Source organism: Pseudomonas sp. MF5691 (genome assembly GCF_016405645.1).
GTDB classification, from domain to species: Bacteria; Pseudomonadota; Gammaproteobacteria; order Pseudomonadales; family Pseudomonadaceae; genus Aquipseudomonas; species Aquipseudomonas shahriarae.
Genome location: NZ_JAEKDC010000019.1, coordinates 1 through 51731, shown reverse-complemented (window position 1 = coordinate 51731; position 51731 = coordinate 1). Strand labels below are relative to the sequence as shown.

Genomic DNA, 51731 nt, shown 5'->3' with positions numbered 1-51731 from the left:
GGAGCAGTTTTTCGCCGATCCAGCAGCTTGGCGCGTTCGTCGTTGAACTTGTCACGCGATGCATCAAGGTCGCGCTGCAATCCCGATTCGCGGTCACCCATCCCGACTGCCGCAGCGTTTCGGTCACCCGTGAGTGACAACGCTCTGCGCTGACGCTCAAGCTGATCGACGTAAGCCTCTGTGGCTGCGGTTTTCTTATTAAGGCGCCCCGTTTCTTCAGTGTCGATGACCGACAGTTCGCTCTCAGATTCTTTCTGAGCCTTGACCATGTTGGCCCGGGCGTCGGCAATCTTCTGGTCCAGCTGGATGCGCTGGGCTGCAGAAGTGCCGGCCTTGCCCTTCGCAGCCTCAAGCGCCGATATCTCGGCCTCATACGAGGACTTGACCTCTGACGCCTGCTGCTGGAGCAGTGCCACGCGCTGGGCCGTGTAGCTCTCCTGAGAGATGATCCCGGCTTTCTGCGCTGCCTCCAGTTCCTTATCGGCGCTCTTGTAGTAGCTGAGCACCGCATTGAGTTGATTCTTCGAGTCTTTGAACGAGGACAGGTCGACCGCGGTGGTCGTACCCTTCGGGTCCTTGTACTTGTCGCGGATGTTCTTCAGGTCGCGATCAATGTTCTTCTGATCAAGTAGCGGGCTGTTTGGATTCGCCTCGCGCAGGTTGGCGACTTTCCGAAGGTAGGCTTCCTCTTCCTTGTCGCGCTTCTGCTTGTTGCTGTAGGACGCAACCCGGATTCGCTCGAGCTCCAGCTCGGCCTCGATGCCCTTGTCCTGGACCTTTTGGCGGTCACCGAGGTATTTTGTACGCGTTTTCTCTGCTTCTATCTGGAGCTCAAGGAACGCAAGATCCCTGGTGTCTCTCGCAGTATCACGCGTCTCGATACCCATCGCAGCAGCCCGGCCACCCCGACCCTGTCCAGTCTTCAGCCTCTGGCGGATTACTTCGGCTTGCTGCTCCAGGCTTTGAGTACGTCCGATCTCCTTGGTGGCGTCCAGAGCGCCTTTCGCAGCGTCCCTTACTGCATTCCAGCCGCGCTCTATGATCCCCAGGTTCTGCGTTATCTCTCCGGTGCGAGTTTCGATCGTGCTGGCGTATGAGTCCGTCAGTAATTTAGCAGCACCAACTGTATCGCCTTGCTCCTTAAGCGCGACAATCTGCGAGTAAATCGACGCTGTCAAAAAGTGGTATTGATCGTTTAGTTCTTTTGCGGCGGCGACAGGGTCTTTCGCAATTTTCGCGAACTCGGCGATTGTCTCGTCAATAGCGCGCCCTGTAGCCTTTTCCATCTGCAAGGCGGCTTCGGTGATCTGGCCAAAGCTATCACTGGCGATCTTTCCGTTACCGGCGAGCTTTGCCAGCACTTCAGCGGCAGCACCTGTCGTTCCAACTGTGGCGCTGACCTGTCGGGCCATATCGCTCAGTTGACTTGCGCTCGTGCCGGCCACATTACCGCTGAGAATCAGCGCCTCATTGTAAGCATCTGCCTCTTCACTGCCCTTGTAATACGCCAGGCCTAACGCAGCCACGGCGGCTGCAGCAAGCGTAAACGGATTTATCAGGCCAAGTACGTAACCACCCAGCGCCTTCGCCGCCGGCGCAATCCCGCCGAACATATCTTTGAGCTGGCCGCCCTGCTGCAGCAGAACTGTCAGCGGCGCCTGTCCACCCTGGAGAGAGACGGCAATGTCAGTGAACTGGGCTGGCACGCCGCGCAGCGCTGCAGCGGTCTGCTTCGCCGTGTTTCCGGTCCGAGTAAGGCTGTCGTCGAATCTTCCCAGGTTCGCCCGCGACTGGTCGATCTTGCCCTGGTACTCACTGAACGTTGACGCGTCCAGCGCTCCCAGTTTTTTTTGCTTGGCCAGTTTCGTTTCAAGGTCGTCTAAGCGACCAAGAGCCTTGACCGTTGGGTCAATCTCGCCGAGCAGATCTGATAGCTCGTCCTTCTGCTTCTTCATCGAAGCAGTCGCCTTATCAGCCCCGCGCGCTAAGCCTTCGGCTGCCTTCTCCGCACGCCCCCCGGCCGCAGTAAGCTTGTCTAGATCGGTGCTTGCCTGCGCAGCATCCGTCGAATCGACCTTAATGCCGAGCTCAGCAATCGACGTCATACTTTTCTCCAGGCACAAAAAAGCCCGCTCAGTGGCGGGCTATTGGGTTCACTTAATCTATTTATTCAGCTTTGAATTCGTTTCCGCAAACTGGCAGGTAATGCTTATGTCTGTTTGCATGCCTTCCCCGAACTTGGCCACCGGCCTGGTTCCTACGCCCTCGACTACGTACTTCGAGAACCCTGCGTATCCACCGTAGCTGTTCTTGGCGTTTACTTCGCCACATACAACCGTATTGTCACGGAGGCGATAAACCTTCTCACCCCTGAACTCAGCTGACGCCGAGTCGTTTAGGTTTCGTTTCACTTCGTCCCGCGCTTTCTGCACATCGCTGTTTCCACACCCTGCCAGCGTTACGATCGCTAAAGCTGCAACCAGAATTTTCATCTCGACCACTCCTTGAGGCACTTAGAAACTGGTCGGTTGGACAGCTACCGAACCACCGCCTGCGGGTATAAAAACCCTAAATTTCTTTTGCTGGCCCTGCTTCAAAACCACTGACGTTTCCATTCGTTCGGGATTCGCTGCGCAAAGTGCTGAGCCGTCCAGAGCGGCACCTAGCAACCACTCGCCTGAAGGCACCTCGAAGACAGCCTTCTCGCCAGTGTCCAGCTTCGCCACAGGAGCACCATTGAGGAAAATCGTTGCAAAACATCCCCCACCTTGAAATCCGGTGTCTCTCGTCACAATCAACGAACCTCCACCAGGCACTGGCTTCTGGTAACCGATCACCCTTTCAGATGGCGCCTGACGCGCCTTGTCAGAAGGTACGGGTGATGTCGCACATCCCGTTATCAACGCCGCTACCAGCGCACCCAGTATTAATTTCATGTCGTTCCCTCGTTGAGATATCACAGGACTTTATCATCAACGAGAAAGCAACATGAACGCCGGGGTAGTGAGTCCCTGTGGCTTTGTTCAGCTCCGGCTCTCGCTCATCACCAGCAGCGCTTCGGCCTCCATCATCCGCAGATCAGGAAAAGCCTGTGACAGCTCAGTACGCTTGAGGCCGATCATGCTGGCCACCGGCTTGAGTGCGTTGTAGTCCAGGCCCACGGCGCCGCCCATACCCACACGCCACTGCGTGGACATCGCCTCGAACAGCAGGAAGGCCGGCCAGTTATCTGGCCAGACCTCGTACTCTTCATCGGGGATGTCGGCCTTGGTCATGCCGAAGGCCGCCAGGTCAGCCTCTGACGGCCCTTGCTCGTACAGGATGCGGGCGACGCCGGTCAGTTTCCCAGGCGGGCCGGCTGATATGCGGCCTGGTAGGCTTCCAGCACAGCCTTTGGCGCTCCAACACAGGTGGTGACCAGCGCAGTCATGGCCTCGTCGGACAGCTTCTCATCGAAGCCCCAGCCGCTGACGATGTCCTTGAGTTGTTCGACCTGCAGCGCGATTTCCGAAGCCGTGGCGTCCTGCCAGGACATGCCTTCGTCCTGCACCTTGGTGGCGTGCGCGTCACGCGCAGTGTTCCAGCGGTCGAACAGCGCCGAAAGCGCGATGCGGTCCAGGTACTTGAACTCGAAGTCCACGGCCACCGCTTCACCGCCCACACGGGGGATCTGAACCTTGGCTTTGAACGTTGGGTTTGGCGCGATCTTGATCTTGGCCATTGGTTACACCACCACTGCCGAGTAACGGGTTGGGCGGCCGGCCAGCGACAGAGTGATGACGCGGGTCATCAGATTGTTACGGGACAGCGCCGGGGTAGACGTGATGGTCACGTAGGCGTTGTACAGGATGCTGTCGCCGTTCGGCAGGTTCAGGCGCAGTACACGGGTTACTTTGTCCTCGTCGGCCGCTTCCACCACCGCGACATAAGCCAAAGCCGGATCATCAGCAACGGTGACCGACATGCTGATCGGGTTCTTGGTGGTCGGGATCTGGCGGTCGTCATCGTCAGCCAGGAAGCCGAAGGTGAGGAACTGCTGGTCGCCGCCGCTGGTTGCCACGTCGGTGATCTGCGAGATCTCAACGAAACCGGTTACTTCGCGCACCGAGCCCAGGCCCGAGCCAGCCGGGTATGGTTGAAGGTTGGTGGTGTTGACGTTTTCCAGGGCGAAAGTGCCGGTCAGGCTGTTGGCCACACGTGCGGCACGGTCGTTCAGGCGGGTCCAGCCCGAGGTCACGGCGATGATGTCACCATCAGTCAGGCCGTGGGCCGCGGCGGTCGCTACCGCTGGATTGGCGTTGCTCAGCGCGGTTACCGGGATAGCCGGTCCATAGGTCGAAGCGATTTGCAGGGTCGCGCCGTTGGGGAGTCGAAAGCCCATGTGTATTTTCCTCTTTGCAGAAATGACAAAACCCGCTCAGTGGCGGGTTCTGGGTTTGCCCAGCGGGCGAATTAGTTGGTGTCAGCGCGGTACTGGAACGAGGCCGGTATGGTGTATGTGGTTCCGTCAGGAATGCCTGGGCCTGGCCCGACCGGCGTCAGCACGATGGCGACCAGTCCGGCGCGCGGGATGCGCAGGTTTACCGGGAACAGTGTGGCCAGTTCGTCGACGATGCCGCTGGCCTCGGTTCGATACTTGCCGGAGGGCGCAACGATGTTGACCTGGAACACGCCGACGTACAGGTGGTGGTCGCCCCCGAGCGTGTTGCTGGCCGTCACCGCTGGCAGAGTGAAGGCCCGCAGGTACGTCTCGCCGGTAGCCGGTGTGTAGGCCTCGTTCTCCACCACCACCTTCAGTGGCTTGGTTCGAGCCTTTGCCCAGGCCAGCAGGCGCGACTCGAAAGCCGCAGCGATGATGTTATGGCTCATACCTGGTTATTCCTGATGGCTTCATCGACGATCTGCTGGAAGCGTGCGAGCGTGATTTGCACCATGCCGGCCGGCGCCTGATCGGAATGTCCGTATTCGAGCGGAACGCCGTACACCAGGTTGTTGACGACGTAGGCGACCTGCCCGGCCTCCAGCTTGCTGACCTCTGCCACCAGAGTCGCAATGGTTTCGTGCCCTGCCTTGTCGAAGGTGTCGATGCTCTGGCTCGAAGGAGCACCCACGGTGAACTGCCAGTTGCCTTTGAATCGCCCGGTGTCCACCGGTGACAGCCGGATGACCGAAGTGCCGATCTCGATCACCACCTCGCGGAACACGTCGTCGATGGCCTCCTTTGTCTGCTCCGCGAATGCCGCCAGGCTCTCGGCAAAACTCCCTTGCTGTCCGCCGTAGCGGCTGGTCATGTGATTTGCCATTACTTGCGCACCTGCAGCTCAAAGCCAACCGTCAGGCCGGCGTAGTTCCATGGGCTGACGGCGATCACGGTGTAGATGGTGCCGTCGAATTGGATACGGTCGTTGCTCAGCGGTTCCGGCATATCTGCCCCAGTCAGCTGCACCGGCGACACCAGCAACTTGACGTCGCCGCGCACTATCAGCGTGCCATCGATGTACTTGTTGTCGTATTCCTCACGGAAGCCTGAGCCGTTCACGACCAGTTCGCTGGGTGCGGGAGGCGCATCCGGGTCGTATTCCCCGATGAGCTCTCGGCGCAGGACCAGTTCCAGCCCCTTCCCGCCCTTGCTGCGCGGCGCAAGCATCCGCATGGCCAGGGCCCTTGCACGGTCATAGATATCTGGCATCACTTGCGCCTTATTTTGTAGATGGCTGAGCATCGGCAGTTGGCACGCTCACTCCACCCCGCTCCGAGACTGGTATCGCCAGGGTATCGAAGCAGCGCCCCAGTAGGGCTCTGGAATGGCTGATCCTTCTGCACTTCTTGGCCGCCCATCACCGAATGCGTGTGGCGGACCTTTTTGTCGCCTCGGTCGCGCCAGGTCTTAGTGACCAAGTCACGATCAAGGCCCTGGGCGATCAGTTGCTCGTACACCTGGTCACGCCCAGAGCCGAACGACTCCAGCGCCTCAGCCTTGGCCAGCATCTCGGCGTAGGACTTCATCAGGCGATCGGCGTAGCGGCCGGCGATCTTGTCCACGTCAGCCTGGGCGACGGGCGTTCCAGCCTTGATTGCTCTGTTCACGATTCCGTCGAAGCGGCGGTCCCGGCGCTTGCGCTGCAAGTACTTGCGCATCTCATCTGGGTTGCCGCCCAGCAGCTGGGACCTGGCATTCAGTACGAATTGCGCATAGTTGCCAGGCAGGCCGATGACGCCACCGGAACGCGAACCTGTCTGCGCGCTCATGCGCCCCAGCAGGTCAAGTGCTGCCTGTCGTGGTGTACGCACCATTGGCGTGGCACTGACCTCTACCTGTGCCGCAACAGGCTGCGCACTTGGCCACCCGACAATGCGGCGGCGACTTCCCATTGCTTCCCGAATGGCGGCACGCACATCGATAGCTGCGTTTGCTCGAATCTCTTCTGCTTTGGCCGCCACCCACTTCTCAGCCGAAGGTTGGCGGACATCAAACTCGAACCGCCCAAGCTCGCGCGGAATGACGATCGCCTTAACTTCGAACTTGGCGCCGGCAATGAATACCGACCTGACGAGCTCAAGGAATGCGGACAACGCGCCAAGGCTGAGCAGTGCCACCAGGCCCTCTTCATCCTCTTCCGCGATTAGGCGCTCGACTTCTGCAACCGTAGCCGCGCTGACCACCGTCTTGACCTGCTCCAGATAGGCCTGCTGCATCGCAGGCTCCATTCCTTCGATGGCCTGGATGATCTGCGCCGGGGTCATACCGTAAATACCGCAGGCAGCGTGTAGCGAGCCACCAGAACCGGGGCAATCATCTCGTCAATGATACTGATCACCGGGCGGACAGATCCGGCGGCGTCCGCACCTGCCGACACGGCGAATTCAGTTTCAAGCGGGCCGACCTTCTCACGCTTGACCAATGAGGCGGATACGAAGTCAGGGCTGAGGCTGCCCGGCTCGACGATTTCACGCAGCGCAGCCTCGTAGGTTGCCTGCTCAACCTCGACGGGCACCTGGTCAGCTGGGATAGGGTTGCCCTCATAGTCATAGGCACCGGTCCGCGGCCACTCCCTGGCCTGCCCTCTGCCCTCGGTCTTCACGCCGGGGAATAATGACTGCCACACGCCAGAAGCAAGAAGCTTCCGGTAGCGGCCGTCGATGTAGGCCGACGCCCGGATCAGCGCGGCCTGCTTCGCCACGTCATCGCCAGCCCAGGCGGTATTCGCTCGCGCAGCGTGATAGGCGTCGGCTTCTGCGACGGTTCCGTAAAAGTCTGGCATCGGGATATCTCGAATAGGTGGAGCGGCGCACCGCTCCGGGGTTTACTTTTTGTCGCTGTCAGCTTTCTTGGCATCACCGACGGCAAGGAAGTCCAGGCGCTTGGCGCCCTTCAGCCCCGCTTCGGTGAGGTCTACATCGACGGAGTCGCCTGGCGCGATGTATTGAACGCCAGACTTGGTATGCACGCCCTGCAGCGCCTTCGAGTTATTGGTCACTTTCATGTCGACCTCCTATCAGGATACTGGCGGGGTGATTTCGTCGAGGTACGCTACGGCGCCCGGCAGACGAATCTCGGTACCGCCTGTGCGGGCGATGATCCCGGTTTCGAAGCCCATAATGGACTTCTGGCGCGGGGCCAGGACGCGGCGCGGCATTGGCAGGTGGAAGCGAACCACTTCCGGGTCCTTGCGGTACGCAACCAGACGACCACCACCATCCTGCGAAGCGTTCCGGGCTTCGCGCAGTGGCGCGATGTCCAGCGGCAGACCGGTCTCGGCGGTGTAGATGTTGTTGCGGCGCATGTATTCCAGCACCGTCATGAAGCCATCGCCAGCGCCCATGCGCTTGGTTGCCACCGCTCGGAATGCGTCAGGCGGCATGCGCAGGGTATCTGCCCACTCGACTTCGCCAGTGTTGGTGCGGATGCTGCCCAGCAAGCCATTCACGTCGGCCATGATCAGGTCGACGTCTTTGGCGGACCAGTAGGTCGAACCAGCGGTGCCGGATGCAGCAGCGTCAACCCGAGAAACGTTGCTGTCGTTCAACAGGCCAGTCCAGCGCTTCTCAACACTGCCAGTGAAGGCAATGCTGTTCAGCAGGCGCTCAACCTTGTCGGCGGCCGAATCAGCCTTGGTGCCGCTCAGGTTGATGCCGTACAGCTGTGCCTGGTTCACTTCTTCCAGGTTCCATTCCCAGCCGGAGCCGATCATGGCGAAGTCGTGCGATGCCTGGTCGTGCGTTGCCGAGTTGAACGGCATGTCAGTGCCCGAACCCGACAGGAACTTGGCTTCACCGGCAGTATCGACGGTGAAGAACGTGGTGCCGATGGCCCATGGAGCGCCCTCAGTTACCACTGGAATGCTCGCGGCGTAGTTAAACGTCGGGTAGCGGCGGGTGTAGATGCGCGTTTCGATGTTCCGGCCCTGGGCCAGAACGAACGGGAACGCCGACTGAGCGTCTTCGAAAGCTTGAGGCATGTTAAGCGCTCCGATGTTTGAGGGAGATTTCGACGATGTCGCCGTTCGCACCAGTGGTGTCGAAGATGGCGCCAGGGATCAACACTGCGCCTTCAGCGGCGGTCGTGACGTAGCGATTGGTCGCGGCGACGTAGTACACGTCATCACCAGGCACCACGGCAGCGCCGGCGGTTACATACATCTGGCCATCGGTCATGAACGCGCCGGTGAAGTCTCGCGGGTAGCCGTCGATCAGAGTGGAACCGGTCGCCACAGGCGGTACGGCTGCGCTCAGCACAGCCAGGCCCAGGAACAGGGTGCCAGTGGCGGCGATCTTGTGATCGTTGCCAGCACCAGTCACACGGAAGCCAGGCGCGCCGAAGACAATGCCTTCGGCGTTCGAGACGGTGCGACTGATCTTGTTGCACTTCTCTTCGTTGGCGACCAGGCCGGGCACGCCCTTGGCTGGAGCGTTGGTGTACGTGGTTTGGTAAGTAGCCATGGTGTGCTCCTTATGCCTTCGGCAGGTGGGCGGTTTGCATGTCGACAATCATCTGCAGACGTGCTTTTTCCGATTCGTCGCCGACGGTCTTGCCGTCCTGCTGAATCATGTGTTTGCGGAAGGGGTCGCCGGCTGGGTCTTTGGCGGCGTCTTCCACCAGGATCTCGAAGCGCGCGTCGATGTAGGCGTCTGCCTTACCGGCTACGGCCGCATCACCCAGCTTGGCGATGACCACGGCCTTGCGGATGTCGGCATCGGTCTTGCCGGTGTAGTCGGCGTCAGCGATAGTCTTGGCCTTGCTGATCAGGTCGGCACGGGCAGTGACGCGCTTGTCGATATCGGCATCGCTGAGTTGCTTGGCCTTCAGGGCGTCGATCTCGGCATCCTTCTTGGCCAGTTCGCCATCCTTCAGCGCGATTGCAGTAGCGTGCGCATCGGTCAGGGTCTTGGTGGCGGTGGCAGCATCAGCAAGCTTGGTGTTCAGCTTCTCGATGGCCTGGGCGCCTTGCTCGGTGACATCAATGGAGATGCCATCGACAAGGAGTTTTCGCAGTGCATCAGCCATGTCATGGCCTCCTTTGGGGGTGTCTGGTTTGTGGTCACCGATGCTTAGATCGATGCCGCCTCGAGCGCGATGCTCAAGGCTGAGGTGGTTCATTTTCATGGGCCCCAGGTAGCAGTCGTACTGCTCGCCGTCGCCGGTTACGCCATCCTGGAACACGACTTCGGCGCCGTAGCCCATGGAGAGCTCACGCTTGCCTGACTCGTAGTCAGCAATGGCCTTCGCGTCCATCAGCACCAGGGGCACCTTGACGAACTGACCATCGCGGACAACTTCGCCACCGGTCTGGCCGATCGCGACGTCCTTCCAGTTCTTCGAGTTAACGCCGTCGCCGCCCGGGTGGCCGTTGGTCATTGGGCGGTATGCGTACGAATGCATGGCGTCAGCGTGGAACACAGCGCTTTCAGGCCGGTACACACGCACGATTGGCTTATCGCGCAGGCCGTGCTCGTTGTCCGGATCAATCTCGGTGCCCAAGTAGTCCTGGATGCCGGTTCGCGCCACCCGCGCCTCAGCGACCAGATAGCCGTCCTCGGTGCGCCGTACGCCCGTGACTGGCACGGAGTCGGTAAAGATCATGGGTCGAGCTCCTCGAAGATCTCAGGACCCAGCTCGATCGCGCCACGGTATGGCTCAACCTTGTCGATATCGACACTGCCGGGTTCGTATGTGAAGGTGATGTGGGGCTGATAGTCCGGCCAATCCCATGAGGCCCCGGCCTCGACAATGGTTACGTGCCGCCATGCGAGCTCAGAGCTGTTGAACAGCAGCACCACCGCGCCTTCGCCGAACTTGTCGATCAGTCTTGCCCCGCCCGGAGCAATCTTTAGCTCGCCCTTGCCATCACCCGACCATGACTCGCCGACCTTCATCCAATCCACCAGGTTGCGGCTGTAGGCGACGGTGACGTGCAGCTCATTGGCGGGCACGGTTGACTCAAAGCCCTGAGCCTTGGCCCAAGCGATGATGTCGGCACCATTGGTGACCTTGCGTGATACGTACAGCGTGCGCGGCGCGGCATCGGAAAGGGCTTTCTTGTTTGCTGCCGGATCGCCTTCACTTACCGGAAGACTGTCATCACCTGCTCCACCCCCTTCGTCCGGCAGCTCAGCCCCGAACTGGTCGATGGCCGCTTCAAGCCCAGGCATGACGCTCAGCTCGACCATGAGGTTTACCGATGCCGCCGAAAGCGCGTCCTCAGGGAACAGGGCCGAGTCCTTCAGCGCCTTGATGGTGTCGGCGGTGGTCTTGCCGATGTCTGCCCGCTCCTTGGCCGTGGCCTGCCACAGCGGAGCCCAGGTGTAGTGGATCTCCTTAGGGCGACCGCCCAGCGCTGACCGGATCAGGCACTCATCCAGGACGCTCATGGATGGCTTAATCTCCAGCTTCTGGCGCGACGCAACGTTGTCGTAGTAGTTGCGGGTGTTCTCTTCGCCGTTCGCGCCCAGCCCGGTGGAGGACTGGCCGAACATGCGGGTTCCAGGGATATCGAACGCACCGGACACGCCCTGCTCCGTTTTGGCGATAACCTCAGGCAAATTTCCGAAGCTGGCCGATTTGGAACTGTGCGTCTCAGCGCCATCGAGGATCAGCGTACCGTTGATGCCCTTGGCGGTTGCGGCGAGACGCAGGCGCTCCAGCAGCAAGCGCTCGTAGTTCTTGTCCTGCATGCTCGACATCAGGTTGGGGATGTTGATGACGTCGATCTTGGCCTCGTAGACCAGGCTGACCACGTTGGCCACCGTCTCGTCGTAATGACGCACGGCTGGCATGGCTGCCAGCAGCACCGAGTCCCCCCATCCGAAGCCGCAACCGACCGCCAGCTCGGGGTCAGGATGCGGCGTGCCGATGAAGATCACCAGGCGCGACGGGTGGATTTCAATCACGCTACCCGGCAGGCGGTACGCCTTGGGCTTACCGAAGCGCGGGCTCTGCGGGTCCTGCTCGATCTCGGTTGCGCTAAGCTGCCGGCGGGTCATGACAGTGAGGTACTTCACGCCGCCCTGCTTGACGCGCTCAGGGTTAAGCTCGGATGCCGTATCACGCTCACCGGTGCCGATGAACACAGCAGCACCACCGAACAGGCGGGACTTCAATAGGGCCTCAAGGATCTTGCCCTTGACGTTCAGGCGGTCTTCCTCGGCCTCGATCAGCTCAATCTGTGCCTTGTCAGCCTGCCAGCTGCGCCAGTTACGGCATGCATCCACCGCGGGAATGGTCACGCCCTTCTGCGCAGTCCATGAGCCACGGAAGGCGTTCAGCAGCTGCTGGTCGTCCATCTCCGGCACGGCATAGTGCGAGTGGGATGCCTTGTCGCGCGCAGTACCCAGTCCTGCGACCAGGTTCTGCAGGCTGTCTTTCAGGTAGCTGAATGCGCTCATGAGTTGCTCACGTTTGCGAGTGTGTAGCTGCCCGCAATCGGGAAGCGCTGGACAATGAAGTAGCCAAGTGCGTCGACCGGGTCTTCAGTGCCGTCCTTGTTGGGTTGGCCGTGCTCGTCATAGGCCTGCTGCTCCAGCACTTGGGTAGTGACTGGGCAGTTGTCTGTGTTCACCACGTAGCGGCGCTTCTGCTCGATATTCAGCAGCATGGCGTTCACGGCCAGCACCCGGTCACGCACCAACGGGTTCGACGGGTTCACCATCACCATGAAGCCGGCGGCACGCAGCAGGCTGTGATCCGACTCGCTGCCGTTTACGCTCTTGCGGTTCTTGCCGCTGGCGTCGGGATAGACCGTGATGCTGTGCCCAGGGAAGCGGCGCTTAAGCTCGACAATCATCGCCGGCGTATCGAACAGGCTTGTGGCCTCTTCCAGCAGCATGGGCAGGCCGTCGCGGATAACGTGAATCGTTGCCGCCATCCGGTTGATGTTGAAGTCCATGCCGACGTGCAGCTGCTCGCCTGGGCGGATGGTTGCGTCCGTGTGGTTCTGCTTTCTGCAGAAACTCGGGTACACGCTGCCAGACGTCAGGTTGACGAACAGGCCATCGATGTAGGCGTCCACCAAGTTGGATGGGTAAGACTCCCGCAGCGACTTGATGTAGTCCTTCGGCAGGTTCTTTGCGTTCTGCCGAGTGGAGGCGTGCACAATGCCGTACAGGGGGCGCTGAGTCGGGTTGGACGCAAGCTCCTTGACGAACTTGCGATACACCCAGTTGAAGCCCTCCGGCGTCGTAGTGACGTCGATGGTGTTCATATCGCGGCCAGGCCAGACAGTGGACATCCGCGCAATGATCTTCTTCCAGGCGCTGTCGGCCTTCTTGATCGGCATACAGTCGATCTCATCGACCAAGGCATGGGCGATGTTGAAACCCACAATGCGGTGCGGGTGCTCCATGCTCTTGCAGACTATGGTCGATAGGCACCGTCCTCGGTTATCACGCAGGTACACGCGCTTCTTGCTCGGCACGATGTCAGCGAACAGGCCGAAAGCCTCAGCGACCACCGGCATGGTGTCGTAGAAGATGTCAGCGATCTGCGGATAGGTCGGAGCGAAGTAGCCTTGGGGTATACCTGGGAACTCAAGCGCGTTGACGCACATGCGCACGCAGCCTACAAACGTCTTGCCGCTCCGGTACCCACCAACGAACGCCATGAACTTCTTGTGGCTTTTGATGAACTCGAACTGGGGCTTATTCAGCATCAGGACAGCTTGCATCTTCCACCCCGATGATTACTTGCTTGGGCTCGGGCAGGCCCTTATTCGGGTCTTCCAGTTCGCGGCGCAGCTTCTCGTTGGTGAGTCGCCGCGTCTCTAGGTCTTCCTTCGTCCGCTCCAGGCTCTCGACACGGGCAGTGAGGCGGTCGATCAGGCTGGAGTAGTCCCGAACCTTGCTCGTAGTCGTGATCGAGGTGAGCGAGGTCTCCTTGCCGCTGATTAGGATCGGCTCTTCCTTCTCAGACTCCACCTCAAGTGAGTTGCCGAATTCGTTCTCTCTGGCCAGCGCACGCATCAAGCGCACTCGAGTCAGCCGCAACTCATCGTCCACGCGCCCCAGCTCTATGCTGGCAAGCATGTCGTTCTCTTCGTCAGTCAGGAATCGGCTGTAGATCGAGCCGGGCTTCGCAGCATTCTTGTTGCCCCTTTGTTCCTTGGGGCCTGAACTCTTGCCGCCGTGTAGCTTGCAGCGAGAGGAACCCGGTATCGCGTGACGCTTGCATGGTTCCCCGTTGCCGCGCTTGGATGCGCCGCATAGGGCCATAGTCAGCCTCATTCATGGGGTTGGTTTTCGCAGAACGATTCATTCAATGCATTCGAACGTCATTCAATGATCATTCGATGCCTATAACCTTGATCTCGCCCCACACCGGGTGGAAGTCGACATGCTCCCCGTCAGTGGACTTGAGCGGTGCATCCAGAACAACTGCGATACCGGCCCTGGTGTCGCAGTAGGTCACGCCGTCAACACGCTGGCCGTCGATGATCACTTCCCGTCGGCCCCGGCCATCATCCCAGTAGTGGACGTGCTCGCCTGATTGGTCGCTCATGGCGAAACCTCATACTGGAACGCCCGGTCAGCAGGCAGGGCCGTCACAAACCGGCAGCGGTGAGCGTCGAACTCTTCCCGGGTCGCAATGGCGCGCTCGTACCGATGATTGGTCTTGCCGGTGAACCGCTCGCGATGAACGACCACACCCTCACGCAGAAACTCGACCTCGGCCGACCCCAAGAGCTTGGTTACGATTACTTTCATGGCGTCACACGAAGCTGAAGGCCGCCACTGCCAGGACAATGATCACAAGCGCGATCCCGCCCAGCAGGGTGACAGTCTTGGAGGAATTGGTATTCGAAGCCATGGCGATGCCCTCGGCGCATTCCGCGCCACAATTTTGCGAGTTACGAAAACGTGGCGCGGATTACTCAGCCTTACGGCCTGGCAGCTTGAAGTCAGTCACCCGGTCAGCAATGGACCGGATCTTCTCCACCCCCAGGAAGCCAACCCAGCCTCCGACGAAGGTGGCCATGCTCTGGGGTAGACCGAAAAACTCCAAGCCGCTGATCAGTGTCACGGTCAAACCGCCACAGATCGCACCCTCTACGAATATCTGTCGCCGGGTGCCACCGCCATAGATGATCCGCAGACCAGCCATGACAGCAGAGAGCAAGGTGGCATACAGCACCGGGGAGTGTTGGCTCAACCAGGCGAGCGCCATCACCCAGAACTCTGGTGTTTTCTCAGGCATGTTGGACATCTCGGTTCCTCCCCGTCAGGGAGTTAGGAATACGACAGGCCATGACCTGCGGAATTGAATCGGCTCACACAGCACTCCCAGCTCGGAGCAATGGGCGTGGTGGAGCCGAAAACGAAGAGGCCCCGATCAATGCCGAGGCCTCAATAGGCCCTCAATGAGAACCTTTGAATTGGTTGCGAGGGATGGATTCGAACCATCGACCTTCGGGATATGAGCCCGACGAGCTGACCGCTGCTCTACCACGCAAAAATCAGGGGGACGACTACAGGTTCTTTTTGTGGATGCGCCAGCCCATGGCGACACCAGGATGCAGGTATTCGCCGGTCTGCGGATGGCGCGAAAAGTTTGTCTCGCCAACCTGCCGCGCAACTGCTTCCCAGGCCGTACGGGCGCGCTCCAGCGTGTTGATTCTGGTCTTCAGCTTCATGCGCACCTACCGGCAGTAGAATTAAGGCAATAAAAAACCCGGCGCTGTGGCCGGGTTTCGATGTGGTCGTGCGCTGGAGGTAAGTTGCGCAGTGTGGGAAAAGTACATCGAATTCCCCACCATTGCAACATATTTATGCCGCATCCTCTGAATTTTCCGCGTGTATCACCTGCCAAACTGGCTCTTGCGCCTGAATATCCACTTCCTCGATTGCCTTTCGCAGGAAATTCCAGATGTCGAGCCAGTCGCGGTCCCAGTGCTTGGGTTCGATGGTGATCCCATACAGCTTGATCATGGCGTCGGACACTCGAGCTGGGCCCCACGCGTCACCGCCGCTCACCTCCACCTTGTAGGACTGCAGGGCGCACGTGATGAGGCAATGAACCTTCACCGCTTTGGCGTCGGTAAGCGCGCCAAAGTCCGTATCCGCCCAAATGAGCTTTTCGGCGTTGAGCATGTGCACGACGGTCATGCACGGGTGGTAGAGATAATGCCCCAGCTGCTGCACCTGGAACGGCAGCGACTCGATTGCCTTCTGCACCTTGCCCATGGTGAGAAGGTGGGCTGCACGATGTGTGGAGCGGCCAATCGGTGCGCGCCGCGTTTCGGCAATGCTGATCTTCTGGCGCACGGCCATGATGCGCTCTTCCTTATCCTCGCCCTGGGCAGCGAAGATGATCTCGCGCAGTGCTGCCTTTTCCTTCCTGACTACGGTTGCGGACTTGGCCCGATCAGCCGCCGCAGCACTGATTGAGGCATTCGATTCGTGCTGCGCATCAGTCCACGCTTGACGTGCGTTGATCAGTTTCATGCTGCCTGCCCCTTCTTCAGTTCTCTGGTCTTTGCCCGGTACTCAGCCTTGATGGCCTTGATCTCTTCCACGGTGTACTTGCGAACGCTCTGGTCGGATTCCAGGGCGTCGACGGCCTCCTGCCCAATACGCGCGATGAGGCCGATCCGGTAGTCCACGGCATTGCCAGACAGGAACCGGTTGTCCTGCTTGCTCTGTGCGTGACAGTTGCGCTCATCGAACCGCAGGTGCGGCGCGGATCCAACGCTGCGGTAATGACCTGCATCTACCGCGTTGCCGCTCCAGTCCAACGGCTTGCCGCTGGATATGCAGAGGTGGCCGGCGGCCTGGTCCCGGGTGCGGATGTACTCGTTGAACGCCTGCTGTGCTTCGCGAATGTGGTCGCCACGAGTCTTGAGCGCCTCCTTGCGCACCTTGATCTCCCGGCGCCCGGCCTGGGCCAGCGACTTCTTCTCCTTAGCCTTCTGCACCTCTACGGTGGCCAGCGCACACTTCGGACTGCACACCGCCTGTCCCAGGCGCTGCGGGACGAATGAGGCCCTGCATGCTGGGTTCTTGCAGGTCTTGGGCTTGGGTTGTTTGGTGGTCAGCATTGATTGCCCTCCACAAATCTGCACCCCTCGGCCGGAGGGTAGAATTTCCCTTTTGCGTGACGCCCCTTGCACCGGTATCGCAAGACGTGAACCGCCACTCCAAGGGCTTCTGACGCCTGGACTAGAGTTGAGTAGGAAATACCATCGACAATCCAGGCTGCTGCCTGCCTGGTGTACATCCCAGGCTTTCTTTCGACATGCCTCCAGGCCTTGCCGTTACGAATCAGGCCTATCAGTTCCGCGCTAACCCCAAACCGGCCACCAACGATGTTGTGCGGCTCGGATGAATAAAGAATCTCTACCACCTGCTCTTCATTGAGCTTTGCGTTTCCGCATTTCTCGCCTTTGAGTGCAGTCCCATGCACTTTTTTATCACCCGAGTTTTCGAGGCTTGTGCCCCAGCGCAGGTTTTCAGCCCGGCAATCGCTGCGCACGCCGTTGTTGTGGCAGCACTGCATCCCCGCGGGCGCAGGCCCCTTGAAGGACTCAATAACAATTGCATGCACCGTTCGCTGATAGCGCTTTGAGTTCCGATAAAGGCTTACGATTAGATAACCATCAAGCTTTCGCGCAACCGGAGAAAGGACCTTCCCCCCATATTCCCTGGGGCCATAATTGGCACGCATGACCCGTGGGAGCGATCTCACCCGGCCAAGGCTTGATACCTCATAAAGCCCTTCGAATCCGCCGACAGCTTTCCAGATTTCATCAGTCATATCGGCCACCCCAGTGATCTTTCTGCGTCCATCTAACGCCGTGCTCTGCGCCGAACGCCTCAACCCAGCAAATCAACTCGCCGCACTGCTTCACGGTGAGCTTGCTTGTGCGCTCGTAGATGACGTCGAAGCCGTTGCCGTCTACCGCAGGGATCATCTGTGGCTGGTCGCCAGACTCACGCAGCCAGGCGGCGGTCAGGAGTCGCTTCCAGATCAGGACATCCCACTTCTTCCCGGCGTGCTCAACCTGGGCCGCGATATCGGCCAGCGCCGCGTGCAGTGCCTTGTTCTGCTCCCCGCTGCGGTCTACTTCGGTGATGGCCAGCTTCTTGGGCTTGGTGATGTCCATGCCAGCGATATGGCCAAGCACCCTGGCGCGGTCTGATTCGTTGCGGATCTGGAGGCTGGTCATGGCCGACCTCCCGCTTTCACCCAGCGCCGGACGTAGAATTCACAGCCACCCGTGAGGGCCACGCCATTGGCCTTGCCGAGATGCGTTTTAGGCGTCCCGCAGCCGCAATGGCACTTAGGTTGGCGGCCGCGGCGCTTTGGGCGCACTTCCATGTACAGGATGTGCTCAGCCAAGCCGCCGACTTGCCCCCAGCCAGCAGTACCGCCGCGCATTGCGGCAGAGCGAGCCGCCGACGAAAGTTGATTCAAGTCGGTCATGACTGCTCTCCCTGGCCCAGGGCGGCGGCCTCTTCTTCCCACGGGAAAGGGCTGAACGACTCGAAGTCAGTCTCCCAGTGTGCAGGTTCAGTCATGCCAACGTTGTCGTAATGAGCCTGGCAGTGGGCGCACCTGAAAACGTAAAGGCCTGAACCCTTCTCGAAGTAATCCTCCCGATATTCAAGGATTTCAGCCTGGATCAAGGCCAACTGCTCGACGGTAATCTTGCCGCTGATAGCGCAAATGAACGGATCATCGCCTTCGATGTTGAAGACCTCGATCCAGACCGACTCTTCGCCATTGCGCCAAGCGTTGGCGTCGTATTCGACCTGATCAAGGTCATCGCGCAACCCCTCCACCTCAGCCTTCAGCTCAGCATTCACCTGCTCGTAGGCTTCGTAGCCGGTGCGTAGCCCGGCGTTCTCGGCCTTGAGCTGGTCGCGCTCGGCCTCCACAGCCAATAGATCGTTGGTCAATTGCTCATTGATATCGCGCTCGGCATCGATCTCCCCGGCAGATTGAGAGCGATCAACGCCGCGCAATCTTTCAAGCTCTCGACTGTAGTAACCTGACAGCTTGTCCTTGCAGAGCGCGTAATTGCGCAGCGCAAAGAACTGGCGCTTCAAGCCCTCATATTCCGCTGCTGGCGATGCGTTCAAGGATGCAGGCTGCTCGGCCACAGCCTTGTATTCATCGTTCTCGGCGATCAGGGCCAGGACTGCGGCGGGAGTTGCTGCACCCACAAACGCTGTCACAGCATCAATCTCAGGCTGATTTGGGCCGCGCTCGCTGCTGATCGCGATATCGACGGACACATCCCCTGTCACTGCGTTTGCAGCCTTGGCCAGCCGCTTCAGTTCGGTGCGGTCATTCATGGAGAGTGTCCTCTGGCTCAAAATCAGCAAGGTGGTCAAGGAACTCTTCTTGCTCCTTGACTTGCTTTTTCAGCAGCGCCGCGCGGGAGGCTTTCCAAGCCCACCACGCGAAATGGAGGGTGCTGGTGCTGTAGGTGTCGTCACGGCGGCTCAGGTAGACCGCAAGCACGGGCTCTTTAGCTTCCAAAGCAACAGCGGTCTCAAACTCTTCACGCATCTTGTCGGTCATGTCCGTTGCTCCAATTTCAGGCCAGACCCGTCACACGGATCGCATTTATCGCTGCTGTAGCCGTCAGGAGTGAGTCCACCGACCTGCCCTTCCCCGTTGCAGCAATCACAGATCAGCGCAGTTCGGTCTTCAATGATCTCGATCCAGGCCGGAGAGATGAAGTCCGCAGTAAGCGCATCGCAGTCGCTGTAGAACTCTTTCAAGGCGTGTGCAATGTTCCGCATCGCGATCACTTGGCGAGTGGTCATCGTGGTCATGTCCGTTGCTCCGCTGCTTCTGCGATCAATGCCAGGCGCTCCAGGCGCTCGGTGGCTTGCGTGGCCAAGTTCAGGTGGTCCGCCTCATCAACAACCGGGACACACACAAAAAGGATTCCGAGCTTGACCATCTTGTTTGCCAGCTCAATGGCTTGGCGTAGCTGTGCTGGGGTTGCTCGTTTCATGGTCGCGACTCCAGTTCCTGGGCCTGGCGGATCAGCAGCGCCCGGCGATCTGCCAATTCGTTGGCTGCTTCAATCCGCATTTCGGTTTTCCGTTCGGCGCTGGCCATTCGCATTTCCATCATTGAGTTCTTGACCAGTTCCAGCTTCTTGCGCAGCACAGGCGCTGGCTGAGTGACGTTGCCAGTCAGCAAGCCGGCAATGGCTCGGCCGTCTTCGGTGATCGGCTCAATGCTCAGGTCGGCGAGGTACTTCTGGGCGTGTTCGCGAGGAATGCGCTTCAGCTCCATTGCCTTGGTTACCGCCTGGATTCTGCGGTTGGCGTCAAAGCCCACAGAGACGTGCCAGTTGACAGGCTTGGCATCCTCTCGGGATTGGCCGACAAACCGCTCATAGGCGCTGATGAAGGCCATCCTGGCGCCAATCTTGTCCCCAGCATCGAGCACAGGCTTGGAAGCGGCCAGGGCCAACTGGATTTCATCGGTCAGAACCACGGTTTCGTATTCGTCGTTGGTGGTCATGGCGATGGCCCAGGCTTCGTCCTTGCCGGGGCGGCCGTCGGCGGCCTGTACGCGCTGGAGGATCGCGGCCAGGGTCAATTTTCCAGTGACTTCGCGGCGACAGGCCCACAGTGCGTTGGCGATCACGTCCATAGGGTGTTCGGCCAGATCCTCGGCCATCAGCTTGGCAGCTGGAGCGCTCAGGGTTTGCCCAAGGGTTTCAGCAGTGGCGCAGATGGCCATGCTCAGTTCAGCGGTTTCGGCGTAGGAAAGCATTGGGCGCACCTCCTTCGAGAATGCTGCGACTGGCTTCCTGGGCGGCGCTGATGTTGGCCTGGGTGTTCTCCATCTGGCGCGCGGTTACGGCGTTTACCTGGCGGCCTGTGAGCCACTGCGTGCGGATGCCCTCGGCGCGCGAGACCAGCAATCCGAACTCGTGCGATGCGCGAATGAAGAACGAGTCGTTGATCGTCACGTAGAACGCGGCGACACCCGGAGCCTCTTCAGCCCCGAGACGCTGAACAAGTTGGGCAACCTGCCCATTGACCTTGGCGTTGCGCACCGGCTCCACGCCATAGCGCTCAAGGTAAGCGATGGTGTAGGCGTCCCAGGTGTTGGTGTTGGCAATCTGCGCGTCGGTCTTTTGCTTTTGCTTCGGCTTCAGAACCTTGATGTTCGTCGGCGCCGGAGCCTTGGCGACCGGCAAGGTTTTTGAATCCGGGTTCAGGACATCAGGAATCAGTGAATCAGGAATCAGAAGATCAGAATCAGAAGAGAGGGAATCAGCCCGAGTCGTACCGATAATTTCGGAACGAGTACCGAGAATATCGGAAGTGATACAACCGTCTGAAATAGAAGGAATTTCTGAGTCCTTCTCGTTCTTGTGTGGGTTCTGGTGTTTGGTGAAGTTCACGACCTCGATGTAGGCCTTCCCGCTCGCCGTGTACCGAACGATGAAGCCTTTGTGCGCCAACCAGTGCAGCATCGCGTCAACGTCGGCTTCGCGGTAAGGGAAGATTTCGGCCTTGATGCGGAGCGGACGATCTTCAAGGCGACCTTCTTTGTCAGCCAGCAGCCAGAGACCCTGGAACAGAAGAGTGCATAACGGGTGGCCTACGCCGAGTATCTCATTGGTGAACAGCGCGGGTTTTATGTTGCGTGCGCGGGCCATTACACAGCCTCCTTTAATTGGAAGGTGCGTCGCTCTAGATCAGTCGCCCCGTGGTTTGGATGAAAGCCATAGATGGCTTCTGCGTCTTTACGGGCAGCCACGGCAGAATCAAAATCTTGGAATCGACCTACAGAGATGTACTTGCCGTCAATTTTGATTCGAACACGCCATTTGCCATTTTCAAGGCGAACGCCAGGAACGCCAGATGAGTTGTCTGTTCGGATATGCTGATTACGCTGATTGCCTTGCACCGTTACATCGCGCAGATTCTCGATACGGTTGTCATCACGAATACCATTGATGTGGTCAATCTGGCCTTTTGGCCATTCTCCATAGGCAATCAGCCAAATAACTCTATGGACTCGGAACAAAACGTTGTTTATTTTTACCCGCAGATAACCGTCCATGTTTGGTGATCCGGCAATCCTTCCTGGCATGGCCCTTGCGCCTCGCCGAACGAGATTCACGAGCTTTCCATCAACAACCCTGAAAAGCCTTCTAGCCTCAATAGCTGAAAGTAAAATCTCTATATCCCCAGGCGCTACGTTTTTTGATTTAGCAAAACGTGGCGCGGGATTATTCAGGGCCTGTACATCGGCGTTAGAGGTATGCATAATCAGCTCCACGTTGATACAGTTTTTGCAAGTGCTGTAAAAAGAGCCGGGATTGCGCCCCGGCTTTTTTGTGCCTGCGATTTGGGTTTATGGGTTGGGGTCTTCATCAGTCCCTCCTTTTTCAGGCCCTATTCCGGCCTTCGGCGGATCACGCCTTGTTGTTGGTAGATGCCGGATCTTCCCGGCGCCTCGTGGCCTGGTCTTTTCGAAAAAGCGTTCTGCTCCAAGCTTTGCGGCGTACTCGTCAGGGGTCATCCCTGCCGCTGCTGCCAACCGTTCAAGCTTTTCGTAGAGGCGCCCATCGATCCCGTGGCAGATCGTGGTTTCAGGCATATAGCCTCCTTAAGGGCCTTCAGGCCTGCATGTGTTTCCCGTTAACATCCAGTTCAACGATGCTTTCCAGCTTTTCCTCGACGCACATACGAACGAAAACCGCGAGCTGGAGCTTGTGCAGGCGCGCAACAGCCTTCAGCGCCTCGTAGGTTTCGTCGTCATAGCGGGACTTGATCTCCCGGTCTTTCAGGTGACGCGTGTCGTGATATGCCATTGGTGAGGCTCCTTGGTTGTTCGAAAGGGTTAAGCGGCTGATTTCTGAGATGGGAACGGACGCTGCTCTTGGGCCGACAAGCTGCCGTCCTCTTCGAGGGTCACGAACACATCGCGGCCGACGCGGATCGCTTTACTCAACGCACCCTGGGTGCAACCAAGCATCTGGGCGGCCTTGGTATGGCCGTGTTCTTTGGCAAATTCGGTGAGTGTGATTCGGCGCATTGCGGCGTCCTCTACGTAGATTTCGCCACAAGTATGACCGCCGGTATTGTTGATAGTCAATACCGGCGATATTGGTTAAGTAAATACCGTGGGTAATACCATCAGCAGATGAAAAAAGACTCCCGACGGCTTCCGTTATCCGAATGGCAGCTGCAAGACAGCGCCCGGCTGAAATCCCTGTTCCAGGCCAAGCGCGGGGAGCTGAAGCTCACCCAGGAAAAGCTTGCTGCCGAACTGGGTGATGGCGTCACGCAAGGCGCTGTCAGCCACTTCATGAACGGCCGCACTGCTCTGAGCGTGAATGCGGCAGTCGTATTTGCGAGAGCCTTAGGCGTTCCCGTCTCAGAGATAAGCCCCACTCTCGCGGCCCAGATCGAAAAAATGTCTCAGGCGCTTCCTGGTAGAGATGCTCATCAGGCGACTGACGGCCGCACTCCCCCGCGCAGCTTCGATTTGAAGGATGAGCCTGGCTACACCGGCGTCCTCCAACTGACAGCTCGCGGCTCAACCGGTGACGGCGACGACAACCCGCACGTCGAGATCCGCGGCGTGATGGCGTTCAAGTCGGCCTGGCTGCGCGCCAACAATCTCAACCAGAAGCACCTGGACGTGATCTACGCGAACGGCCACAGCATGGAGCCCACCATCAATGACGGTGATGTGCTGCTGGTGGATGAGTCGAGGGTTGAGCCGAAGGACGGCCAGATCTTCGCCATGCAGAGCGAATCGAAAGGCACGATCGTGAAGCGCCTAGTCAAGTCGGACTTCGACGGCTGGATCATTCGAAGCGATAACCCGGACAAGGCACGCTACGGCGACGAGACCCTGCGCGACGGAGAGATAAATGAGGTTCGCATCATCGGGCGTGTGGTTTGGCGCGGCGGCATGCTTTAGCCTCCAGCTTTCGGACGGGAAGCCGTAGGCTTAAATAGACAGAATCACGCACGGAAGCAACAATGGAAGACATGAGCAAAGCATCGCTACAGATCGTTTACGACGGACCCGCACTTCAATCGCATGAGATGGAGGTGCGGGATCTTGCGCCTGCACTTCTAGCCCTTGGTGAGTTGTTTGAAGAGGCCAACGCCACTCTAAACGATGGTAGAACTAAGGTTTCAGTCAACGTCAAGGGCTCTTTCAAGACCGGTTGCTTCGCCATAGACCTTGGCGTTACGCAAAGCCTCATCCAGCAGGCACAAGACTTGTTTGCTGGGAATGCCGTAACCGCAGCTCTCAACCTTATAACGATTCTTGGGCTTACAGGCGGCAGCACTAGGGGCGTTTTCCAGCTGATCAAGTGGGTTCGCAGTCGAAAGATCACCAATGTCGAAGTGCTTAGGCATGGCGTAGTTAGGGTTTTCTGTGACCGTGAGCATTTCGATACGGAGCAGGAGGTGCTTGATCTTTTCCGCAACTGGAAGCTGAGAAAGGCATTCCAGGACGTTGTGCACAAGCCTTTACAAAAGCCTGGCGTAGACTATTTCGCGGTGCGTGACGAATCCGGCGATTTCGCCGTCGCCTCCCAAGCGGACGCAGATAATTTCATCGCGCCAGAGCAAGAGGAAGAGCATCTCGACGAAAGCGAGCGTATCGCCAGCTTGCAGCTGGTGAACATAGCCTTCCGGGATGACAACAAGTGGCGATTCTACGATGGCGCTTCTACCTTTTACGCGTCTATTGTTGATCAGGATTTTCTCAGCCAAATAGAAAGCGGTGAATTGCGGTTTGGCAAAGGGGACATCTTGAGGGTGAAGCTCAGGGAAATAAAAACCTTGGTTGGTGATCAGTTAAGAGCCGACTATCAAGTCCTTGAGGTCGTCGATCACCGAAGGTCCGGCACTCAGCTCAAGTTGCCAATATCTCATCAATAATTAGTACGCCCGGCCTAGCGCCGGGTTTCTTGTATCTGCCCTCCCCGCCCTCACCAATCCTTTCGCACAAATATCTCTGCTCTCCTGCGGTGGTGTCGTTTCGCCTGCATGGTAGGATGCCAGATCAATTCAAATGGAGGTTTCGATGCTTGGGAAAATTTTAATTGCGCTCGGGCTCGCGGCCTTCGCTTTGGGCTTCTGGGAGGCTCAGACTGCTTTTCCTGGGTCGCACAAACAAATGGAGGCGGGTTGGCTGATGATTATCGGGCCTCCACTAGCCATAGTCGGGATATGGCTTTGGCGCAGATCAATCAAGAAATGCCCTGCCTGCGCTGAGCGAATAAATAAGGACGCAAGTATCTGCAAGCACTGCAGGTCCGCCGTTTAGCAATCCTCTCCGCACTGACCCCGTAGCCCGCCACTGAGCGGGCTTTTTTGTGCCTGTTGAAAAATACATGACCGGCGGTATTGACCTAATAGAATACCGGCGGTATTGTTCACTCCATCGAGTCACCCAACAGGGACTCGCCAGGGCCTAAGGGCCCGCCGCTCTTTGGTTACACCCCTTGCCGGATCACCACCGGCCCAGATTCAAAGGCAGCGATGAACCGGCCTTAACGGTTCAGAGGGTTGGCAACTGACCCGGGCGTGCAGCGTAAAGCGCCAAGAACAGTTATCCAGCGGGAGAACAAGCCGAAAGGCCCGCGGCTGGAGAGAAAGATTTCCAAGCCAGCTTGAGGAAAATAGCTGGGGGCGGGCCAGATGTATTGGCGGGAAATTCCCTACCAAATGGGAGATAGCGGTTACGCCGGACACCGCAGATTTCACTGGCAGGCCTTCGCAAGAGGGCCTGACGGGAAATCAACCCGGAGACAGCGGCATGCAAATCAATCAGCAGAAAACGGTGCAGGTCGATGTGACTGAGCTGCACCTGCACATCAAGGTCCGCGACGGTTTCGCTGCTGGCCTGAAGGATGCCCAAGGCGAAGAGGTCGGCAGCTATGAAGGCTACGTGCCGGACTTCTTCCCCGGACAGCACTACGGCGACTACCTGATCCTGAACATCGACCTGGAAACAGGCCAGATCAAGAACTGGCAGAAGCCGGCCGCCGCCGACATCGAAAAGATGATCGACTCGAGTGACGACGACTGACGGACCTTTTCACTGATGCCCATCCAGAGCGGTGGGCATCGGGAAAACAACTGGAGGCAAGACGATGAACCTGACTGATCCAAAGCAAGACGAACGAATCCGCGCTGCTCTGCGCAACGCCGACAAGAAAGACCAGCTCCAAGTTGTTGCGGCGGTAACCGGTATCGCCGGAGGTGTTGCCGAGCTGCGCCGCATCATGAACAGCACTGAAGAACTGGCGGTAATGGATCGCGGAATGCTTGCCATCCACCTTGGCTGAATCATCCTCCTGCGCATTCACAGAGTGTGCAGCGGGATGCGGATGAGTCCACACGGCGCAAGGCCGCCCCCTGCATCAATCACCTTTGAGGACCCACCACGATCCGTAGCCAGTAGCTGGATTGTGCGCAGATGGCGACCTGCTGTTTCAGGCCTGCCATCTGGTTTCACAAATGCCTCTAGTCCCCCTGGAGGTATTTGGAAGCCCCGGGGCCCACTGCACATCCCGCCGGGAGGGAGCCGAAAGGTAGCAGCAGCCCGCACATGCGGATTTTCTTTCTTTCCAGCAAGCAACGGGGGATACAGCCATGAAATAGCTCAGTGAAGTAGATATCCCGCGCCACGTAGGGAGGTCTATGTGTCGCACCGAAAGCCCGGGCAATGTTCGGGCTTTTTTACGCGCCTCTACCCGTCAGCACTCCCCCCGCGCCCATCGGCAACCAGCAGGAGGCATGAGTGTTGAACGAATACAGGTGAACCAACCAAGGAGCGAGACCATGAAGCTTTTTGCCCACTCTACCGGGATGCTGGCTCTAAAACCTGAGCGCATCGAAGCCTGCAAAGCAGCCGGCGTCACCATCCTCGGTCTTTTTGAGCGCATGCCGAAAGGCGGTCTTTTGATTGCAGATACCCGCCCTCGAAAGTTTGTTGGCGGCCGAGGCCCTGCTGACCCGGCAGCAACGATGCTTTGCCTCGGCGACACCTTCAAACCTGAAAAAACCTTCTATTTCGAGAGCTTTGAGCGCGCGCTAAACAAGGCGTTAAAGCTCGCCGCCTAACCCCAAATACTGGAGGTCGCCATGAGCGATTTCGGATATTCCGAGGGCGACGTGTGCGCCCGTGATGGCTGCCAAGGTGTAATCGAGCTGGAGCCAGTCAAGGATTGTAGTTGCCACATATCAGCGCCGTGCTGGCGACATGAGAGCGCCGACATGCACTGTCATGACTGTGGGTGGCGCGCCGCTGATGACCCGCTGTGCGTTCGCGATATCTCGTCTATCAGCATGGGCGGCCCGGTTCCATACATCCAAACAAAGCCTCGCGTGCTAGACCCCACCAAGATCGACTGGGTGGACAAGCTCCACAGCAGCAGCTCGATGATTAAGGAGGGAGTTTTCCCTATCGGCACCGAGGCCAAGGAAGTCGAGGAGAAGGTGCACGGAACGTTCGGCGGCAGGTTTGAGCGCTTCAACAAAGATACCGGACACTTCAAATACATCGCTTACACCGACTAACGCCACCCTGGAGGTCGCCATGGCCCGCACTTACGAATATTGGACGGTCAAGGATGGCGAGGACATTGCCGTCACCCTGAGCGTCGTTTCCTTTTCCCAGTCGAAAGGGAATTTTAGCTGCCGAGCTGCTGATCCTGAAGAGTACTTCGGTCATTGCGAAATCGAGTGGGATTCGAAAGACGACACCAGCTTCATGACTGAATCCGAGATCGCCTCAATGGAGGAATGGCTTGTAAGCGAGCATTCCGAGTATCTGGCCGATCAGGACTACTACGACTAACCCGCCACTCTGGAGGCATCCATGGAACACGAAATAGTTGTTGAGGGGTTTGTCCTCCAGGTGGGAGTGACCCATTGCGTGAATGAGCCTGCACGGCCGGGAACGTGGGATAGCGACTGGGACGCCCAGGGCTGTCGGGAACTGGAATTCAAGTTGGTTTCGGGCATCTGCTACGACGAAGACGGCACTCGCATGGATGTTCCGGACTATCAACTGCCGGTGCTGGCCCACCAGTACGGGCCGCAGATCACGCTGGCGCTGTGGGTTGAGATCGACGCCATCAAGCGCCGGCAACGGTGGGCAGCATGAGCCGTGCAAACGTTATCGCGGTGGGCATGATCGATGCTCGCTTCGAATGCATTCGCAACGGCGACACGTCGTCTCAGTTGTTCGCCGAAACCAGCATGGCCATGGAAATGGCCTATGCGTTGGGCGCCATCGATGACGGCGAATTCTTCCACTACAAGGAACGCTACAACCGCCTTTATCAAACACAGGCGGAAGCGTTTCTTGCGGATATCCGAGCGAGGTCTGCGCAATGAACACCATGACCCTGGCATTTACCCACACGTCCTGGCTCGGCGCACTGTCGCTGGCCTACGACGCCGGTATCGAAAACGTCCACGCCTGGAGCCGTAGGGCCTGCCTGTGCGGTGAGTGGACCGTGGCTTATGAGGTGAAAGCGTAATGAATAATCAATTTGAAGCAGGTCAGACGGTCTACAGCATCCACGGCGAAGCGGCCTCGTTCGTTGCGCAGACCTCAAGCGGTTATGCGGTTGAGCCGATTTATGAACAGGAAGACGGTGAGCCTCACTACGGCCCGGTGAAGTCCTGGCCCGAGGTCTACGCCGAACCACCAGTTGCAAAGCTGCACGGAAAGGTTCAAGAGCTGGAAGGCCGAATTAATGAGCGGCGCAAAGAGCTGAACGATCTTTCCAGCGAAAAACGCACCATGGAGAGCGATCTTGCCAACATGCGCAAGCGCCATGAAGAGAACGACCAGCTTCGAAACCTGGACCTGTGGATTTCCGGAGCGGTGACGCACTTGGTCAAGATCGACCACTACAGCGGCTTCTTAATCGGCACGGTCGAGTCGATCCTTGGCTATGACAGCGACAAGGAAATGCGCCTGCTCTCGATCTACGGCGGGACTAAAAATCACTACCGCTGGAAAATGGCCGCCTACTCCGATGGTAGCGGCTCAAATACCGAGGTTCTCTTGGCAACGTCAGAAGAAGAGGCTCGGCAAGTTGCAGCAAAGTGGTACGCCAAAGAGGTCGCGTCTTGCGCTCGCAACAATCAGGATCACGTAGTTATCAGTCTGGCTAGGTCAGCGATGAAGTACGGAATTCCTGTATCCGATGAGCTGCGGGAGAAGATCGCCAAGAGTGAAGTAGAGGGCCGGAAGCGCATTATCGAATCCGCGCAAAAGGAATTCGAACGGGCAAAACAGCGGCTTGATGAAGCTGTTGCAGCCGCCTCACTGCCTGCGACGCCATGACCACCCACCAGCGGCACCGGCGCCGCGCCATCCGCTGGACCTCGGCCATCGTTGGCCTGACCTTCCTCACCATCGTTCTACTGGGCCCAGCAATCGGCGGCCTGATCACTCAATAACCCACACCTTCAATCGCTGCGAGCATCGCAGCAAGGAATCCCCATGTCCGCAGTAATGAAGCAGGACGACAACACTCCTGCGATGTCGGAGGCCGCGCTCGTTGAAGTACTGAGCAGCAGCCTCTACCCCGGCGCCGAAAAGAACTCTGTAGTGATGGTGTTGGCTTACTGTCAGGCCGCGCACCTGGACCCAATGTTGAAGCCGGTGCACATCGTCCCGATCTGGAACTCGAAGACAAAAAAGATGCAGGACACGGTGATGCCTGGCATCGGCCTATACCGCATTCAAGCGGCACGCACCGGCCAGTACGCCGGAATCAGCGAGCCTGAATATGGCCCTCTAGTAACGGCGAAGCTGAGCGGCGTAGAAGTCACGTATCCCGAATGGTGTCGTGTGACGGTCAAGCGGCAGATGAGCAACGGTCTGGTCGCCGAATACACGGCCAATGAGCGCTGGCTTGAAAACTACGCGACATCGAGCAAGGACACTGCGGAGCCCAACGCCATGTGGAAGCGCCGAGCATTTGCCCAGCTCGCCAAGTGCGCTGAGGCTCAGGCACTGCGCAAGGCTTTCCCTGAGGTCGGATCAGCGCCAACGGCCGACGAGATGGAAGGAAAGACATTTGAGGAAGCCGCCAGAGACGTCTCGCCGGCGCGGCAGCCCACACCGGAACCGGACGCCAAACCTGCCTATCCCGACGAACTGCTGACTGAAAACATCGAAAAGTGGCAGCCGCTGATCGACGCCGGTCGCACCAGTCCCGAGCACATCATTTCCAACGTCATCAGCAAGTACTCATTGCGCGATGACCAGATCGAAACCATCACCAACCTCAAAGCCCTCGATGGAGACGCAGCATGAAAATTCACAACGTAGCTCAAGGCTCCGCCGAGTGGCTTGCCCTCCGCGCCCAGTTCCGCACCGCCTCCGAAGCCCCAGCGATGATGGGCGCCTCGAAGTACCAAGCCCGCACCGACCTGCTTGCTGCCAAAAAGACCGGCATCACACCGGACGTCACACCCTCTCAGCAGTTCATCTTCGATAAAGGCCACGCAACCGAAGCCATGGCTCGCCCGCTGGCCGAAGCACTGATCGGCGAAGAGCTGTATCCGATCGTTGCGACCGAGGGCAACCTGCTGGCCTCCATGGACGGTGCCACGATGCTCGGCGAGACCCTGTTCGAGCACAAACTGTGGAATGAGTCGGTCGTGGCCCAGGTGAAAGCCGGCGAACTGGCTCCGCATTACTACTGGCAGCTTGAGCAGCAACTGCTGGTTAGCGGCGCTGAGCGAGTGATCTTTGTTTGCTCGGATGGCACCGCGGAGAACTTCGTGCACATGGAGTACCGGCCCGTCGCCGGCCGTGCGGCCCAGTTGATCGAAGGCTGGAAACAGTTCGAGGCAGACCTGGCCAACTTCGAGATGGCCGACGCCCCTTCAATCGTCGTCGGCAAAGCCCCGGACGAACTGCCAGCGCTGCGCATCGAACTGACCGGGATGGTCACCGCCAGCAACATCCAAATCTTTGAGCGGTCCGCTCTGGCTGTAATCGACTCGGTAAAAACTGAGCTGGCAACAGACCAGGACTTTGCAGACGCGAAGAAGGCGGTCAAATGGTGTAGTGACGTCGAGAGCGCGGTGGATGCGGCTAAGACGCAGGCATTATCTCAAACCGCGACCATTGCTGAAGTCTTCTCGTCGCTGGATCGTATCAGTGCCCACGCCCGCGAAACGCGCCTGAAGGTCAATAAGCTCGTGCAGGCCCAGGAGCTGTTGGTGAAGACCACCATCAAGCAAAAGGCCGAGCTCGCGCTTGCGGAACACATCGCCGGGATCAACAGGACCTTGGGCCAGGTGGCGCTACCTAATGTGCACGTCGACTTCGCCGGCGCCATGAAGAACAAGCGCACCATCGCCAGCCTTCAGGACGCAGTTGATACCGAACTGGCCCGGGCAAAGATCGACGCGAGTCAGGCGGCGGATAGCATTCGCTTGAACCTGACCAGTCTGGCGGAGCTCGCTGTTGATCACGCCTTCCTGTTTAGCGATGTGCAGCAGCTGGTAACCAAAGCCAACGATGATCTGGTGACGCTGATCAAATTCCGAATCTCCGAACACCAGAAGGTGGAGCAACAAAAGGCCGACGCGAAGCGTATTGCCGAAGAGCAAGAAGCCCAGCGCCTGGCAGCTATAAAGCCAGAGCCAGTCGTGGATAAGGTCGCGACACCGGAGCCTGTCCGCACCGCCCCGGTTCAGACTTCAGCACCCGTGACCCAGGTCGCAAAGCCCGTAACTACCCAAGCGGTCGAGCAGGTAGCGCTTCAGGCCAGCGTGACGGACTTCGAGGCACTGGTGAGGGGCGTAGCAAATGGTCAGGCGCCGATCACGCTGCTTTTGGTCAACTGGGAGGCTCTCGACGCAATGGTCGCGGCGCAGGGTTCAACCTTCAGCATGGCCGGGGTGACACTCGGCAAGGCGGCAGCATGATCAGCATCCTCCATAACGAAGTAGAGCGCCTGCGCCCAGCCCAGGAAGAACTTGCCGCCCAGGTCGCTGAGTTTGTGGCGGCCGGCGGGCGGATTGAGGAAGGCCCGGCCAGCGGCTACATCCCCAAGCCAATCACCTACAGCAACCAGATGCCGCCGGCGCCGAAGCCCCTCATGCGTCGGCGGGCTGAGCCAGCACAGCTTGCGCAAGATTCAGTCGATATGCGCACTCAGCAGCGCTTAAAGCTTGCCGAAAAGGTACGCGAGTTAGCCGCTGACAATCCAAAGTGTGAGGTCGCCAACATCCTGAACATTGACCGACGAACCGTCAGCAAGATCGGTAATGACTTCAACATCACTTTCAAAACTCCAACCCGTGGCGGCTCTCTCAACCTTGAGCCAAAGAAGGTTGATGATGATCGTGATGCAAGGCTGGCCGAACGAATCCGCGCCTTCTTGGAGCTTGGTATCAGTCGCCGGAAGTGCTGCGGGAAGCTGGCCATCGCCTCAAAAGCCTTTGAGCGGATCATTGCCAAGCATGGGATCGACTACCCGAAGCTTGTCCGTAGAGCATCCGTATGCGCCGCATAGCCCGCACCCAGCAACGCAAACGTCAAACCTGGCTCGCACTGCCGGCCAGCGGAATAGAAGAGGTAGGCCATGGCTGCCGCGCAGAAAGACCGATCGGCAAAGACTGCGGCGAGGCGAAAGACTCGCGGCGAGGCGAAAGACTCGCGGCGAGGAAGAATTGCGACTCCACACCATGGCCGGCACCCGCCAGGCCTTGGCTGACCTGATGGCCTGGCACGGCATCGAGGAACAGGGCGAGGCCATGACCTTGATGATTCACCACCTGCACGGCCTGGGCCCGGCGGGATCGGCTCAGTTTCTCGCGCCGCCGCGACACGAATACGTGATACCCGAAAACGTGTCGGCAAAACTGCAGCTCGCCTACAACCGCGAATCACTCCGCATTTGCCACGACGAATAACCCACCCTACTCGCTGCATCCGGTAACCGGAGGGCGGCGCTTACCCGGAGAATCCCCATGACCAAGCAAGCACAGCAAACAGTACTCGCCGCCGAACTCCCGGAGCGCGGCCAACCTCTGGCCGGCGGTGTGTTCGTCACCCGCTACTGGCTCAACGGCGTTGAGCGCGCCCTGATCCTTCTGCCCGACGAGCTCAGCGGCCCATGGGGTGAGTATGGCGTCGAGATCAACGGTGCAGGCAGCTACAGCGACGGCGAAGCCAACACCCGGGCGATGGCCGAGGCTGGCAGCGTGATCGCCGTTAAGGCCCTGGAGCTGGACGGTTTCATCCCGTCTTGCCTGGAAGGCCAACTGCTGATGGCGGCCAAGGCTGATGGGCTGGTGAAGCTCCGCGAGGATCGCTGGCACTGGCTGAGTTCGCAGCGCTCCGCCTACAACGCCTACCTCATGGACTTTGGAGCTGGCTGGCTCGTCAGCAGCGGCAAGTACGACGAGCGTCTCGCGCGCCCTCTCCGCAGCCTCCCTATTCAGTAATTCATTCCTTCAATCGTTTTTCGCAGGTGATTCCCGGGAGCGCCAGGACGGCGCTCAGACCAGAAGCTCGTCGGGAAGCGCCGGCTACCTGCAACTTATCTCGCTCACAGGAGCATCTCATGCGCGCCAATGAACTGACCACGTACACCCGTGGTGATCTGACTATCAGCAGCCCGGACGAAGGGGTGGTGCTGAAACTCGCAACCCTGGCCATCGCCGCAGCACCAGCCATTGCGGCAAGCGACATCCCGGCCATCGGCGAATACTGGCCCGGTGAAGGCGGCGTGAACGGCGGCCTGTTCCCAGGCGGTGACAAGCCCTACTACCTGATCGTGCCGACGGGCGCAGATGCCGAGTCCACTCTTGAGTGGGGCGGCTACGGCCAGGAACTCGACGGCGCCAAATCCTCATGGGATGGCCAGGCCAATACCGCGTATCTGGCAAACAGCAACCGGGAGCACGATCACCCGGCCGCCCAGTTCTGCGCGAACTTCGAGCGTGACGGGCACAAGGACTTCTACTTGATGGCTCGTCGTGAGGCGTCCTTCCTCGAAATCACCGTGCCGGAAGCGTTCACCCAGTCTTATCACTGGACGAGCTCGCAGCGCTCCGCCGACTACGCCTACGCCATGGACTTTGAAGATGGCTGGCTCAGCTACGACGTCAAGGACAGCGAGCGTCTCGCGCGCCCTGTCCGCAGAAAGTTTATTTGATCATTCAATTCTTCATTCATGGGTGCGATAGCACCCTTGCTTTTCAGGAGGCCAGGGATGGCACTGCATACGGATTTGGAAATCCACAAGGTGGCCGAGGAGTTGCTGGGTCTTTCGCTTGACCTGGTGCGCAATATCCCGCGCGACCTGAAACAGGTTGTCGGGGCAAAGATCCGGGACGAGTGCTTGCAGGTCCTGGTGCTGATCGGCCGGGCCAATATGACCCGGGACAAACTGCCCCAGATCAACCTGCTGCTGGAAAGCATTTGGATGCTCAACTACTTGCTGCGCGCCCTCACCAATCGAGGGTTGATCAGCAAGGGGCAGCACGCCAAGGCAATGAAGATGACGGCCTCAGTTGGCCGCCAGGCAAACGCCTGGAAGAAGTCCGCAATCGCGCCCGCTGCTTGAGGGTCAAGGCCCTCTTGCCTGTGCGCCAAATCTGGTCGAGCCGCTGACCTATGGGTCACCGCCATGCGCACAACAGAAACCGCCGGTCTAAAGCGTCCGCGTAGGTCTCGCGCAGTTTCCAAGCTGATCGGCACTGCCTTCGGTTTGGCGATGTAGATAGCTCGACAGGTCGCAGCGCTCCGCCAACAACGCCTACAACATGGACTTTGAAGATGGCTGGCTCAACAACAACGACAAGAACAACGAGCGTCTCGCGCGCCCTGTCCGCAGATTTAAGTGTTGCTCCATTCCAGTTCGAGGATCTCGTCCAGGCTTACTACGACTGCCGACGCAACAAGCGGAATTCCGCAAGTGCTCGGCAGTTCGAGAAGGACATGGAGATCAACTTGCTGGAGCTGTACGACGACCTGCTTGCCGGCACTTACCGCCCAGGCCGATCCATTTGTTTCGTGGTCACCCGACCGAAAGCCCGGGAGGTATGGGCGGCAGACTTTCGGGACCGCGTCGTCCACCACCTGATGTACAACCATGTGGCACCTCGCTTCTACGCCAGCTTCATAGCGGACAGTTGCGCATGCATTCCTGGGCGCGGCACGCTGTACGCCGCCACGCGGCTTGAATCGAAGATCCGCAGCGCCAGCGAGAACTGGTCGAAGCAAGTCTTCTACCTTAAGTGCGACCTGGCCAATTTCTTCGTCGCCATCGACAAGGCCGTGCTGCGCAAGCAGCTGGAGGAGCGAATCACCGAACCCTGGTGGCTGGCCCTGGCAACGCAGATCCTCATGCACGACCCGCGTGAGGACTACGAGACGTGCAGCCCGGCCCACCTGTTCAATCGGGTGCCGCAGCACAAGCGCCTGGTGGCGCAGCCCGCTCACCTCGGCCTGCCGATCGGCAACCTGTCGTCGCAGTTCTTCGCCAACGTCTACCTCGACGCTCTGGACCAGTTCGCCAAACACCAGCTGCGCGCTAAACACTACATCCGCTACGTCGATGATTTCGTGTTCCTGCATGAGTCGCCGCAGCAGCTCAACCAGTGGCTGGCCGAGGTCGAAGCTTTCCTGCCCAGGCTCGGCGCCAAGCTGAACCCCACCAAGACGATCCTGCAACCCGTGGATCGCGGCGTGGACTTCGTTGGGCACGTCATCAAGCCGTGGCGACGAACCACTCGCAAGCGTTCCCTTGCCCAAGCGCTGAAGCGCACCGCCGCAGCGCCGGCAGAAGATCTGCGCGAGACCGCCAACAGCTACTTCGGCCTGCTCAGCCAGGCAAGCCACAGCCACGCAGACCGGGCAGCCCTTGCACGAGTCGTGCTGAAGCGCGGCAACAGCGTCAACGCCGCGCTCACCAAGACCTTTCAGAAGAAGTAACTCCCCCACTCCACCGCCAGGCCTAGCCCGGCAAGGACTCCCCGTGAAACGAATTTACCTCAGCGGACCCATGAGCGGCTTGCCAGGTCTGAACTTCCCCACCTTCCACAGCATGACCAGCAGCCTCCGCGCCAGCGGCCACACCGTCACCAATCCCGCCGAGATCAACCCGGAAGGCGGAACCTGGAACGACTGCATGCGACGCGACATTGCCGCCCTGATGGACTGCGACACCGTGGCCACCCTGCCCGGCTGGGAGCATTCAAAGGGTGCCCGCCTGGAAGTCCTGATCGCCGAACGCCTAGGCATGACGGTTGTGAATGCCCATGACCTGGTAACGAGGGAGGCTGTATGAGTCGATTCTGTTTTTGTAACTGCCCCGCGGGCTTCTCCGCTGATCCTGAGCGCCACGCGCCTGATTGTCCCGGCCGATCCGGCGCAGGCAAAGCACGAACTCCAGTTCCAGCCACCACGCCGGCGTTGACGGTGAGCGCCGCTGAAGAACTGGACGCTGCGCTGCACTGGCGCAACAAGCGCGCTCAGGCGATCCGCGAGCGTGACGCCCTGCAACAGCGCCTGACCGAGGCGGATGAGCGGGTGGACGTGCTGGAGACCGCGTTATGCAAGATCAAGGTGCGCCTGGATGCCTACGCCGAATCCGATATGCGTATGCCCGAGCCTTCGGTTGAGGTCTGCCAAGCGATTGCAGATGCCGCACTCAAGCCAGCAGAGGGTGGCGGCGATCACGCCAAGCATTACGAGTGCATAGGAAAGGGTGGTGACTACACCGTTGTAGCAATCGCTCAAGGTGCCGGAACCCTCAAGGGCTTCAACCACTACGTCTACAAGAACGCGGATGGCGTCCACTTTGTCCGGGACCCGGAAGACTTCCTTTCGCGCATGCAGATCAAGCCCTAACCCAACTCCCCGCCTACTGCTGGTGCCTGCTGGCACCACCCCAGAAAATCTTCACTCCCCCCAGAAAATCTTAATTCTCGGCCCTCTCCCTCACTTTTTATTAACTCAAAGTCAGCCGCTATAGCGGCAAGGAACCCGGCATGCCTGAAGAAAGCCAAGTCGCCAAGCCTCTCCAGGTGGAGCGTTCGACAGTAACGAAGCTGGTGATCACCGGCGCACCGAGTCTTGACCCGATCACCGTCTTCCTTGAAGACCTGGCACCGTGCAAGGGCAAGATCACCGTCAGCTGCTGGGGCAAGAGCTGGACCGCCTACTGGGGTGGCATGTGGGATGGCCTGAGCATCGGGCAGTTTTTCTGCGAGTTGAACACCGGCTACATCATCGGCTACTTCGATCAGGCAATGAGCTCTCGGCAGTTCAGCGCTGAGGCGCTGGCCAACAAAGTTCGTCGAGAAATCCTGCAGATGCGAAGGTCTCGTGATCTCGACGAATCCGATGCCCGAGATCTGTATGACGAGGCGGAGGACATCCGATACGTGAACTCCATGGACTCCCTTGGCGGCGCACACTATCAGCTGATGCAACAGGTTCTTGGTGATGAGTGGTGGCATCTAAGCGCGGATGCGACAGAGCCAAATCCGGACTGGGATTATCTCGAACGAATCATTCATGCAGTGCAACAGGCACTCCGTCTGGAACAACAGCGGGTGACGCCATGATCGCCACCCTCTGGTTCGCCTACGTCTTCATCTACAAGGGGCCGATGCCATGACGCAGACAATGCAGGATCAATTCGAACAAGCCTTCAGCGACGATAACGGCAAGGTGCCGGTGGCATTCATTAAGCTGCAGCGCTTGGGCGACAGCTACAGCGTGCCGCGCGTTGCCCGGGCCTGGTACTGGTTCAAGCGCTCCCGCGAAACCCTGGTGGTGGTCCTGCCAACGGTTGGCCCCTCGCCGGTACCGCCGGAAGACGCCATCGACGACAGCTTCTTTGACGCCCATCACGCCAAGATACGCATGCGCAATGGCTGCTTCATGGCCATTAAAGCTGCTGGCATCACAATCGCGGGGGAGTCGAATTAATGAGCGACGAACTGAAACCATGTCCTGAGTGCGCGAGCGACAACCTGGAGCTGGATAGCAGCTGCAGCGCCGGGCTCAGCTGGGTCATCTGCCGCGACTGCGACTTCACGCTGCAAAAGAAGGTGCCCGAGGAAAACATCTGGCGGCACTGGAACAAGCTGAAGAAAACGCAGAAGCCCTAACCCCAATCCCCCTACATGCCTGCCGGTGAGCGGCCTCAAGGCAATTGGCTGTCGATCCAACGCTCAGCAGCAGCCGTTGCCTCATCAATTGCTGCTGGGTAGTCGTGCCAAGGCCCGGTCAGCTCAGCCGCGACCTCGCCCAGCCCGTCAATTTGCGCGGGCTCGATGATCTTCGCGGCAATCGGTGCGTCGTCGTTCGGGCGCCGCCAGACGAACTTGAGAAACATTGTGTGGCCCCGGTAGGCGTGCGCAATCGGGATATCTAGTTGGTGTGGCATGCGCCCTCCTGGCGACCGGGTGGATTGAATACCCGTTTTACACCCATCCAAGCGACACAGATATCTAGGCAAAACGCCATTACTCCATTCCCCTATGTGCCTGCCGGTGAGCGGCGGGTGAGGTATTCCTATGTCAGCAGTTCAGCGATTCCACGAAGCAGCCAACGACGCCCTGGTTAAACTCAGCGGCTACTGCCCGCCAGGCGCCAAGCTTGCCCTGGTCATTGTCACCCCGGGCGAGCCGGAGCGAGACATCATCCTGGAAGACCAGGGCCTGGATAGAAACGAAGTGGTGAGCGCGCTGCGCCGGCGCGGCCTGAGCATCGACGGCGACAACACCTACAAGCGCGACCTCTGCGATTCGATTGTCGGGGCCCTCGCCATGGGCGCCCAGAACACCAACCCGCCTCCGGTGGATCACTGGGGCCAGCGCTTCTGGGATATCGGCCGGGAGGAGCGTGCGATGCAGGAAGAGCTGCTCGAAAGCCTATCCAACTTGGTCGGCCTGGCGAAACTCGGCGCCGCCAGGCTCGACAAGTACCACGCAGCCCTTGCCCACGCCGAAGCGGTAATCGCCAAAGCCACCCGCTAACCCACCTTCTGCCGCCCAGCGCGGCAAGGACACCCCATGTACGCAACGAAAATCACCCTGCTCATGACGGCCATCGTGTTGTACGTGGCGGGGTCCACCTTTTGGTTTTTCTGGCAGGTGCCGGAGCTGCTCTCCACCGGTACCGACCAACACCTGATCGCAGCATTCGCCGGCACCGTCGCCTGGATGCTGCTCACCTTCGGTTTCATCATCCACATCATCAAGACAGCGCGGCCTACAGCGGGCGGCGGGAGGTAGGCATGGACGACATTCAGTTTCTGTCGCATGAAGATGTCTGTGAGCTCACAGGCGCCAAGACAAAAGCCGGGCAGATACTTGTCCTGTCCCGAAATGGCATTCGCCACACCATCAAACGCAATGGCTGGCCATGCGTGATCTCCGCATCACTACTAGTTGGAAAACATGACCGGCAGCCTGAGAAAGTCGAATGGCAGCCTCGGATGGGAATTCAATAAATGGCAAGACGACCCACTAACCCCGGCAGCATTCCCCGGCTGAGAAAGCGACTGCGCCCCGGGGGAAGGGTTTATTACTACTACGACGCAGGTGATAAGCCGCGCCGGGAGATCGCTCTAGGATCTGACTACGGTGCCGCAATTGTTGAGTATGCCCGGCTTGAAAAGAGCCGGGCCGCCAATGCAATCGTCGCCCAGGTGCTGACATTTGAGTACGTAGCGAACAAATACATGGATGAAGTGGTACCGACAAAGTCCATGGCCACCCAGAAAGACAACATTCGCGAGCTGAAGCAACTGCTGGTCTTCTTCAATGACCCGCCCGGGCCGTTAGAGGCAATCGAGCCGAAGCATGTTGTTCAGTACCTCCGCTATCGGTCGAAAACGGCAAAGGTGCGAGCCAATCGGGAAAAGGCTCTACTCAGCGCAATATGGAACTTCGCGCGCCAGAGCGGCTATACGTCACTCGCAAACCCTTGTGCTGGCATCAAAGGGAACAAGGAGACCGGCCGGGACACCTACGTCGAAGACGAGATGCTCGCTGCGGTGTACCTGCATGCGGACCAGCCACTCAAGGATGCACTAGATCTGTTCTACCTCACCGCCCAGCGCATTGGTGACACACTGAAGATGGACGAGCGCGACTTACTCGATGGTCAGCTGCTCATCAAACAGGGAAAGACCAGTGCGAAGCGCCGGATTGAGGTTGTTGGGGAGCTGAAGGTGGTCATTGACCGTATTCTTGAAAGGAAAAAGGGGCACAAGATTCGATCAACCAAGCTCGTTGTAATGGACAACGGACAGGCGATGACGGCGAGCATGCTCAGAGGGAGATTTGACGCGGCCAGGTTGAAGGCCGGGATCGAAAAGTCTGCGTTTCAGATGCGCGACCTGCGCGCAAAAGCTGCAACGGACAAGGAGGAATCGACAGGCAGCATCCGTGATGCACGAGACCAACTCGGGCATACAACTGTCGGAATGACAGAGCAATATATTCGGCGCCGCAAGGGCCTGAAAGTGCTTCCAACCAAGTGAAAATCCGTTCCGCAATTAATTTGGCACCCTTGAAAACAAAGGCCTTCAAGGCCTCGCTTTCAAAACAATTGCGGACCGGATACGACGATAACGTATTGATTTATATAGCTTTGAATGCGGACTTAAAATCCCCCGCTCGTAAGGGCGTCCCGGTTCGATTCCGGGTTCGGGCACCATAGATATCAAGGGCTTGCATGATGAACTTCATGCAGGCCTTTATCTTTTCTGCTCCGCAATTTTAGACTCTGCTCCGCAATTATCCCTCCCTCGGCGTCCTGCCGACCGAACACGAACTACCAAATTGCCCACGACTCGTGGTGCTTGTCGTATGGCCGCGTTCGGCCAGAAGCGGGAGTTCAGGTCATGGAAAATAAATCTGTCCCGTTATGACTGGTTCCGTTATTACTGCATCGCTTAGATACAGTGAAAAGTTCGCGACCGAGAGCTCGTGCAGTGTCCATATGAACCTTCGGATCCTGCATTTCTGACTCGAGTAGGAGTTCGGACGTCACTACGCATGCGCCGCAATAGTCGAAGATCCCATGGTCAATCTGCGTCTTCATGGCGTCGGCATAGCCGTGCCGCTCATAGGTTCCCCCATCGGCACCGCCGACACCGACAAGATGAACGCGCAGGTGACGAAGCTTCTTCACCAGCTTGGCATCCGAACTGTAATCAAACGCCCAGCCATTGGCGAACACGCGATCGATCCATCCCTTGAGAAGCGCTGGCATCGACCACCAGTAGATGGGATAGACCAGCACAAGGGCATCGGCGCGATCGATCCGCGCCTGCTCGGCGGCAACATCAGCGGGAGGCGGTTCCTCCCTGTGATGGACAGCGAGATCAGCCGCAGTGAACCTTGGATCGAACGCTTGCGCCGAGAGGTCCGCGATTTCGAAGGAGTTGCCGGGATCTGCCAGGGATACGCCTTCGGCGATTTGCGAAGCGAGGCTATGGGTGAGGGACTGGGGATCGTGATGGGCAACAACGATAAGCGCGTGCATGTCGAAAACTCCTGCTACTGATTGAGGGCGAAAGGGCGAACCCTATATACTATTGGTAAGTTACGCACAGTAAGTTACTTTTGGTATATAGCCATGTCAAGCATCGAGACAAGAGAGCAGGGTTCCAGACCGCAGCCGCGTCGGCGCATGTCAAGGGAAGAAAGGCAACGACAGTTGCTGGACGTCGCCTGGCGGCTAGTCCGGGAGGAAGGCACGGAAGCCTTGACGCTTGGACGGCTCGCCGAACAAGCTGGCGTGACAAAACCCGTGGTTTACGATCATTTCAGCACGCGGCCCGGGTTGCTGGCGGCGCTCTATCAGGAGTTCGATGCTCGCCAGACCGCACTCATGGACGCCGCGCTTCAGACGAGCGAACCCACCTTGCAGGACACGGCGACGGTCATCGCATCGTCTTACGTCAACTGCGTGCTTCTTCAGGGCAACGAGATACCCGGTGTGATCGCGGCGTTGGCCAGCTCACCAGAGCTCGAAAAGATCAAGCGCGAATACGAAGCGATCTTCATGAACAAGTGCCGGATGGCCCTCTCCCCATTTACCAGAGAGGGTTCTATCGCGCCCGCGAGTCTTCGGGCGATGCTCGGTGCGGCCGAGGCCCTATCCCATGCCGCCGCAACCGGAGAAATCACACCCGAGCAAGCGCAGGACGAACTCTTCGAAACGATCATCGCAATGGTCGACAGAAGCGCGCGCGGTGGCACGTAAAGTGTCGACGAGAGCGGTGAGCTGAGCGTCTGGTGAATCGAAGGGCAAAACACGAATCTATCCGACGTTGCACCGGACGTCCGAAAAGGGTCGATTGTAGCCGGTCGCGAAAGACCTGAACCGGCCAGAAGCGAACACTCAATATAACTCCTAGTCACCATGGTGCAGAATGCTCTTCCAAAGAGTGGCGGCCTCGATTACCGCCGCCATAGATGATCCTGATACCAGCCATCAAGGCAGATAGCCCGGCAGCATAAAGCGTTGGCGAATGCTGACTCAGCCATGCAAGCACGATGAGCCAGGTGTCTGGTTTGTCTGGCATGTTGGGCGTCGTAGCTGCGCTGATTAAAGGTAAGTCGCTGATAAAGTTCAGGCTCGGAGAAGAGCATATGGCCACGTGTTACGATCGGCTGCGTTAAACGGATATGTCCCCCAGGGGAACCTGGTACACGATCTAATGAGCTGCAAAATGAGAGGCGAAATATGCAATTTAGAAAACACTACCCAATACTGATCGCTATGAGCTGTCTTCTCTTAACAGCGTGTGACACGAGGAAAGATCAGATTTATCAGGTCGTCCGTTGCGTTATGGCAACAGAGACTGTGGCCGGCGGCGCCCCTGGTGAAGTGGGGATCAAAACCGGGCAGGCGGTTGCTCAATATCAGAAGGACCATGGCCTAGATATGAACTACGAAGAAATTAAAGATCTCGCAGAAAAAGCACGAATAGAAATAACAGGAAATCCGGAGTTGCCAATGCCTGCTCAGATTGATCGAGCAAAAAAAATCATGGCTTCGGATCAATGCAAAAATAGTTATCCCTGATTAATTTGCTTCGCAAAATAATTTCGCAAATAAAAAACCGACTATGTGGTCGGGCCTCTATCAAACTCGCCGTAGGCAAAATATTAACTATGGGGAAATAATTTTCTCAGCCGTGCGGGAATTCAAGCGGCCTCATTCATCTTGTAAGTTATCCCACCAATTGGGCGTAATGCCTTGGCGTCAATGTCATAGCAGGCATCGAAGCAGAGCTGCACAAAAGGCTCCCAGTCCCTCCCCCAAGCTGCCGGTGGGAGCTTGATGCCGTACTCCCCTTCCAACCAGGCACGAAAGATCTCTGGCTTGATGAATGGATCAGGGTTCGAAGACTGCCCGCCCTGGTGCATGTATCGATAGCGGCGAAATACACCCTTAGCGACGTACGCAGCACGATCACGCTTGCTGGCAGTCATGCGCTCTACTCGGGAGCAAGCCTGGTTGAAAACTGCCTCTTCCGCATCCTCCCGATCATCATCGGTCGGCTCTGCCGCGTACATAGCATTGCCAAAGGCGCGTAGCAGGTAATGGAGACGCGCTATCGCCGACTGGATGTGACCAGCAAGCGCTCCGTGCACCGCGTGATTTGCAGTAGGTCCTCGCTGGGTACTCTGCACCACTACTCCAAGCTCTGCGGCATCTGAGGATTGGCCAGGCGCTGGGTTGTCGTTGCAGTCATGCCATGCCTGGCGCGCTGAATTAATCTTCATGCGACAGCCCTCTTCAGCTCTCTAGTCTTCGCTCGGTAGTCGGCGGTCATCGCCTTTAACTTTTCGACCGTGTACTTCTTGGCCTCATGAGGTCCCTCCAACCACTCAACTGCCTCAGCGCCTAGCGCTATTGATATGTGGCTGATCGAGAGCGAAACGCTCGAACCGTGCGAATGACCTGGCAAGCAATGCGCCCCGCGAATCCCAGCGGAAGAAGGGAGATTCAACTGAACAGAATTAGCGGTCCCGATAGCCTCGGCTGGGAACACCGGACCTCATGCACCCTGCCCCACTCAACCAGGGCATTCAGAGCTGTAGCGTGCATTTTGTAAGGGCCTTTTGCCCAGGGATTCACCTCGAAAGAGATCGCCCGGGAGGCAGGCATTGAGGGAGGCATGAGTGTTGACGAATACAGGTGAACATCCGGGACAACCGGCTGGCCGTCAAGCAGGGTAAAACCATCAACCATCACGGGGCTTACGAACTGGGTTGAGCAGCAAGGCGGCACAGAAATAGCCGACAACGTTCGCGGCGCGTTGGATTCATGTTCGACCAGTTGCTGGGAGCAGATTGTTACAGCAAACTCAATCCGCTCGCCCCACCTAAAGGAACTGAAATCACATGAAGGATCAACCCAGCCCTATCCCCCTGGTTATCCTTGACGTTCAGGACGCCATTGATCGCCCGAACTGGGACGGAAAAAATAATCCTGGGTACGTGGCGGTAATCCAACGCCTTCTTGATCTATGGCGATCAAACGACTGGCCAGTTCTGCACGTGAAGCACGATGAACGAACTCCTACATCTAGTTATTACGTCCATGGCCCGTGGAATGGCATCAAGGAAGTCGTTGCCCCGATAAAGGGAGAAGTCGTCATCATCAAACATGAAAACTGCGCCTTCATTGGCACCGAGTTGGACGCCACTCTCAAAGGGATGAAAGCAAAGCAGTTGGTGCTAACGGGGGTCGTCATTCATAACAGCATGGACGCCACGGTCCGTGCGGGCAAAGCACTCGGATACAGCATCATTCTTCCCTCCGACGCCACAACTGCTGTGCCCGTCGTCGGGGCGAATGGAAAGACCTGGGACGCCAAAACTGTTTACGACCTGACCTTGGCAATACTTGGTGATGAATATGCCGATGTTATGTCATCGGACGAAGTGATCGCACAGTTCACGTAAGGCTAAGAGGCTTCCTCAACCGCCCTGCCTCAGTATGAAGGCACCTATTGATGCGATAACAGTCGCTAGCGCCAGATGCAAAAAGCCCAGCGCTGGTTGGGCGGTTGGCTACCACAGAGCAACTCGAAAGCTACTGATATCTCGAATGCTCGCACGCTGCCTTCAGTCGTTGCATCGCATCCGGCGCCATAGGCGCGGTCATCATTGACCTGTAGGTCATGCACTCTTGAGTTTCATGGGGCTTTGGAATATCAACGTGACTCGAAGCGCACCCCGCCAGCAGCACCACCGCTACCGCCGCTATAAAAATCCGCATGTCGTTCCCTCTGTGGTTTGGCGGGACTGTAGCACTTATAGGACTGCGCAAAAGCTCGGCCCCTAGTCGTGTTTTACCAATCACATGAATGTTCAGTAAGCGGCTCATCAAACTGGACAAGGACGACTCGCGTGTAGCTACGGGCATTCATCACCCCCAGCAAAAACAGCGTCCTTTCTGCTGAGCCGCACGGGGTGTTTCCCGGCAGTCGAACCTCGATGTGCGCAGAGAGCAGCATTTTTTCCATAAGCTGGAAGTTTGAAACCTCTATACCTCAAGTCACGCAGATTCCACTACCAAGTCTGTTAATGGAACCGCACAGCAGGTCAAGACATGATTGCTCATTTGCTCTTCTGCAGATACCGCTGATGCACTTTGTTGGTCAACGCACCCAGAAACGACTCTCACTTTACATTGACCACAAAACCCTGCACGACATCCATAAGGTAATTGCACACCCGCTTGCTCAGCCTGACGCAATAAAGGCTGCTGATTATCGCCTAAGAAGGCGACTCCATTGACTATCAGGTTAACAGGCCTAAACTCAGCCTGAGGGATAATAGCAACATTGAAGGTTTCTTGATGATAATGTGACTTAGGCACACCGAGCTTCAATAACTCACACCGAGCATATTTCATGAACTCATCAGGACCACAGGCAAATACCTGCCGTTCGCTTACCTTAGGAATCCCCTTGAGCAACTGAGTATCTAAGCGTCGCTTTGGCCCGCCCCATAATTCATCAGGCCGAGTTAATGCGACAATAACTTTCAGATTAGGGTTAACGCTCTTAAGATAATCAATCTCTGACTTAAAAGCTATGTCTTCCCGAGTGCGGCATTGATAGTAGAGATAAATATCAATATGCCTTTTATTATCATAGAGGTAACGCAGCATAGAAATCATTGGTGTGATACCGCTGCCCGCAGCAAGCAATAGAAGCTTATCAGCAGTAATATCGAGATAAAATTCACCGGCAGGTGATTCCATAGCTAACTTGTGCCCCACCTGCAAGCGATCATGTAACCAGTTCGAGACACGCCCACCGGGTGCTCGTTTTACCGATATTGCATATAGCCCCGCGCGCGAAGGCGTTGACGATAGCGTATAGCGACGCGTGAAATACTGACCGTCTATTTTAAGCGTTATAGGAAGATGTTGCCCTGGAAGGTATGAGGGAAGTAAATTGCCGTTTCCAGATTCAAACCAGAAAGTACAAATATCGTGAGAGACGTTCTCCCGCTTAGCACAAATCAGACTTAGGCGTTGAGTGGCACTGACGTTAAATACCTCCCGGGGCTTCTCTTCTAAAACCTCGATAAAATCCCCTACTCTAATCACTCCTTCGTTGAGGGCAACAAGATTATGCCCGAATTTAATATTTCCTTGTTCATCGCTTCTGAATTCAGACAGTGTTTTTAACGGCTCTTTTTTTGCATCGAAGATTGTGCTTTTCGGATCAATCGTTGTGAGAACACATCGCGTGCAGGGTTTAACTCCCTCAAAGATAACGTCACCAATACGAATTCGCTTCCAGCTATCCTCATCGAAAGCATTCGTTCCACTGACCACTAGATTAGGTCTAAAATGGGTCATTGAGACATTCTCGATGCTGCGCTCATTCAGCGCGGCCAGAGAGGCCTCACTGATAATAAGCAAAGGGTAACCGTCAGCGAAACTGATGTTAAATGGAATAGCCTCACGCGTTCTATTTGATTGTTCACCGGTATAAAGCAGTTGCACCGGGGCACTCAAAATAGCCGAAAACCATTGATTCGCCTCATCGGTGGTAGTAAAGGCAATAAAGTTATCCTTGAACACATTGGTACCAGCCTCAAGCATCATAAAATCCGAATACTTTAATACGAGACGTTTGCATTGCGCATAGGTTAAATATAATCCCTCCGCAAATAGCGCAGCGGTTATATTAAGTAACTGCGGGAACTCACGGGCCGTTATCATCTCGCCATCTTCACGCGCCACCATAAAGCGGCGATCGAACGCAATCCCCTGCTTCTCAACCCACACTTGTGACTGGCTGATTCCACCCGTCGATTTAACAGGATAAAATGTTATCTCAGTTAAATAAGGTTTATTCGTCAAGGTCACCTGATCCTCCGGATATTTTTAGACCGAATTGAATTATCAGATCGAAGAGTAGTTTTCCAAGCTATATCCGCGGGATATTATTTCGTTCCTGAGCGCCAGGGAGGTCAAAACATCAATCTCTTTAACCCGAGGGTAGCAATATGAACTCCTTAGAATGACATCATCTAAAAATGCGGGATGACACATTATCTCAAGACTCATACAACCTCGCTTATCGGCATTCTCTAGTATTTGCAGGATAAGCGCCTCTGAAACGGCCTCTCCATAAAAACTGGAATCGAAATAATTGGTGGCACGGGAAGTATTTACTTGAATATTAAATTTTTTAGCTTCAGTGCGGTCTATCCGCAAAGGCAATGATTTACTGCTTGCGAAGCTCTCAACCACGGGATAAATTTCTGGCAGCATATGCACAAAATGATGGCTGTCCAAATGTGTAGGGACCCTCCCAAAAACCTCTATAAACTTCTCAAATTGCGCATTTAATTCGACTGCTATCTCTGCGGGCTCCAGCATTCCCTTTTCTGCATATCCCCACAACCATTTACCTAGCTCCCCGGTTTCATTAACCAGACTTTTCATAGCCGTTAACGGACGTCCATAGGTCAAAACAAGGTGAAGCCCGACACCTAAACCTGGGTTTTTCTGACTCAGTTCAGCTGCGTGTAACGCATAAGGAGAGGTAACCATGGCGGTTGTCGACGTGACGATGCCGTTATTGTAGGACTCAACTATCCCGTAGTTCTGGCCTTTGCTCATGCCAAAGTCATCGGCATTAACAATTAAGATTTTTTTCATTTTGCTCCTCTCGTCATGTTCAATACTCCTCTGAATAGCGGGCTAAAGCAGAGAAGCGGAGCCTAGGGGAGATCTGAAGTAGCCAGCGTTTTTGATGCCGTCGTTGATTGGGGTCAAAAAAACGCTGCAACGCCATCCGGTCTCAAAACACGCATTTATAGGCCCGACGGAAATTTCGGCGGTTTGGGCATACCACCCCTTTAAGCGCCCGCCCCGGTCTGTTGAGCACCGACCAAGCACTCAAGCGCCTCACCCAAGCCTGTGGCCTTGTCACCAATCAACAAGTGCCAAACACCGCTTTCCAGCTGGCTGAGACCTTGGCAACCCAGCGCAGTGAGATCAGCTTCGGACAACCCCGACTCATCCCCCAACTCCACCCGCAACCGCGTCATCGCCACCGCTTCCAACTGCCGCACATTCCCCCTGCCACCCAACGCGCTCAGCCATTTCTCGGCTTCCTGCACATCCACCGCCATCGGCTTATCCAAGGGCGCACCCGTCACAGGTGCTCTGACAACAAACGAAGGCATGGCCAACCGAATTTCATCAGCAATGCAATCCGCCATCGGCCCGACCACCACCTGCAAACTCCCGCCGCTCCCTGGCCGCACAACAGCTATCGCGCCGAGTGCTTTCAGCTCCGCGTCCACCGCCTTGTTGCGGTCGACCATGTCCAGGCGCAGACGGGTGGTGCAGGCGCCGACACTGAGCAGGTTGTCGGCGCCGCCCAGGGCGCGGATATAGGCACTGGCCCGCTGGCTATCACTCATTGCTTGGGCCTGTACCACCTGGATATCTTCACGGCCAGGGGTCTTCAGGTTGAACCGACGAATGCAGTAGTTGAACACGCTGTAGTAGATCACCGCGTAAGCCAACCCCACAGGAAACACCAACCAACCATTGCTGGACTTGCCCCAACCCAGCACCATGTCGATAACCCCTGCGGCGAAGGTAAAGCCCAGGTGGATATCCAGCATATTGGTGACAGCCATCGACAGGCCAGTCAGCACCGCATGGATCAGATACAGGAATGGCGCGAGGAACATAAACGCGAATTCAACCGGCTCAGTCACTCCGGTCAAGAACGAGGTCAGCGCCATCGACAGGAAAATCCCGCCCATCACTTTGCGGCGTTCAGGCAGGGCGTTGCGGTACATCGCAAAGCACGCAGCGGGCAGGCCGAAGAGCATCACCGGGAACATGCCGGTCATGAATTGGCCGCCTTTGGGGTCGCCCGCGAAGTAGCGAGCGAGGTCGCCAGTGACCACGGCGCCGGTCACCGGATCGGTAAAGGTGCCGAACACAAACCACGCCATATTGTTGAGGATGTGGTGCAGGCCAGTGACGATCAGCAGGCGGTTGACCACCCCAAACACAAACGCGCCGAGGCTGCCGCTTTCCATCAGCAGCACGCCGAAGCTGTCGATACCGTGCTGGATCGGCGCCCAGATCAAACCAAAGATCACCCCCAGTCCAACCGCGCTGAACCCCGTGATAATCGGCACAAACCGCCGCCCGCCAAAGAACGCCAGGTACTCCGGCAACTTGATGTCCTTGAAGCGGTTATACAGCGCGCCTGCCATCAAGCCACTGGCGATACCCGCAAGCATGCCCATGTTGATAGAGGTGTCCATCCCCTTGAGCGTGGAGACCATCACCAGGTAACCAATCGCACCGGCCAAACCCGCCGTGCCGTTGTTGTCACGGGCGAACCCCACGGCGATGCCGATGGCGAAGATCAGCGCGAGGTTGGCGAAAATTGCCTGCCCGGCGTCGTGCATCACCGCGATGTTCAGCAGGTCGGTGTCGCCCAGGCGTAGCAGCAGGCCGGCGATCGGCAGGATAGCGATCGGCAGCATGAGTGCCCGGCCCAGGCGTTGCAGGCCTTCGATAAAATGTTGATACATAGCATGTCTCCTTTTGTTGTTGTTATCAGCTCAGCGGCCAGTGGTGTTGACAGGCTTGGCGGACGGCTTTGGCACTGCTCAGGTCGAGCAGGCCTTGGCTCAGTTGCCAGCATTGCGCCGCGTCCAGGTGGCGGACGCGGTCCTTGATTTCACCGATCTGCGGCGGGCTCACCGACAGCTCGCTGACGCCCAGACCGACCAGCACCGGCGTAGCCAGCGGGTCGGAAGCGAGGGCACCGCACACACCGACCCAACGCCCGTGTTTAGCCGCGCCGCTGCAGGTCTGGGCGATCAGGCGCAGCAGCGCCGGGTGCAACGCATCGACCCGCGCGGCGAGGCCGGCGTGGTCGCGGTCCATGGCCAGGGTGTACTGGGACAGGTCATTGGTGCCAATGGACAGGAAGTCCGCGTGCCTGGCCAGTTGCTCGGCCATCAACGCAGCGGCGGGTACTTCGATCATCACTCCCAGTTCGGGGCGCTGGGTCAGTTCCAGCTCTGCGCACAGCTCATCGAAGCGCTGGCGGATGTGCAGCAGCTCGTCGACTTCGCTGACCATCGGCAGCAGGATGCGGCAACGCGCCAGCGGGCTTACCTGCAGCAGGGCACGCAGTTGCTGGTCGAGCACCTCAGGGCGGACCTGAGCCAGGCGAATACCGCGCAAGCCCAGCACCGGGTTGGTTTCAATCGGCAGCGGCAGATAATCAAGCTGCTTATCGCCGCCCACATCGATGGTGCGGATAATCACGGACTTGTCGCCCATGGCATCCAGCACGGCTTGGTAGGCCTGGCGCTGTTCCTGCTCATCCGGCGCGGTGCGGCGGTCGACGAAGAGGAATTCGGTGCGCAGCAGGCCGACGCCATCGGCGCCGCTTTCAAAAGCAACCTGGGCTTCGACGCTGGAGGCGACGTTGGCGGCCACTTCGATGGTCGTGCCATCAATGGTGTTCGCCGGCTGTTGGGCCTGGGCCTGTTGCTGTTGGCGACGCAGCTTCTGTGCGTCGCGAATCTGGTGCACTTCGGCGCGGCGCGCTTCGGTGGGTTCCAGTTCCAGGCGACCGTTGACGGCGTCGAGTACCACCCATTGGCCTTGGGGAACATCGAGTACTTCGGCGCCCAGCGCTACCACACACGGCAAGCCTTTGCCACGAGCCAGAATCGCCACATGGGAAGTCGCACCGCCTTCGGCCATGCAGAGGCCGGCAGCCTGCTGGGCACTCAATTGCAGCAGGTCAGACGGCGTCAACTCGTGGGCGCTGACGATCGCGCCGGCAGGCAATCCGAAGTGCCAGGCTTCACCTTGCAAAGCTCGCAATACGCGTTGTTGCAGATCCCTTAGATCATTTGAACGCTCGGCGAACAGTGGCTTGCCCAAGGCCAGCAATACCCCGCATTGCGCCTGGATCGCATCGTGCCAGGCGTGGGTAGCGGCGCTGCCGTTTTCGATGGCGCCGGTAGCCGCCTCCAGCAGTGTTGGGTCCTCCAGCAAGGCGAGATGCGCCGCGAAGATATCCTCTTCCTGGACGCTCTTACGCTGGCGGGCATGCTTCAGTGTCGTGCGGATTTCGCTGCGCACTTGCTCCAACGCTGCGTCCAGGCGTTGCAGTTGTTCGTCGGCGGAATGGTTGCCGGTGTCGGCCGGCAGTTCGATACCGGTCAGGTGAAACAACGGCCCGTAGACCAGTCCCGGCGCAGCACACACACCTTGCAGCACACCGGCTTCACTGCTTGCCCGGCGTGGAGCGACGATGGCCGGGGCGTGGTGTTCTTCTTTAATGACGACGGATAAGGCCGCGACCAACGCCTGCAGCGCCGCGTCAGCATCCTTTCCGACACAGTTCACACGGACTTCATCACCTTCGCTAATGCCCAGGCTCATCAAGCCGATCAGGCTGGCGCACGACGCCGATTTACCGGCGAAATGCAGCTGCGACAGGCTGCTGAAACCCTGGGCGGTCTTGCGGATCAGCGCGGCGGGCCGCGCATGCAGGCCGCCGCGATGGGTGATGCGCACGCTGGCACTGGCACGCGCCTGGGCGGTGTCGGCCATCACGGGCTGCACGACGCCAGCCTGACGCGCAACGATGCGCAGCAGGGCTTCGCCGACCTTGACGGCGTTCACGGCCACGGGGCGCAGTTCGAACTGCTCACCGTTAGTGAGG

General features: G+C 58.0%; 75 protein-coding genes, 1 tRNA gene and 3 pseudogenes (1 of these 79 running past the window's edge). 31 read left to right on the top strand and 48 right to left on the bottom strand.

Annotated features, from left to right (window positions below):
• The 39 genes and pseudogenes from JFT44_RS22415 to JFT44_RS22230 form a co-directional block, all read right to left on the bottom strand.
• Positions 1 to 2105: the 5' portion of a phage tail tape measure protein gene (locus JFT44_RS22415; protein ID WP_198831186.1), read on the bottom strand. The gene continues 826 nt to the left of window position 1, outside the view; the window shows 2105 of its 2931 coding nt (coding positions 1-2105); it begins with the start codon at positions 2103 to 2105; its stop codon lies off the left edge, out of view.
• A 57-nt stretch (positions 2106 to 2162) separates the two neighbouring features.
• Positions 2163 to 2492, bottom strand: a complete 330-nt coding sequence (locus JFT44_RS22410) for a hypothetical protein (RefSeq protein ID WP_198831185.1) — start codon at positions 2490 to 2492, stop codon at positions 2163 to 2165.
• A gap of 21 nt (positions 2493 to 2513) precedes the next feature.
• The gene (locus JFT44_RS22405) at positions 2514 to 2936 is read right to left on the bottom strand and encodes a hypothetical protein (protein WP_198831184.1); all 423 of its coding nucleotides are present in this window, start codon (positions 2934 to 2936) and stop codon (positions 2514 to 2516) included.
• Between the two features lie 87 nt (positions 2937 to 3023).
• Positions 3024 to 3275 (bottom strand): DUF1799 domain-containing protein, encoded by a 252-nt coding sequence (locus tag JFT44_RS22400; RefSeq protein WP_198831183.1) that lies wholly within the window; start codon positions 3273 to 3275, stop codon positions 3024 to 3026.
• 62 nt (positions 3276 to 3337) lie between these two features.
• The gene (locus tag JFT44_RS22395; RefSeq protein ID WP_198831182.1) at positions 3338 to 3721 is read right to left on the bottom strand and encodes a phage tail assembly chaperone; all 384 of its coding nucleotides are present in this window, start codon (positions 3719 to 3721) and stop codon (positions 3338 to 3340) included.
• 3 nt (positions 3722 to 3724) lie between these two features.
• A complete protein-coding gene (locus JFT44_RS22390) occupies positions 3725 to 4381 on the bottom strand; it encodes a phage tail protein (protein WP_198831181.1) in 657 nt (218 codons plus the stop codon).
• Positions 4382 to 4452: 71 nt separating this feature from the next.
• Complete coding sequence (locus tag JFT44_RS22385; protein WP_198831180.1) at positions 4453 to 4869, bottom strand: phage tail terminator-like protein; 417 nt, start codon at positions 4867 to 4869, stop codon at positions 4453 to 4455.
• Complete coding sequence (locus tag JFT44_RS22380; protein WP_198831179.1) at positions 4866 to 5291, bottom strand: HK97 gp10 family phage protein; 426 nt, start codon at positions 5289 to 5291, stop codon at positions 4866 to 4868. Before JFT44_RS22380 ends, JFT44_RS22385 begins: the two co-directional genes overlap by 4 nt.
• An 11-nt stretch (positions 5292 to 5302) precedes the next feature.
• Complete coding sequence (locus JFT44_RS22375; RefSeq protein ID WP_198831178.1) at positions 5303 to 5689, bottom strand: hypothetical protein; 387 nt, start codon at positions 5687 to 5689, stop codon at positions 5303 to 5305.
• Positions 5689 to 6744 (bottom strand): hypothetical protein, encoded by a 1056-nt coding sequence (locus JFT44_RS22370; protein WP_198831177.1) that lies wholly within the window; start codon positions 6742 to 6744, stop codon positions 5689 to 5691. The genes JFT44_RS22375 and JFT44_RS22370 overlap by 1 nt, the downstream gene beginning before the upstream one ends.
• A complete protein-coding gene (locus JFT44_RS22365; protein ID WP_198831176.1) occupies positions 6741 to 7262 on the bottom strand; it encodes a DnaT-like ssDNA-binding protein in 522 nt (173 codons plus the stop codon). Before JFT44_RS22365 ends, JFT44_RS22370 begins: the two co-directional genes overlap by 4 nt.
• 42 nt (positions 7263 to 7304) lie before the next feature.
• Positions 7305 to 7484: a hypothetical protein gene (locus JFT44_RS22360; protein WP_198831175.1), complete on the bottom strand. Its 180-nt coding sequence runs from the start codon at positions 7482 to 7484 to the stop codon at positions 7305 to 7307.
• 12 nt (positions 7485 to 7496) lie between these two features.
• Complete coding sequence (locus tag JFT44_RS22355; protein WP_124376723.1) at positions 7497 to 8459, bottom strand: DUF2184 domain-containing protein; 963 nt, start codon at positions 8457 to 8459, stop codon at positions 7497 to 7499.
• 1 nt (position 8460) lies between these two features.
• A complete protein-coding gene (locus tag JFT44_RS22350) occupies positions 8461 to 8940 on the bottom strand; it encodes a hypothetical protein (RefSeq protein WP_198831174.1) in 480 nt (159 codons plus the stop codon).
• 10 nt (positions 8941 to 8950) lie between these two features.
• On the bottom strand, positions 8951 to 10081 hold the full coding sequence (locus tag JFT44_RS22345) for a DUF2213 domain-containing protein (RefSeq protein WP_198831173.1): 1131 nt from the start codon (positions 10079 to 10081) through the stop codon (positions 8951 to 8953).
• Positions 10078 to 11883: an anti-CBASS protein Acb1 family protein gene (locus JFT44_RS22340; protein WP_198831172.1), complete on the bottom strand. Its 1806-nt coding sequence runs from the start codon at positions 11881 to 11883 to the stop codon at positions 10078 to 10080. Before JFT44_RS22340 ends, JFT44_RS22345 begins: the two co-directional genes overlap by 4 nt.
• Entirely contained in the window at positions 11880 to 13145 is a 1266-nt protein-coding gene (locus tag JFT44_RS22335; protein WP_152612371.1) for a terminase large subunit domain-containing protein, read from the bottom strand. The genes JFT44_RS22340 and JFT44_RS22335 overlap by 4 nt, the downstream gene beginning before the upstream one ends.
• The gene (locus tag JFT44_RS22330; RefSeq protein ID WP_233098407.1) at positions 13135 to 13518 is read right to left on the bottom strand and encodes a hypothetical protein; all 384 of its coding nucleotides are present in this window, start codon (positions 13516 to 13518) and stop codon (positions 13135 to 13137) included. The genes JFT44_RS22335 and JFT44_RS22330 overlap by 11 nt, the downstream gene beginning before the upstream one ends.
• Positions 13519 to 13590: 72 nt before the next feature.
• Positions 13591 to 13704, bottom strand: a pseudogene (locus JFT44_RS28925) (HGGxSTG domain-containing protein); the annotation flags it as partial.
• Between the two features lie 70 nt (positions 13705 to 13774).
• Positions 13775 to 13990 carry a hypothetical protein gene (locus JFT44_RS22325; RefSeq protein WP_198831171.1) on the bottom strand — a complete coding sequence of 72 codons (216 nt, stop codon included), beginning with the start codon at positions 13988 to 13990 and terminating at the stop codon, positions 13775 to 13777.
• Positions 13987 to 14196, bottom strand: a complete 210-nt coding sequence (locus JFT44_RS22320) for a hypothetical protein (protein ID WP_198831170.1) — start codon at positions 14194 to 14196, stop codon at positions 13987 to 13989. Before JFT44_RS22320 ends, JFT44_RS22325 begins: the two co-directional genes overlap by 4 nt.
• Before the next feature lie 163 nt (positions 14197 to 14359).
• A complete protein-coding gene (locus tag JFT44_RS22315) occupies positions 14360 to 14695 on the bottom strand; it encodes a phage holin, lambda family (RefSeq protein WP_169867154.1) in 336 nt (111 codons plus the stop codon).
• A gap of 170 nt (positions 14696 to 14865) precedes the next feature.
• Positions 14866 to 14941 (bottom strand) — tRNA-Met (locus JFT44_RS22310).
• Positions 14942 to 14957: 16 nt separating this feature from the next.
• Positions 14958 to 15122, bottom strand: a complete 165-nt coding sequence (locus JFT44_RS22305) for a hypothetical protein (protein ID WP_156796363.1) — start codon at positions 15120 to 15122, stop codon at positions 14958 to 14960.
• Positions 15123 to 15255: 133 nt separating this feature from the next.
• Entirely contained in the window at positions 15256 to 15933 is a 678-nt protein-coding gene (locus JFT44_RS22300) for a hypothetical protein (RefSeq protein ID WP_038440804.1), read from the bottom strand.
• Positions 15930 to 16526, bottom strand: a complete 597-nt coding sequence (locus tag JFT44_RS22295; protein WP_198831169.1) for a recombination protein NinG — start codon at positions 16524 to 16526, stop codon at positions 15930 to 15932. The genes JFT44_RS22300 and JFT44_RS22295 overlap by 4 nt, the downstream gene beginning before the upstream one ends.
• Positions 16520 to 17242, bottom strand: a complete 723-nt coding sequence (locus tag JFT44_RS22290; RefSeq protein WP_130898280.1) for an NUMOD4 motif-containing HNH endonuclease — start codon at positions 17240 to 17242, stop codon at positions 16520 to 16522. The genes JFT44_RS22295 and JFT44_RS22290 overlap by 7 nt, the downstream gene beginning before the upstream one ends.
• Complete coding sequence (locus JFT44_RS22285) at positions 17235 to 17654, bottom strand: recombination protein NinB (protein WP_198831168.1); 420 nt, start codon at positions 17652 to 17654, stop codon at positions 17235 to 17237. Before JFT44_RS22285 ends, JFT44_RS22290 begins: the two co-directional genes overlap by 8 nt.
• Entirely contained in the window at positions 17651 to 17911 is a 261-nt protein-coding gene (locus JFT44_RS22280; RefSeq protein ID WP_198831167.1) for a hypothetical protein, read from the bottom strand. Before JFT44_RS22280 ends, JFT44_RS22285 begins: the two co-directional genes overlap by 4 nt.
• Entirely contained in the window at positions 17908 to 18786 is an 879-nt protein-coding gene (locus tag JFT44_RS22275; protein ID WP_198831166.1) for a hypothetical protein, read from the bottom strand. Before JFT44_RS22275 ends, JFT44_RS22280 begins: the two co-directional genes overlap by 4 nt.
• A complete protein-coding gene (locus JFT44_RS22270; RefSeq protein ID WP_198831165.1) occupies positions 18779 to 19015 on the bottom strand; it encodes a hypothetical protein in 237 nt (78 codons plus the stop codon). Before JFT44_RS22270 ends, JFT44_RS22275 begins: the two co-directional genes overlap by 8 nt.
• Positions 19012 to 19272: a hypothetical protein gene (locus JFT44_RS22265; protein WP_106119911.1), complete on the bottom strand. Its 261-nt coding sequence runs from the start codon at positions 19270 to 19272 to the stop codon at positions 19012 to 19014. The genes JFT44_RS22270 and JFT44_RS22265 overlap by 4 nt, the downstream gene beginning before the upstream one ends.
• Positions 19269 to 19457 (bottom strand): DUF1382 family protein, encoded by a 189-nt coding sequence (locus tag JFT44_RS22260; protein WP_198831164.1) that lies wholly within the window; start codon positions 19455 to 19457, stop codon positions 19269 to 19271. Before JFT44_RS22260 ends, JFT44_RS22265 begins: the two co-directional genes overlap by 4 nt.
• The gene (locus JFT44_RS22255) at positions 19454 to 20230 is read right to left on the bottom strand and encodes a hypothetical protein (RefSeq protein ID WP_198831163.1); all 777 of its coding nucleotides are present in this window, start codon (positions 20228 to 20230) and stop codon (positions 19454 to 19456) included. The genes JFT44_RS22260 and JFT44_RS22255 overlap by 4 nt, the downstream gene beginning before the upstream one ends.
• Positions 20205 to 21125, bottom strand: a complete 921-nt coding sequence (locus JFT44_RS22250; protein ID WP_177428967.1) for a hypothetical protein — start codon at positions 21123 to 21125, stop codon at positions 20205 to 20207. The genes JFT44_RS22255 and JFT44_RS22250 overlap by 26 nt, the downstream gene beginning before the upstream one ends.
• Positions 21125 to 21739, bottom strand: a complete 615-nt coding sequence (locus JFT44_RS22245) for an HNH endonuclease (protein WP_233098406.1) — start codon at positions 21737 to 21739, stop codon at positions 21125 to 21127. The genes JFT44_RS22250 and JFT44_RS22245 overlap by 1 nt, the downstream gene beginning before the upstream one ends.
• Before the next feature lie 87 nt (positions 21740 to 21826).
• A complete protein-coding gene (locus JFT44_RS22240) occupies positions 21827 to 22072 on the bottom strand; it encodes a hypothetical protein (RefSeq protein WP_198831162.1) in 246 nt (81 codons plus the stop codon).
• A 19-nt stretch (positions 22073 to 22091) separates the two neighbouring features.
• The gene (locus tag JFT44_RS22235) at positions 22092 to 22286 is read right to left on the bottom strand and encodes a hypothetical protein (RefSeq protein ID WP_053254928.1); all 195 of its coding nucleotides are present in this window, start codon (positions 22284 to 22286) and stop codon (positions 22092 to 22094) included.
• A 29-nt stretch (positions 22287 to 22315) separates the two neighbouring features.
• Positions 22316 to 22510, bottom strand: a complete 195-nt coding sequence (locus tag JFT44_RS22230; protein WP_040267806.1) for a Cro/CI family transcriptional regulator — start codon at positions 22508 to 22510, stop codon at positions 22316 to 22318.
• A gap of 108 nt (positions 22511 to 22618) precedes the next feature.
• Between JFT44_RS22230 and JFT44_RS22225 the strand changes: the two genes are divergently transcribed.
• The 24 genes from JFT44_RS22225 (at position 22619) to JFT44_RS22110 (ending at position 37617) form a co-directional block, all read left to right on the top strand.
• Positions 22619 to 23404, top strand: coding sequence for a LexA family transcriptional regulator (locus tag JFT44_RS22225; RefSeq protein ID WP_198831161.1), 786 nt, complete (start codon positions 22619 to 22621; stop codon positions 23402 to 23404).
• Between the two features lie 62 nt (positions 23405 to 23466).
• Complete coding sequence (locus tag JFT44_RS22220) at positions 23467 to 24381, top strand: hypothetical protein (RefSeq protein ID WP_198831160.1); 915 nt, start codon at positions 23467 to 23469, stop codon at positions 24379 to 24381.
• A gap of 880 nt (positions 24382 to 25261) precedes the next feature.
• Positions 25262 to 25534 (top strand): hypothetical protein, encoded by a 273-nt coding sequence (locus tag JFT44_RS22215; protein ID WP_198831159.1) that lies wholly within the window; start codon positions 25262 to 25264, stop codon positions 25532 to 25534.
• A gap of 64 nt (positions 25535 to 25598) precedes the next feature.
• On the top strand, positions 25599 to 25793 hold the full coding sequence (locus JFT44_RS22210) for a hypothetical protein (protein WP_198831158.1): 195 nt from the start codon (positions 25599 to 25601) through the stop codon (positions 25791 to 25793).
• A 496-nt stretch (positions 25794 to 26289) separates the two neighbouring features.
• Positions 26290 to 26571 (top strand): hypothetical protein, encoded by a 282-nt coding sequence (locus JFT44_RS22205; RefSeq protein WP_198831157.1) that lies wholly within the window; start codon positions 26290 to 26292, stop codon positions 26569 to 26571.
• A 21-nt stretch (positions 26572 to 26592) separates the two neighbouring features.
• Positions 26593 to 27027: a hypothetical protein gene (locus JFT44_RS22200; protein WP_198831156.1), complete on the top strand. Its 435-nt coding sequence runs from the start codon at positions 26593 to 26595 to the stop codon at positions 27025 to 27027.
• A 19-nt stretch (positions 27028 to 27046) separates the two neighbouring features.
• Positions 27047 to 27307 carry a hypothetical protein gene (locus JFT44_RS22195; RefSeq protein ID WP_198831155.1) on the top strand — a complete coding sequence of 87 codons (261 nt, stop codon included), beginning with the start codon at positions 27047 to 27049 and terminating at the stop codon, positions 27305 to 27307.
• 21 nt (positions 27308 to 27328) lie between these two features.
• Positions 27329 to 27616: a hypothetical protein gene (locus tag JFT44_RS22190; RefSeq protein WP_198831154.1), complete on the top strand. Its 288-nt coding sequence runs from the start codon at positions 27329 to 27331 to the stop codon at positions 27614 to 27616.
• Positions 27613 to 27849 carry a hypothetical protein gene (locus JFT44_RS22185; protein WP_038440773.1) on the top strand — a complete coding sequence of 79 codons (237 nt, stop codon included), beginning with the start codon at positions 27613 to 27615 and terminating at the stop codon, positions 27847 to 27849. Before JFT44_RS22190 ends, JFT44_RS22185 begins: the two co-directional genes overlap by 4 nt.
• Positions 27846 to 27995, top strand: a complete 150-nt coding sequence (locus JFT44_RS22180; protein WP_169862700.1) for a hypothetical protein — start codon at positions 27846 to 27848, stop codon at positions 27993 to 27995. The genes JFT44_RS22185 and JFT44_RS22180 overlap by 4 nt, the downstream gene beginning before the upstream one ends.
• A complete protein-coding gene (locus tag JFT44_RS22175; protein WP_198831153.1) occupies positions 27995 to 28810 on the top strand; it encodes a hypothetical protein in 816 nt (271 codons plus the stop codon). Before JFT44_RS22180 ends, JFT44_RS22175 begins: the two co-directional genes overlap by 1 nt.
• A 171-nt stretch (positions 28811 to 28981) precedes the next feature.
• Positions 28982 to 29788 (top strand): phage recombination protein Bet, encoded by an 807-nt coding sequence (gene bet, locus JFT44_RS22170; RefSeq protein WP_198831200.1) that lies wholly within the window; start codon positions 28982 to 28984, stop codon positions 29786 to 29788.
• The gene (locus tag JFT44_RS22165; protein WP_198831152.1) at positions 29785 to 31413 is read left to right on the top strand and encodes a YqaJ viral recombinase family protein; all 1629 of its coding nucleotides are present in this window, start codon (positions 29785 to 29787) and stop codon (positions 31411 to 31413) included. The genes bet and JFT44_RS22165 overlap by 4 nt, the downstream gene beginning before the upstream one ends.
• Positions 31410 to 32003 (top strand): hypothetical protein, encoded by a 594-nt coding sequence (locus tag JFT44_RS22160; protein ID WP_198831151.1) that lies wholly within the window; start codon positions 31410 to 31412, stop codon positions 32001 to 32003. Before JFT44_RS22165 ends, JFT44_RS22160 begins: the two co-directional genes overlap by 4 nt.
• Before the next feature lie 172 nt (positions 32004 to 32175).
• Positions 32176 to 32403: a hypothetical protein gene (locus tag JFT44_RS22155; RefSeq protein ID WP_198831150.1), complete on the top strand. Its 228-nt coding sequence runs from the start codon at positions 32176 to 32178 to the stop codon at positions 32401 to 32403.
• Between the two features lie 57 nt (positions 32404 to 32460).
• Positions 32461 to 32937 (top strand): hypothetical protein, encoded by a 477-nt coding sequence (locus JFT44_RS22150; RefSeq protein WP_198831149.1) that lies wholly within the window; start codon positions 32461 to 32463, stop codon positions 32935 to 32937.
• Positions 32938 to 33056: 119 nt separating this feature from the next.
• Positions 33057 to 33650, top strand: a complete 594-nt coding sequence (locus tag JFT44_RS22145) for a DUF1566 domain-containing protein (protein WP_198831148.1) — start codon at positions 33057 to 33059, stop codon at positions 33648 to 33650.
• A gap of 57 nt (positions 33651 to 33707) precedes the next feature.
• Complete coding sequence (locus JFT44_RS22140; RefSeq protein ID WP_198831147.1) at positions 33708 to 34061, top strand: four helix bundle protein; 354 nt, start codon at positions 33708 to 33710, stop codon at positions 34059 to 34061.
• 212 nt (positions 34062 to 34273) lie between these two features.
• On the top strand, positions 34274 to 35431 hold the full coding sequence (locus tag JFT44_RS22135) for an RNA-directed DNA polymerase (RefSeq protein WP_233098405.1): 1158 nt from the start codon (positions 34274 to 34276) through the stop codon (positions 35429 to 35431).
• A 43-nt stretch (positions 35432 to 35474) separates the two neighbouring features.
• Entirely contained in the window at positions 35475 to 35786 is a 312-nt protein-coding gene (locus JFT44_RS22130; RefSeq protein ID WP_198831146.1) for a DUF4406 domain-containing protein, read from the top strand.
• A 131-nt stretch (positions 35787 to 35917) separates the two neighbouring features.
• Positions 35918 to 36349 (top strand): hypothetical protein, encoded by a 432-nt coding sequence (locus JFT44_RS22125; protein ID WP_198831145.1) that lies wholly within the window; start codon positions 35918 to 35920, stop codon positions 36347 to 36349.
• A 140-nt stretch (positions 36350 to 36489) separates the two neighbouring features.
• Positions 36490 to 37068, top strand: coding sequence for a hypothetical protein (locus tag JFT44_RS22120; protein WP_198831144.1), 579 nt, complete (start codon positions 36490 to 36492; stop codon positions 37066 to 37068).
• 49 nt (positions 37069 to 37117) lie between these two features.
• Positions 37118 to 37435 (top strand): hypothetical protein, encoded by a 318-nt coding sequence (locus JFT44_RS22115; RefSeq protein ID WP_198831143.1) that lies wholly within the window; start codon positions 37118 to 37120, stop codon positions 37433 to 37435.
• Positions 37435 to 37617 carry a hypothetical protein gene (locus tag JFT44_RS22110; protein ID WP_065948844.1) on the top strand — a complete coding sequence of 61 codons (183 nt, stop codon included), beginning with the start codon at positions 37435 to 37437 and terminating at the stop codon, positions 37615 to 37617. The genes JFT44_RS22115 and JFT44_RS22110 overlap by 1 nt, the downstream gene beginning before the upstream one ends.
• Positions 37618 to 37652: 35 nt before the next feature.
• Here JFT44_RS22110 and JFT44_RS22105 read toward each other — a convergent pair whose 3' ends face one another.
• Positions 37653 to 37895 (bottom strand): hypothetical protein, encoded by a 243-nt coding sequence (locus JFT44_RS22105; protein WP_198831142.1) that lies wholly within the window; start codon positions 37893 to 37895, stop codon positions 37653 to 37655.
• A 130-nt stretch (positions 37896 to 38025) separates the two neighbouring features.
• Here JFT44_RS22105 and JFT44_RS22100 point away from each other — a divergent pair, with 130 nt between their 5' ends.
• From JFT44_RS22100 to JFT44_RS22085, 4 genes are read left to right on the top strand one after another with little or no spacing between them, the layout of a single operon-like run.
• Entirely contained in the window at positions 38026 to 38487 is a 462-nt protein-coding gene (locus JFT44_RS22100; protein WP_198831141.1) for a hypothetical protein, read from the top strand.
• A 36-nt stretch (positions 38488 to 38523) separates the two neighbouring features.
• Complete coding sequence (locus tag JFT44_RS22095; RefSeq protein ID WP_198831140.1) at positions 38524 to 38745, top strand: hypothetical protein; 222 nt, start codon at positions 38524 to 38526, stop codon at positions 38743 to 38745.
• 2 nt (positions 38746 to 38747) lie between these two features.
• Positions 38748 to 38963 (top strand): DUF4224 domain-containing protein, encoded by a 216-nt coding sequence (locus JFT44_RS22090; protein ID WP_029294919.1) that lies wholly within the window; start codon positions 38748 to 38750, stop codon positions 38961 to 38963.
• Complete coding sequence (locus JFT44_RS22085) at positions 38964 to 39998, top strand: tyrosine-type recombinase/integrase (RefSeq protein ID WP_128593487.1); 1035 nt, start codon at positions 38964 to 38966, stop codon at positions 39996 to 39998.
• Between the two features lie 356 nt (positions 39999 to 40354).
• Here JFT44_RS22085 and JFT44_RS22080 read toward each other — a convergent pair whose 3' ends face one another.
• Complete coding sequence (locus tag JFT44_RS22080) at positions 40355 to 41005, bottom strand: NAD(P)H-dependent oxidoreductase (RefSeq protein ID WP_057959519.1); 651 nt, start codon at positions 41003 to 41005, stop codon at positions 40355 to 40357.
• Between the two features lie 93 nt (positions 41006 to 41098).
• Between JFT44_RS22080 and JFT44_RS22075 the strand changes: the two genes are divergently transcribed.
• Positions 41099 to 41728 (top strand): TetR/AcrR family transcriptional regulator, encoded by a 630-nt coding sequence (locus tag JFT44_RS22075; RefSeq protein ID WP_120732797.1) that lies wholly within the window; start codon positions 41099 to 41101, stop codon positions 41726 to 41728.
• A 175-nt stretch (positions 41729 to 41903) separates the two neighbouring features.
• Here the strand turns inward: JFT44_RS22075 and JFT44_RS22070 are convergent.
• Positions 41904 to 42050: pseudogene (locus JFT44_RS22070) on the bottom strand (phage holin family protein); the annotation flags it as partial.
• Positions 42051 to 42211: 161 nt separating this feature from the next.
• On the opposite strand from JFT44_RS22070, the gene JFT44_RS22065 reads away from it, so the two are divergent.
• The gene (locus JFT44_RS22065; RefSeq protein WP_057959517.1) at positions 42212 to 42553 is read left to right on the top strand and encodes a hypothetical protein; all 342 of its coding nucleotides are present in this window, start codon (positions 42212 to 42214) and stop codon (positions 42551 to 42553) included.
• A 122-nt stretch (positions 42554 to 42675) separates the two neighbouring features.
• Here the strand turns inward: JFT44_RS22065 and JFT44_RS22060 are convergent, their stop codons facing one another.
• Positions 42676 to 43257, bottom strand: a complete 582-nt coding sequence (locus JFT44_RS22060; protein ID WP_120732793.1) for a hypothetical protein — start codon at positions 43255 to 43257, stop codon at positions 42676 to 42678.
• Positions 43254 to 43379 (bottom strand): annotated as a pseudogene (locus JFT44_RS22055) (recombination protein NinG); the annotation flags it as partial. The pseudogene JFT44_RS22055 and the gene JFT44_RS22060, both read right to left, overlap by 4 nt.
• 499 nt (positions 43380 to 43878) lie before the next feature.
• Between JFT44_RS22055 and JFT44_RS22050 the strand changes: the two are divergent.
• Positions 43879 to 44442, top strand: coding sequence for an isochorismatase family protein (locus tag JFT44_RS22050; RefSeq protein ID WP_057959515.1), 564 nt, complete (start codon positions 43879 to 43881; stop codon positions 44440 to 44442).
• 595 nt (positions 44443 to 45037) lie between these two features.
• Here the strand turns inward: JFT44_RS22050 and JFT44_RS22045 are convergent.
• From JFT44_RS22045 to ptsP, 4 genes are all read right to left on the bottom strand, one after another.
• Positions 45038 to 46867, bottom strand: coding sequence for a hybrid-cluster NAD(P)-dependent oxidoreductase (locus JFT44_RS22045; RefSeq protein ID WP_128593930.1), 1830 nt, complete (start codon positions 46865 to 46867; stop codon positions 45038 to 45040).
• 36 nt (positions 46868 to 46903) lie between these two features.
• Positions 46904 to 47665 (bottom strand): chitin disaccharide deacetylase, encoded by a 762-nt coding sequence (gene chbG, locus JFT44_RS22040; protein ID WP_057959512.1) that lies wholly within the window; start codon positions 47663 to 47665, stop codon positions 46904 to 46906.
• 200 nt (positions 47666 to 47865) lie between these two features.
• On the bottom strand, positions 47866 to 49572 hold the full coding sequence (gene nagE / locus JFT44_RS22035; protein ID WP_198831139.1) for an N-acetylglucosamine-specific PTS transporter subunit IIBC: 1707 nt from the start codon (positions 49570 to 49572) through the stop codon (positions 47866 to 47868).
• 25 nt (positions 49573 to 49597) lie between these two features.
• Positions 49598 to 51731, bottom strand: a 2134-nt coding sequence (gene ptsP, locus JFT44_RS22030; protein WP_198831138.1) for a phosphoenolpyruvate--protein phosphotransferase, incomplete at its 5' end; no start/stop codon positions are given.

Excerpts from the sequence above, each read along its gene's own strand:
- JFT44_RS22050 (WP_057959515.1), top strand. The coding sequence starts at position 43,879 with ATGAAGGATCAACCCAGCCCTATCCCCCTGGTTATCCTTGACGTTCAG.
- JFT44_RS22400 (WP_198831183.1), bottom strand. The coding sequence starts at position 3,275 with ATGACCAAGGCCGACATCCCCGATGAAGAGTACGAGGTCTGGCCAGAT.
- JFT44_RS22375 (WP_198831178.1), bottom strand. The coding sequence starts at position 5,689 with ATGCCAGATATCTATGACCGTGCAAGGGCCCTGGCCATGCGGATGCTT.
- JFT44_RS22115 (WP_198831143.1), top strand. The coding sequence starts at position 37,118 with ATGACGCAGACAATGCAGGATCAATTCGAACAAGCCTTCAGCGACGAT.
- JFT44_RS22220 (WP_198831160.1), top strand. The coding sequence starts at position 23,467 with ATGGAAGACATGAGCAAAGCATCGCTACAGATCGTTTACGACGGACCC.
- JFT44_RS22330 (WP_233098407.1), bottom strand. The coding sequence starts at position 13,518 with ATGCTTGCCAGCATAGAGCTGGGGCGCGTGGACGATGAGTTGCGGCTG.
- JFT44_RS22315 (WP_169867154.1), bottom strand. The coding sequence starts at position 14,695 with ATGTCCAACATGCCTGAGAAAACACCAGAGTTCTGGGTGATGGCGCTC.
- JFT44_RS22095 (WP_198831140.1), top strand. The coding sequence starts at position 38,524 with ATGTACGCAACGAAAATCACCCTGCTCATGACGGCCATCGTGTTGTAC.
- JFT44_RS22140 (WP_198831147.1), top strand. The coding sequence starts at position 33,708 with ATGGCACTGCATACGGATTTGGAAATCCACAAGGTGGCCGAGGAGTTG.
- JFT44_RS22245 (WP_233098406.1), bottom strand. The coding sequence starts at position 21,739 with ATGCATACCTCTAACGCCGATGTACAGGCCCTGAATAATCCCGCGCCA.
- chbG (WP_057959512.1), bottom strand. The coding sequence starts at position 47,665 with ATGAAAAAAATCTTAATTGTTAATGCCGATGACTTTGGCATGAGCAAA.
- JFT44_RS22410 (WP_198831185.1), bottom strand. The coding sequence starts at position 2,492 with ATGAAAATTCTGGTTGCAGCTTTAGCGATCGTAACGCTGGCAGGGTGT.
- JFT44_RS22280 (WP_198831167.1), bottom strand. The coding sequence starts at position 17,911 with ATGACCGACTTGAATCAACTTTCGTCGGCGGCTCGCTCTGCCGCAATG.
- JFT44_RS22405 (WP_198831184.1), bottom strand. The coding sequence starts at position 2,936 with ATGAAATTAATACTGGGTGCGCTGGTAGCGGCGTTGATAACGGGATGT.
- JFT44_RS22120 (WP_198831144.1), top strand. The coding sequence starts at position 36,490 with ATGCCTGAAGAAAGCCAAGTCGCCAAGCCTCTCCAGGTGGAGCGTTCG.
- JFT44_RS22290 (WP_130898280.1), bottom strand. The coding sequence starts at position 17,242 with ATGACTGATGAAATCTGGAAAGCTGTCGGCGGATTCGAAGGGCTTTAT.
- JFT44_RS22075 (WP_120732797.1), top strand. The coding sequence starts at position 41,099 with ATGTCAAGCATCGAGACAAGAGAGCAGGGTTCCAGACCGCAGCCGCGT.
- JFT44_RS22295 (WP_198831169.1), bottom strand. The coding sequence starts at position 16,526 with ATGCTGACCACCAAACAACCCAAGCCCAAGACCTGCAAGAACCCAGCA.
- JFT44_RS22225 (WP_198831161.1), top strand. The coding sequence starts at position 22,619 with ATGAAAAAAGACTCCCGACGGCTTCCGTTATCCGAATGGCAGCTGCAA.
- JFT44_RS22250 (WP_177428967.1), bottom strand. The coding sequence starts at position 21,125 with ATGGCCCGCGCACGCAACATAAAACCCGCGCTGTTCACCAATGAGATA.
- JFT44_RS22285 (WP_198831168.1), bottom strand. The coding sequence starts at position 17,654 with ATGACCAGCCTCCAGATCCGCAACGAATCAGACCGCGCCAGGGTGCTT.
- JFT44_RS22305 (WP_156796363.1), bottom strand. The coding sequence starts at position 15,122 with ATGAAGCTGAAGACCAGAATCAACACGCTGGAGCGCGCCCGTACGGCC.
- JFT44_RS22100 (WP_198831141.1), top strand. The coding sequence starts at position 38,026 with ATGTCAGCAGTTCAGCGATTCCACGAAGCAGCCAACGACGCCCTGGTT.
- JFT44_RS22200 (WP_198831156.1), top strand. The coding sequence starts at position 26,593 with ATGAGCGATTTCGGATATTCCGAGGGCGACGTGTGCGCCCGTGATGGC.
- JFT44_RS22195 (WP_198831155.1), top strand. The coding sequence starts at position 27,047 with ATGGCCCGCACTTACGAATATTGGACGGTCAAGGATGGCGAGGACATT.
- JFT44_RS22145 (WP_198831148.1), top strand. The coding sequence starts at position 33,057 with ATGCGCGCCAATGAACTGACCACGTACACCCGTGGTGATCTGACTATC.
- JFT44_RS22105 (WP_198831142.1), bottom strand. The coding sequence starts at position 37,895 with ATGCCACACCAACTAGATATCCCGATTGCGCACGCCTACCGGGGCCAC.
- JFT44_RS22180 (WP_169862700.1), top strand. The coding sequence starts at position 27,846 with ATGAACACCATGACCCTGGCATTTACCCACACGTCCTGGCTCGGCGCA.
- JFT44_RS22135 (WP_233098405.1), top strand. The coding sequence starts at position 34,274 with ATGGCTGGCTCAACAACAACGACAAGAACAACGAGCGTCTCGCGCGCC.
- JFT44_RS22370 (WP_198831177.1), bottom strand. The coding sequence starts at position 6,744 with ATGACCCCGGCGCAGATCATCCAGGCCATCGAAGGAATGGAGCCTGCG.
- JFT44_RS22385 (WP_198831180.1), bottom strand. The coding sequence starts at position 4,869 with ATGAGCCATAACATCATCGCTGCGGCTTTCGAGTCGCGCCTGCTGGCC.
- JFT44_RS22380 (WP_198831179.1), bottom strand. The coding sequence starts at position 5,291 with ATGACCAGCCGCTACGGCGGACAGCAAGGGAGTTTTGCCGAGAGCCTG.
- JFT44_RS22190 (WP_198831154.1), top strand. The coding sequence starts at position 27,329 with ATGGAACACGAAATAGTTGTTGAGGGGTTTGTCCTCCAGGTGGGAGTG.
- JFT44_RS22150 (WP_198831149.1), top strand. The coding sequence starts at position 32,461 with ATGACCAAGCAAGCACAGCAAACAGTACTCGCCGCCGAACTCCCGGAG.
- JFT44_RS22320 (WP_198831170.1), bottom strand. The coding sequence starts at position 14,196 with ATGAAAGTAATCGTAACCAAGCTCTTGGGGTCGGCCGAGGTCGAGTTT.
- JFT44_RS22235 (WP_053254928.1), bottom strand. The coding sequence starts at position 22,286 with ATGGCATATCACGACACGCGTCACCTGAAAGACCGGGAGATCAAGTCC.
- JFT44_RS22255 (WP_198831163.1), bottom strand. The coding sequence starts at position 20,230 with ATGCTTTCCTACGCCGAAACCGCTGAACTGAGCATGGCCATCTGCGCC.
- JFT44_RS22240 (WP_198831162.1), bottom strand. The coding sequence starts at position 22,072 with ATGCCTGAAACCACGATCTGCCACGGGATCGATGGGCGCCTCTACGAA.
- JFT44_RS22185 (WP_038440773.1), top strand. The coding sequence starts at position 27,613 with ATGAGCCGTGCAAACGTTATCGCGGTGGGCATGATCGATGCTCGCTTC.
- JFT44_RS22175 (WP_198831153.1), top strand. The coding sequence starts at position 27,995 with ATGAATAATCAATTTGAAGCAGGTCAGACGGTCTACAGCATCCACGGC.
- JFT44_RS22350 (WP_198831174.1), bottom strand. The coding sequence starts at position 8,940 with ATGGCTACTTACCAAACCACGTACACCAACGCTCCAGCCAAGGGCGTG.
- JFT44_RS22230 (WP_040267806.1), bottom strand. The coding sequence starts at position 22,510 with ATGCGCCGAATCACACTCACCGAATTTGCCAAAGAACACGGCCATACC.
- JFT44_RS22205 (WP_198831157.1), top strand. The coding sequence starts at position 26,290 with ATGAAGCTTTTTGCCCACTCTACCGGGATGCTGGCTCTAAAACCTGAG.
- JFT44_RS22160 (WP_198831151.1), top strand. The coding sequence starts at position 31,410 with ATGATCAGCATCCTCCATAACGAAGTAGAGCGCCTGCGCCCAGCCCAG.
- JFT44_RS22260 (WP_198831164.1), bottom strand. The coding sequence starts at position 19,457 with ATGAAACGAGCAACCCCAGCACAGCTACGCCAAGCCATTGAGCTGGCA.
- JFT44_RS22365 (WP_198831176.1), bottom strand. The coding sequence starts at position 7,262 with ATGCCAGACTTTTACGGAACCGTCGCAGAAGCCGACGCCTATCACGCT.
- JFT44_RS22345 (WP_198831173.1), bottom strand. The coding sequence starts at position 10,081 with ATGATCTTTACCGACTCCGTGCCAGTCACGGGCGTACGGCGCACCGAG.
- JFT44_RS22110 (WP_065948844.1), top strand. The coding sequence starts at position 37,435 with ATGAGCGACGAACTGAAACCATGTCCTGAGTGCGCGAGCGACAACCTG.
- JFT44_RS22060 (WP_120732793.1), bottom strand. The coding sequence starts at position 43,257 with ATGAAGATTAATTCAGCGCGCCAGGCATGGCATGACTGCAACGACAAC.
- JFT44_RS22325 (WP_198831171.1), bottom strand. The coding sequence starts at position 13,990 with ATGAGCGACCAATCAGGCGAGCACGTCCACTACTGGGATGATGGCCGG.
- JFT44_RS22340 (WP_198831172.1), bottom strand. The coding sequence starts at position 11,883 with ATGAGCGCATTCAGCTACCTGAAAGACAGCCTGCAGAACCTGGTCGCA.
- JFT44_RS22335 (WP_152612371.1), bottom strand. The coding sequence starts at position 13,145 with ATGCTGAATAAGCCCCAGTTCGAGTTCATCAAAAGCCACAAGAAGTTC.
- JFT44_RS22300 (WP_038440804.1), bottom strand. The coding sequence starts at position 15,933 with ATGAAACTGATCAACGCACGTCAAGCGTGGACTGATGCGCAGCACGAA.
- JFT44_RS22265 (WP_106119911.1), bottom strand. The coding sequence starts at position 19,272 with ATGACCACGATGACCACTCGCCAAGTGATCGCGATGCGGAACATTGCA.
- JFT44_RS22270 (WP_198831165.1), bottom strand. The coding sequence starts at position 19,015 with ATGACCGACAAGATGCGTGAAGAGTTTGAGACCGCTGTTGCTTTGGAA.
- JFT44_RS22210 (WP_198831158.1), top strand. The coding sequence starts at position 25,599 with ATGAACCTGACTGATCCAAAGCAAGACGAACGAATCCGCGCTGCTCTG.
- JFT44_RS22215 (WP_198831159.1), top strand. The coding sequence starts at position 25,262 with ATGCAAATCAATCAGCAGAAAACGGTGCAGGTCGATGTGACTGAGCTG.
- JFT44_RS22155 (WP_198831150.1), top strand. The coding sequence starts at position 32,176 with ATGGCCGGCACCCGCCAGGCCTTGGCTGACCTGATGGCCTGGCACGGC.
- bet (WP_198831200.1), top strand. The coding sequence starts at position 28,982 with ATGAAGCAGGACGACAACACTCCTGCGATGTCGGAGGCCGCGCTCGTT.
- JFT44_RS22080 (WP_057959519.1), bottom strand. The coding sequence starts at position 41,005 with ATGCACGCGCTTATCGTTGTTGCCCATCACGATCCCCAGTCCCTCACC.
- JFT44_RS22165 (WP_198831152.1), top strand. The coding sequence starts at position 29,785 with ATGAAAATTCACAACGTAGCTCAAGGCTCCGCCGAGTGGCTTGCCCTC.
- JFT44_RS22355 (WP_124376723.1), bottom strand. The coding sequence starts at position 8,459 with ATGCCTCAAGCTTTCGAAGACGCTCAGTCGGCGTTCCCGTTCGTTCTG.
- JFT44_RS22390 (WP_198831181.1), bottom strand. The coding sequence starts at position 4,381 with ATGGGCTTTCGACTCCCCAACGGCGCGACCCTGCAAATCGCTTCGACC.
- JFT44_RS22360 (WP_198831175.1), bottom strand. The coding sequence starts at position 7,484 with ATGAAAGTGACCAATAACTCGAAGGCGCTGCAGGGCGTGCATACCAAG.
- JFT44_RS22085 (WP_128593487.1), top strand. The coding sequence starts at position 38,964 with ATGGCAAGACGACCCACTAACCCCGGCAGCATTCCCCGGCTGAGAAAG.
- JFT44_RS22090 (WP_029294919.1), top strand. The coding sequence starts at position 38,748 with ATGGACGACATTCAGTTTCTGTCGCATGAAGATGTCTGTGAGCTCACA.
- JFT44_RS22065 (WP_057959517.1), top strand. The coding sequence starts at position 42,212 with ATGCAATTTAGAAAACACTACCCAATACTGATCGCTATGAGCTGTCTT.
- nagE (WP_198831139.1), bottom strand. The coding sequence starts at position 49,572 with ATGTATCAACATTTTATCGAAGGCCTGCAACGCCTGGGCCGGGCACTC.
- JFT44_RS22275 (WP_198831166.1), bottom strand. The coding sequence starts at position 18,786 with ATGAATGACCGCACCGAACTGAAGCGGCTGGCCAAGGCTGCAAACGCA.
- JFT44_RS22395 (WP_198831182.1), bottom strand. The coding sequence starts at position 3,721 with ATGGCCAAGATCAAGATCGCGCCAAACCCAACGTTCAAAGCCAAGGTT.